Below are 57,671 nucleotides of genomic sequence, written 5' to 3' on the forward strand. Positions count from 1 at the left end.
ATGTGAATAAAATTGTATTTTTCAAATAAATCGCATCAAATGAAATGAAAAATCCACCCACAACATGAGTGGATTTTATTATAAATGAATATTGAAAAACAATTTTCAAGGAAAGCCTAAGTACTTTTAAAAACAAAATCCTCTATCACACAAATAGAGGATTTTGTTTTTGCTTAATCTACCGCCTTCGTCTCTCTCAAGTACAACTGCACTGTATTTTCCAAACCTAAATAAAGGGCATCACAAATCAAGGCGTGACCGATGGATACTTCTAAAAGGTTAGGAATGTTTTGCTGAAAGTATCGTAAATTATCCAAACTTAAATCGTGTCCTGCGTTTAAGCCTAAACCCAATTCGTTGGCTCTGGTGGCAGCCGTTACAAAATCACGAATGGCTAATGCTTTATTCTTGAAATAGTTTTCGGCATAAGGTTCTGTATAAAGTTCGATACGGTCTGTGCCTGTTTCTTTTGCTCCTTCTACCATTCTTACATCGGCATCTACAAAAATAGATGTTCGGATTCCTGCTTCTTTAAACTGAGCAATTAAGTCAATCAAAAGACTTTTATGTTTGATGGTATCCCAACCTGCATTAGAAGTAACTGCACCTAAAGCATCTGGTACTAAAGTTACTTGTGTGGGTTTGTTGGCTAAAACTAATTCTACAAACTTTTTCTCTGATGGATTTCCCTCAATATTAAACTCTGTCGTTACTACTTCTTTCAAATCAAATACATCACGATAACGAATATGGCGTTCGTCTGGGCGTGGGTGTACTGTAATTCCTTCTGCTCCGAAACGCTCGCAATCTAAGGCTACTTTCACAACATTTGGATTATCGCCTCCTCTTGAGTTTCTTAAAGTAGCAATTTTATTAATATTTACACTCAATTTAGTCATAACGCTCGTCATTAATACGTTCTATTGTTTAGGCTTATCATTTTTTCAAAATACTGATAAACGATAAACAATTACTGATAACTGTTTTAGTACCTTTGCAAAAAAAACATTTCTGCAAAGATGTTTGTTCTTTAAAAGCTTCAAAGATAAGTATTTTGAAAAAGAAACATTTTCAAAATTACATATTTTCAAAATCTCAAATAAAATCATGTCATTAAAAACCAACATTGAAAACGGCATTAAAGATGCCATGCGTGCAAAAGACCAAGACCGTCTTCGTACTTTACGTGCTATAAAGTCTCTTATTCTGTTAGAAGAAACTTCTGGAAATAATGCCAGTGGCGACTTGCCAGCAGATGTTGAATTAAAATTATTGACAAAAGCTGCTAAACAAAGAAGAGATTCTTTAGAAATATTCAAAGGACAAGGTCGTGAAGATTTGGCTGAAAAAGAACAAATCGAACTATCAATCATCGAAGAGTTTTTACCAAAGCAATTAACAGAAGATGAACTCCGTGCTAAATTAGAAGAAATTAAAGTACGTGTGGGTGCTTCTGCTCCATCAGACATGGGTAAAATCATGGGTGTAGCTACCAAAGAATTAGCTGGTTTAGCTGAAGGTAAAGCTATTTCTGCGATGGTGAAAGCTATTTTGAGTTAGTTATTCACCTCACCCCCAACCCCTCTCCTGTTGAGAGGGGAGATTTGAACTCAAAGCTTTTCTCCCCTTCTCAAATGGAGAAGGGGCTGGGGGATGAGGTAACATATCTCTTTTCTATGCAACCAATCGATATTTTTATACTGCTGCCTACGCTTTGGGGAGCTTACATTGGTTATCAACGAGGCATTATCATCGAAGTAATTTCTATCGTTGCTTTTGTGCTTTCTGTCATTATCGGTTTCAAAACGCTTGGTTTTGCCAGCGATTTGGCTTCGCCTTATATGAGCAATGGTGTTAGCAATAAAATCATGCCTTATATTGGCTTTGGTGCTGTATTTTTCCCGATTGTTTATCTTATTAATAAATTAGGATGGGTTCTCCGAAAATCTATCCGCTATACCGTTTTAGGTAATTTTGACTCATTCGCAGGTGCTGTGGTGGGGGCTTTTACTTGGGCTTTTGGCATCAGTATTTTCATCTGGCTCATTACCGCCATCGGTATCAAAATTCCCGAAAGTGATTCTGAAAAAGTATATCTTTATCCGCTTGTTCAACCGCTTGCTCCGAAAGTAGTTGAAAGAGCCATCGACATAGTACCCAAACAAATTGACAAATTAAGAAAGTAAATTCTCAGTCTGATTTAAGCATGAAAACAATACTCATTCTAAATGCCCAAGTGGTCAACGAAGGCACAATTCAATCGGCAGACGTTTTTGTAAAAGATGGTTTGATTGAAAAAATTGGTAAAAGTCTCTCTGGCTTAACAGCCGATACCGTGATTGATGCTACTGGAAAGTATCTGCTTCCGGGGGTAATCGACGACCAAGTACATTTCCGTGAACCCGGTCTTACACATAAAGCTTGTATTCATTCAGAAGCTCGTGCTGGTGTGGCTGGTGGTGTTACTTCTTTTATGGAAATGCCCAATACCGTTCCGAATGCTTTGAACCAAGAATTATTGGCAGATAAATACGAAATTGCGGCTCGTACTTCTTTGGCGAATTACTCTTTTTACATGGGAGCGTCAAACGATAATATTGAGGAAGTACTGAAAACCAATATCCAAAATGTTTGTGGAGTAAAGGTTTTCATGGGTTCTTCTACGGGAAATATGTTGGTGGACAATGAGAAAACGTTGGAAAACATTTTCTCGAACAGTCCGCTATTGATTGCTACGCATTGCGAAGACGAAGCTACGGTTCGTGCTAATTCTGCGATTTATAAAGAACGTTTTGGCGATAATCCTCATCCAAGAGTACATCCAGAAATTAGAAATGTGGAGGCTTGTTATAAATCGTCGTCAATGGCGGTTGAATTGGCTAAACGTCACAATGCTCGTTTGCACATTTTGCATATCACAACGGGTGAAGAAACGGCTATATTCACGAATGAAATTCCATTAAAAGAAAAAAGAATTACGTCTGAAGTATGCGTTCACCACCTTTGGTTTGATGCTCGTGATTATGAAACTTTGGGCAACCAAATCAAGTGTAACCCAGCGGTAAAAGCTGACGGGCATAAACAACAATTGTTACAAGCTTTGTTGGATGATAAAATCGACGTAATTGCTACCGACCACGCTCCGCATACTTGGGCAGAAAAACAAAATCCTTATTGGTCTTCGCCATCGGGTTTGCCATTGGTTCAGCATCCTTTGAACTTAATGTTGGAGTTTTATAAAGAAGGAAAAATTACGTTAGAGAAAATCGCTGAAAAGATGTCGCACGCTGTGGCAGACTGTTTCCAGATTTCAAAAAGAGGCTATATCCGTGAAGGCTACTGGGCAGATTTAGTATTGGTAGATTTGAACGAAAGTACTACCGTTACCAAAGAAAATGTATATTATCAATGCGGATGGTCGCCATTAGAAGGACAAACTTTGCATTCAAAAATTACGCATACTATTGTTTCAGGACATTTAGCTTTTCAAGATGGTACTTTCGACGAAAGTGTGACTGGCAAAAGAATGTTGTTTGAAAGATAAGATTTCGTGTTGGGCTGTAAGCTTTGAGCGATGAGCTTTAAGCTTACAGTTTTTAAAAATTGTCCGTGCGACACGGACAACGGCAAAAGGGTATTAAAATATAATCTTGATATGCGTCTAATTTTTTCGAAATTCCGCTGTTTGAGCGAAGCGAGTTTCGGAATTTCTTGACTTTCTTTTGTTACTTTTCTTGTGTCAAGACAAGAAAAGTAAGGTCTTGGAAAAGGGAACATTTATTTGAAGAGATGAACTTAGTAGAGCCTTACATCCATTTAAGAAAGTCCCATCTAAAAGATAGTTCATACTACTATTTATTTACTTTCTTGTATAATTCTTTATTTCGTTCTACGGCTTTTTTTCTTTCCTCAGGAGTTGATAACTCATAAGGTTCAAGTATTCCTTTATATTGTTTTTTAGGAATGAGTTCAGACTTTTTTTGAGTTTTCGCTACCATTTTTGAAAAGATTATCTAAAACAAATATAGCAAAACTTACCTAATAAATGATACTTACGACATGGCTCGTAAGTTATTTGGGCTGTAAGCTTTGAGCGATGAGCTTTGAGCTTACAGTTTTTAAAAATTGTCCGTGCGACACGGACAACGGCATGAGTTTTCAAGCCGTGAGCTACGAGCTATCAGCTCTGAGCTTTGAATTACAACACTGTAAAGTGTAAGTAAACCAAAAGCTCAAAGCCCAAGGCTCATAACTCATAGCTTACAGCTTCCCCTTAGCCTTCTCCATATAATACTTACGAGTTCTGCCAATGATAATTCCGCCGATTACGCCGGGGGCAATCCAAACTACTAAGCCCGGAATATATGGTGGATTATTTACAACCAAAAATGCCGTTACCGTAGCAATATAAGCTCCGCCCATTCTTGAAATATGATTCTGAAACCAATATCTTGCTTGAAACGGAACTGTATTATCTATTACTTTTTTCCCTGAGAATACTCGTAAATCTTCCGTTGCCATTAGCAATGAAAAAATGCCAAAAACATTAAATAATATGGCAAAAAAAGTTATCCCTTTTTGATAAGCCAATACTCCAAAAGTCATCATTGCTAAAGCACTCATGATGGTTAAAATTGCTCCAAACCAATCTATCCATTCGGGTTTTAAATTTTTCTTCATACGCACTAACCTCGCACCAGTGAAAGTATTGTAAAAGCTAAAAACGGCAATTCCTGCTAAGAATATCAAAGGAAATTCCATTTTAAAGCGAATCAAAGCTGTTAAAGCTACCAAAAACATCGCCCAGTAAAAGACATTGCCCCAAAAGACATGGGCTTTTCCACCTTTTACAGAAAACATGGGTATTAAGCCAATGGTAAGAGCGATAAATCCCGCTCCGATATGAAGGTAAAGAGCAATCTTAGTAATTATTTCCATTTTTATATTGTGGTCTGAATATCATACAATATAAACATATTTCCCGAAATTCTATGATACTCAAGGGAGCATTTCGTAGCTCTCTTCTGTGATTTCAATCTGCGGTTCAAAACCAGTAATACCTCTCAATACTTCATCAAATTGGATACTTTTAACCGCTTTTTTTTCTACAAAGCCTTTTTCAAAAAAAGATTTTACATCATCTATATTTTCAATTTCACTACTGATAATCAGACCTTTTTCTAATAAATCTGGAACTGTTCGGAAAACGGCTTGCTTGGCTTGCTCGTTTGTGATTTTCATTGTCAGTTGTGGAGGCTGAAAACAAAAGTTTAGTATTTTACCCCAAAAATTATAGCTTAATTTTACTTTTATTAAAAGAAATTCACCCTCAGACAACACTTTGATACCATAAGGTTTACTCATTTCAGCGAAGTGTTTTTCTGTTTTTATCAATTTCAATGGCTTTACTATACTCCTTTTTTCTAATAATAAACGCTTGTTGTTCCATGCCATTAAAGGTTGGTATTTTTGTAACAAAGCCAAAAAAGTAAGGGTTTCTTCACTAACTGCATACTTATTGTCGCTACTTTCAACACCATAAATCACATAATCTGGAGCAGAATCTGATAAATACTTTACTTGATTTTTGGCATCTAAGTACTCGTTGTAGGCCTGATAAGACTGGATAATGGGTCGTGGATTGTAATTGAGCTTATTGAAATAAATTTCAGATACTTCATTTGGTACAATATCAACTGTTTTATTGCCAATTTTTGCCAATACTTCTTTGGGATAAGTGATTTTGCACAACCTTTTATTTTCTGAAAATATTTCTTGAAAATATGAGGCAAGGATGTAGCTTTTCACTCGAATATTACTGGTAACAGGAAAAGTGATTTTGCCATAAATAGGCTGATAAAAAACAAGGTAACTGATAAAATTTAGGCTAATCATTAACCAGCCCAAACGCTTGAGCCAACTATCGTTACTTAAATAAACTAATAGTAAAAATGGGAAAAAGGCGTTTTTCACAAAAGAGGAAAGATGCCCATCATCAGCCCGAACAAAAGCGTATTTTATCAAAACAAATGAACAAATCCAGACACAGCCCAAAACAAATAGCGTATCAAAGGTTTGAATGGAAAAATCTTTCTTTTTTAAGCGTTGGAAAACAAAGTAAAAGCAAGCTCCAACAAAGACAATAAAAATACAATAGGAAGAAAGTACGGCACGCATTTTATTATCGGGAAAAACCGACTGCGACTCGTTGTAGCCTCTGATAAGATAAATTGAAGACTCGAAGTAAGCAAGTAAATCAACTTTGAGTAAAAAGGCTAAAAGTACTAAAAAAGCAAAGCTACCCCCCAAATAGCCCAGTAACTTTTGTAAGGATAAACGCTTGGTGAAAAATGCGTAAAAAACCAGTATCACCACAAATGTAAGTGCGATGATTCCATAATTGATTTTGATGTAAAAATTGATAATACCCAAAATAATGGCATGAATCAATAGGCTTTCACGCTGTTTTTTAAGAAAAAGTATGCCCGAAAATATTGAAGTAAAAAATAAGAGAAAGCCCGTCCACTCGCCAACTAAGGAGCTAATCACGAAGAAAAAAATAAAATGTAAGACAAGCTGATGTACTTTCAGCGGTTTTGGAAGAAAAGAGTACAGTAAAAAGCCAATGTTTGCAAAGCAAAAAAGGTCAAATAAGAATAATTCAAAATGACTTGTTCCGATGGCAACTCTTTGCGTTAGGCGACCAAGTGGACCGTAAGTAAAAATGATGTCCTTACCAAAAATAAATCCTTTTTGATAAGCCATTTCTAAAGCGATTCGCCAAGAGGCATCAATTCCCGAACAAGGAGCTTCTGCAATTCTGTAATTAGGAAATAGTAGTATTACTAAAAATAGTAAATAGGCTGATTTGAACCAGCAATTGTTAATTGTCTGGCTTGATAAGATTTTCATTTTTTAATAGTTTTAGAGGATTTTTGCCTGACAACACCATTTGTCCACGGCTACTTACTCCTCAATTCAGGAATGATCTAAAAATACCTTTCGGTAATTTTCTTCATTAAAACCCATCACAAGGATATGGTCGGATTCAATGATTGGTCGTTTAATCATTGAAGGTTTTGCCATCATCAACTCGCTTGCAGTTGTTGCATCGGTAGCTTTTTCTTCGTCGCTAAGTTTTTTCCATGTTGTTCCAGCACGGTTTATTAATACATCCCATGGCTTCTGTGAAAGCCATTCTTGTATTTTTTCATTGTTAATACCTTTCTTTTTGTAATCATGAAATTCAAAAGGAATTTCATTTTCTTTCAGCCAGTTCATAGCTTTTTTCATAGTGTCGCAATTAGTAATACCGTAAATTTTATACATGTTAAATAATTGTGAATTAGTGAATTTTTAATTTTATTCCAGAGAATCTATCTCCTTTAAATACATTTTAAACCAATTGGGTATGAATTGATGCTTAAATATTTGCTCTTGATTTGAGTAATGAAAAAGTAAACTTGGAGAATTAAGTTGTGAGTTATCTGCTATAATCAACTCATCTAACAAGTTGAAATGAGTATTTAGTTGTAGAAGATTTCCATAATAATTCTTCTCAATTTCTTTTGCAGTAACATAATGACCACCAGTTTTAACCCGCTCTGATACTCTTTTTTGAGATAATTCTACATTTTCAACCATTAGAAAAAACATCGTAATTCTATACCCTGCTTCTTTAAATTGTTCAATAGTTGTCCACGGAGAAGGCGAGCTAAAATGTCCTTCATAAGCAAAATCTTTATTGTCTTTTATAGCATTTTCTACTAAGTTTTCAAAAGCCTCCACTGTTGCTTGAAAGGCTAAATCTCTTGCATACTTGGGTGATTTTATTTGAGAAGGGAATATTGTTTTCAACTTTTCAACAAAGTATTTATCACCATCAAAAACTTCTAAGAAAGAAAACTCAATAGGAAGTAAGGCTTTGGATAGTGTTGATTTGCCTGCTCCATTTGCTCCTGTTATCACAAATAAATTACGCATCTTCAAGGTGATATTTTGAGCGAATTACAGCAACTTCTGCATTATTCAACTTTCTTACAAATGAGTAATCTCTAAAATCATTACTGAATTCTACTATTTCAATATGCCCATCAGGGTACTCCATGTAGGCTTGGTTTAATAATAACTCACCTTTCCCTTCAATCATAAAAGGAAAACCTGCAAGGTGTTTTTGTTGGCGAAGCATCATAATAGATTGTCCAACACGCTTGTCGAAATTGTATGTAATCGTTGGCATATCTTTAAATGTTTTAATAGAAATTTCTTATCTGTAACTCTTTTTAATTCGATATATTTAAGTCATCATGCAGTATTAAATTAATAGTAATGCTTTAACAATAGGTTGCAAGCCCTAAGCAAAAACACTCTTTATTGCAAAAAATAAGCATTTTGCCTATTGACTAAAGCACAAAAAATCGAACTTTTACTACTTCCTATAATCCAAAGGTGGTTTTCGGTCTCCTGCTAATGATTTGTACTCAAAAACGTTTGAGCCTCTTCTTTGGTATAATTCTTCTTTCGATTGTTCTATTAATTTTGTGTCTTTAAAGAGATTTTGAGCCGTTAGAGCAATCGTTTGAGCGGCGTTTATCATCCCTTTATGCCCGATACTCATGCCGTTACAAGCAACAGCTTGCCAACTGTGTGCAGGTACGCCCGTCACCCAAGTAGCGGTTGATAAACCTGCGGTTGGTGCTACCCAGCTCACGTCGCCTACGTCTGTTGATGCCAGAAAAAGTAATCCAGAAGTATAGGGTTTTACTGTTTGTGCCTCTGTGAGTGGAGCAAGACTTTGTGAATTGACGGTCAAACGAATTTTTTCTGCAAATGCTGTTTCTTCGGGTGTATATTTTACGCCACCTACTTTTTCTAAGCTCTTTTGCATTTCTTTGGCTAATACATCGTTGGGCAATAAATTGTAAAGACCTGCCAAAATCTCATAGCTCATTTTTGTTTCTGTTCCCAAAGCGGCGGCTTCTGCGGTTTTCATTAATCTTTTCCAGATTTCTTCCAAACCTTGTGCTGTTGGATTTCTGATGGTATATTCTACCATCGCATAATCAGGAACGATGTTTGAGGTTAGTCCGCCGTTTTTTATTACATAATGAATCCTTGTTTCGGGCGAAATATGTTCACGCATAAGGTTTACCATATAATTCATGGCTTCCACAGCATCCAAAGCCGAACGCCCTTTTTCGGGACTTGCCGAAGCGTGTGCCGCCAAGCCAGAAAAACTAAAATTGGCTACTCTGTACGCTAATGAAGAATTCGGACTTGCATTATTATTATCGCCCGGATGCCAATGCAAAACCGCATCAATGTCTTTGAATACGCCTTCTTTTACCAAATAGGTTTTGCCTCCGCCAGCACCTTCTTCAGCAGGCGTACCAATTAGGCGAATTGTTCCTTTGATTTTAGCTTTTTCCATCCAGTTTTTAGTAGCAATCGCCGCCGCTACCGAACCTACGCCAAAAAGATTATGTCCGCAACCATGTCCATAGGCATTTACGTATTTGGCTTTTCGATAGGGAACAGCTTCTTGCGACAAACCGGGCAAGGCATCCATTTCTGCCAAAATACCTATCGTCGGATAGCCCGAACCATAAGAAGCGACAAAGGCGGTTTTCATTTCGCCAACGCCTCTTTGTACTTCAAAACCAGCATTGCTTAGTTCTGCAATCAATAATTCTGAGGTTTTTTCTTCTAAATAACCCGGTTCTGCCAATTGCCAAATTTTGTCAGAAATAGCCGTGTATTTTGCATATTTCTGATTGAGTTCATTTACAATTTCTTGTTGGGCAAAACCCAAGCGACCCATAAACACACAAAGAGCGAGGAGGAGTAAGGATTTTTTCATTGTTTTTTTGGTTGATGATTAATGTTAAACCTAATTTGGACAAAGATTTTCTTTCTGAATCTTCAAATTGTTCACTTGTAAAAATAATTTCAGGTAATGGAGGTAGCTTTTCCATTGAGTATTTTTCTTAAAATTTAATAATTCATAACTCATAATTATCATCCCTTCTCCGCTATCATCTTCTTCAAACTCAGCATTTCATCACGCAGTTTGGCAGCTATCACGAAGTCTAATTCTTTGGCGGCTTTTTCCATGTCTGCCGTTACTTTTTTCAATTGTTTTTGTAGTTCATCTTTACCCATATAAGCCATTACTGGGTCGGCTGCCATGGCTACTTCTTGGCTTTCGTTGTAGTAATTGGTTTTCTTCGTTGGTTTACCCATTACATCCGCAATAGAAGTCTGCTCCATAATTTTCTCTTTCGATTTCAAAATGGTTTTTGGCGTGATGCCATGAAGTGTATTATACTCCATCTGAATCGTCCTTCTGCGGTTGGTTTCATCAATGGCTTTTTCCATCGAACCCGTGATTCTGTCGGCATACATTAATACTTTCCCTTGGTCGTTTCGAGCAGCACGTCCTATCGTTTGAATCAAGGAACGAATATCACGCAAGAAACCTTCTTTGTCGGCATCCATGATGGCTACCAAAGATACTTCTGGTAAGTCCAAGCCTTCACGCAATAAGTTTACGCCTACAAGCACATCAAAAACGCCCATTCTAAGTTCTCTGAGGATTTCTACACGCTCCAAGGTTTTTACTTCCGAGTGAATATAACGGCATTTTACACCTACTTTATCCAAGTATTTTGATAATTCCTCCGCCATTCTTTTGGTTAGGGTGGTTACTAATACTCTTTCTTGGCGTTCGATTCTGAGATAAATTTCTTCTAATAAATCATCAATCTGATTCAAGCTTGGTCGTACTTCAATTTCTGGGTCGAGCAATCCTGTCGGACGAATGATTTGTTCTACCACCACACCTTCCGAACGTCTTAATTCATAATCGGCTGGCGTGGCTGAAACGAACACCGTTTGACCCGTAATATTTTCAAATTCTTGAAAAGTAAGCGGACGGTTGTCCATCGCCGAAGGCAAGCGGAAACCATAATCCACCAAAGCTTCTTTTCTGGAACGGTCGCCTCCCCACATGGCACGAATTTGTGGCATCGTTGCGTGGCTTTCGTCAACGACCAAAAGGAAATCTTCGGGGAAGAAATCTAATAAACAGAAAGGTCTTTGCCCAGCTTTGCGTTGGTCGAAGTAACGAGAATAGTTTTCGATGCCCGAGCAATAGCCCAATTCTCGCATCATTTCCAAATCAAATTCTGTTCTTTGTTTAATACGTTCGGCTTCTAATAATCGGTTTTCGCTCTCAAAAAATTTGATTTGTGCTACCAAATCATCTTGGATATAATTGATGGCGTTCATCAACACATCTCGACCCGTTACAAAAAGATTGGCAGGGAAAATTGCAATCATTTTTTCTTCCGAAAGCTTCTTGCCCGTTTGTGGATTGATGCGTTGAATAGCTTCAATTTCGTCGCCAAAGAAAATCACACGATAGCCAAAATCGGCATAAGGCAAGCAAATATCCACGGTATCGCCTTTTACTCTGAAAGTACCACGAGTAAATTCCACTTCGGTACGAGAGTACAGAATTTCGACTAAACGATAAAGAAATTGATTGCGAGAAATGATTTCACCCACACCAAAACGAAGAATACTTTTACGATACTCCTCTGGATTTCCCATACCATAAATACATGAAACCGAAGCAATGACGATAACATCTCTACGTCCCGACATCAAAGCCGAAGTAGTTGCCAAACGGAGTTTGTCAATTTCTTCGTTGATGGCAAGGTCTTTTTCGATATAAGTATTAGTAGAAGCAATAAAGGCTTCGGGCTGATAATAATCGTAGTAAGAAACAAAGTACTCTACGGCATTTTCGGGAAAAAACTGTTTAAATTCTCCATAAAGCTGTGCCGCCAAAGTTTTGTTATGACTTAAAATCAAAGTCGGGCGGTTGAGTTGCGTAATCATATTGGCAACCGTGAAAGTTTTTCCCGAACCCGTAACACCAAGAAGTGTTTGTGATTGTTCACCATTCTGAACGCCCTCAACCAATTTGGCAATTGCCTGTGGTTGGTCGCCCGTAGGCTTATATTCTGAGACAAGTTTGAAGTCCATATTTTGGTATTTATTAAGTAAAGATAACTAAAAGTTACAGGCTTTAGAACCTGATATTTTAGTAAAACCATTAGCACTTTATTTTTTTAAAAGAGTATTGTTTTTCATTTTAAAGACTACATTTTTATAGTTTTCTATTTCTGCTTGATTTCCTTTTCGTTGTTTTAAAATTTCTTCTTCCATTTTTATTGCTTCCTTTTTTTTACCCGTTTTAAAGAGTAAACAAGCATAAGTATTTTGATAAATTGGATTGATTTTGAACTCAGGAGAATTGTTCAACCATTTCAATAGCTCTTCTAAAAAAGCTTTATTAGTAATGTTTTCAAAGTATTGAAAGGCATAAGTATTTAGTAATAATGAGTTGGTAGATACTATATTTTGTTCATTTACATAAGACTTACATTCCTGATGATACTTCATCCAATCTTTTGCTGTGAAATAAAGATCGATCTTAGCCTGTTTTCTAAAATGCACAAATTGAGAGTCTAAAGTAGCTTTATTTTTATCAGACCATCCTCCCAGCATTAAATATCGAAGGTTCAAACATTTGTCTAATAGTACTTCATCATGCGTAGCGATTGCTCTCTTTTTCTCTTTTCTCTGTACTTTACTCATATTAAGTAAAGCTCTTGTAGAAGCCTCGCTTTCATTTAATACAAGCATAGAAAAGTTTGGATATAATACCTGATACGCCTTACTGTCCATCGAAGAGAAACACGAGCCAATGATTTGTAAATTTTCTAACAAAATCCATTCACTTTCTGGAATCTTGCTAAGATAAGTATCTAAAATACTTTGAGTAGGCAAATTGTTGTCCGAAAGTTTTTTAGCGTACTCTAAAATAAATTCTTTGTCAAATTGATGACTTGGATACAGTTCAGAAAGTTCTTTTAATTGAGAACTCTGTATCATTTTTTTGAGAACGATTTCTCCTTCTTCAATGAGTTCCTTTTCAGTTTGAATTACTTTTTCGGGTGAATACACGTCTAAATTGGTGTCGAGATACAATAAAGTTGGATACTGCACAATACCATACTTTTTAGCAATCTCAATACCTTCTCCAAGTTCGGCATCCACTTTATAATTGATAAAGTTTTTATTATAAAAATTACCGACTTTTTCTTGAGGAAAAATTTGTTTGTCCAGTACTTTACAAGGTCTGCACCATGTGGTATAAACATCTACAAAAATTGGTTTTTGTTGTCTTTTGGCTTCAACAAGTAAATCTCCCCATGAACCTTTAAAGAAAGTAATGCCTACTGACTGTGAATAAATAGTTTTTGTGGAAAGACAAAATAAGAGGAATAACAGAAATAGTTTTTTCATGAATCAAGAAGAAAGTTTAAGATGTCTATTGTTATGTAAGGCGAAAGAAAAATTATTATCAAATTTATTTTAACCATCTATTCTAATGCAATTTCTACTTGATTTAAAGATGATATATTTCGTGAATAATATGCTTTTGAAGAAAGCTTTGAAGACAATCTTGGTTTATAAAATTACATTAAAAGATAGCTTTACGAAACAAACAAAGATAGTAAATTGATAGTTTTTGGGTAAATTAAAGCTCAATCTCAAAAATATTTAACCATGAACAAATTATTCCAAACAATTACGCTTTGTTCGGTAATCATACTGAGTGCTTGCTCCAAAGAAAGTATGAATGCCCAAACCCCAACGCCCACTACACCAACCCAACCTACAACGCCCGTAGTTTATAGTTTTGAAAGTACGCCTATTTGGTCGGATGAATTTGATTATCAAGGCTTACCAGATACAAAAAAATGGAATTATGATGTCGGTGGAAGTGGCTGGGGCAATAATGAATTACAGTATTATACCAAAGAAAACCTAAAAAACGCCAGAGTAGAAAATGGCAAACTTATCATCGAAGCGGTTAAAGAAAAATTTGATAAAAATTCCTATACTTCTGCTCGCTTGGTGACGAAAGGAAAAGGAGATTTTCTATACGGACGTTTTGAAATAAAAGCCAAACTTCCAAAAGGTATTGGTACTTGGCCTGCCATCTGGATGCTGGCAAGCGAACAAAATTATAGCGATAAGTATTGGCCTGATAATGGGGAAATTGATATTATGGAACACGTAGGTTACGACCCCGGAAGAGTACACGCTTCGATTCATACGAAATCTTTTAACCACGTAATCGGAACACAAGTAACAGCTAATACAATGGTGGATGACTTTGATATGGCTTTCCACGAGTATCGTTTAGACTGGACTCCGAAAAAAATTGAAATGTATATCGACTCAAAACTGTACTTTACTTTTGAGAACACAGGAAAAGGTTTTGCAGAATTTCCTTTCGATAAAAAATTCCATTTATTACTCAACCTTGCTGTTGGCGGAAATTGGGGTGGTGTAAAAGGGGTGGATGAAAGTATTTTTCCACAAAGAATGGAAGTTGATTATGTGAGAATTTATGCTTTGAAGCAATAAATGAAAAATTAGATTCACTATTTTTCATTTAGGCGGTAAGCTTTAGGCAATAGGCAAAATGTTTGCTTTTTACAATAAAAAGTATTTTGCTTACGGCTTACAGCCTATTGCCTAAAGCTTAATTTTTAGCCCAATGTAGCTCCTACTTTTTGTAAAAGTTTAAGCGTTGCTCTGATACCATCGTCTTCGCTTAGTTTTTCTCCTTCGTATTCAATGCCCACAATTCCTTTAAAACCAGCTTCTTTTACGATTTTCATCAATCTTAAATAATCCATTTCTGCTTCGTTTCCTTCGGCATCAAAATTATTGGTTTTGGCACTTACACCTTTGGCAAAAGGCATCAATTCCGAAACACCTTTGTAGCGGTCGTACTGCTCATTACAAATTCTCCAATTGGCAGTATCTCTTGTAATACAGAAATTACCAAAATCAGGTAAAGTACCGCAGTTTTTCATGTTTACGGATTTCATTACGCCCGACAACCATTGTCCATTTGAAGAATATCCACCGTGGTTTTCCACAATTACGTTGATATTCATAGTAGCCGCAAATTCACTTAGCTGACTTAATCCGTCAGCCGCATATTTGGCTACTTCTTCGGCAGTTCCTTTTCCAGCGGCATTTACCCTAATGGTTTTGCATCCTAAAAATTTCGCTGCTTCAACCCATTTATAGTGATTTTCTACGGTTTGTTTTCTTTTCGCTGAGTCGGCATCGCCTAATTCGCCTTCGGCATCGCACATGATTAAGTGGTTTTTCACACCGTTGTCATTACAACGTAAAAGCAATTCTTTGAGATAAGCGGTATCTTTTCCGTTTTCTTTAAAATTTTTTGTACCAGATTTGAAACAAGTATTTACATACTCTACGATGCTAATACCAAAGTCTTTTTTGGCTTTTACTGGAAAATCAAGGTTTGACATTTGATTTCCAAAAATTGCCTTGTGCAAAGACCATTCTGCTAATGAAATTTCAAAAAATAGCTTTTTGCTACTCTCAATTTCTTGAGCTAATAATTGTTCGGGCAAAAAAGCCACAGCACCCGTAGCAAGGGCGATTTGTTTAATAAAGTCACGACGGTTGTTCATAGAAAACAGTGAAAATGGATGGTTGTTCAATGAGATGCTTAAATATAAAAGTACTTCTCAAAAATGGTATGATTCTCTGGCATGAGTAATTGGGAAAACACAAAAAAAGGCTCGGTTAAATAACCAAGCCTTTCTAAACAAACCTAATAAATCTATCTTACTTTCAGTATTTTTATCGTTGTTCTTCTATTTTTTTGATGCTCGCTTTCTGTACAACTTACGCCATTTGTACAGCCATTAATAGGTTCTTTTTCGCCATAGCCTTTTGGATAAATTCTGTCTCCACTGATGCCTTTGCCGATGAGATAGTCTTTAGCAACTTGAGCTCTCCTCAACGACAATCTAAGATTTTCGCCATCATCTCCACGGCTATCAGTATGCGAACCCAATTCTATCACCATCGAAGGTGTTTTAGATAGAATATTTGCCAATCTATTCAATTCTTTAATTGCCTCTGGACGAAGAGTAGATGTTCCGTTCTCATAAGAAATGCTGTACAATATAATCTTATCTCCTTCTTTGTACAATTTATCACCTTCGCCTTGTTCCATTGTACCTTGTGGCGTAATATGGTTGATAGTTTTTGCAAAACCACTTTTTGATTTTTCTACCGTAAATGAATTACAATCTGCATTCACCAAAAAAGTATATCCACCGTCGGGGCCAGAAATCACTTGCTGAACGGTATTGTCGCAAATATTTTTGAAAATTACATTTACGCCTTCTACTGGCTGATTATTGGCATCTACTACATAACCTGTAATACTTCTTTTACCTGTTTTGGACGAAACTTTAGAGTTACTAAGAATCTTTGTCATTTCTTTACGGCTTGGAGCAATTTTAAGTTCAAGCTCGTTTTTCTTTACATTATCCAACAATACTTCTAATTCAGACGAAGCCAAAGCTGATTCGCTACTTGCCGAAAAAACTAAAGAGTTGGTCTGATAACCCGCCTTGTTGATTTTGATGGTATAGTCAGTATCTTGCGTAGTACAGAAAGAAATTTTTCCGTTACTGTCTGTTTTCTTTAATTCTGGTTTTCCACCTTTCGCTACAATGGTTACGTCTGCACTGGCTAATCCATTTTTAGTATTGGCATCGAAAACACTAAGCGTTTTTTCATAACAATCGTTTGGTTTGCTTTCTCTCATAAAACGATAAATGTCAAAATCACTATTACTGTGTCGATTTGAACTAAAATAACCAACTCTGCGACTGGCATCGGCAACAATACCGAAATCATCATAAATCGTATTAAAAGGCTCGCTTAAATGTAGCGGCAACGAAGTATTTTTTGTTCCATTCATTTCTACGAAGAAAATATCGTAGCCACCTTTTGTTCCTTGTCCGTTTGAAGCATAATACAAATTGCCTTTTGCATCTACGAAAGGATATTCTTCCGAATCTTTTGAATTGACATCTTTTCCCAGATTTTTAGGTTCGCCCCAATGTCCTTTTTGATACTCCACTACCCAAATATCCATGCCACCAAAGCCTCCGTTGCGGTCTGAAGCAAAGAAAAGTAATCTTTCATCTGCTGTCCATGAAGGTTGACTTGTAGAAAAATTATTGCCATTGAAGGGTAATTCTACTGCCTCAGTCCATCTACCATTGATATTTTCTGAAATGTATAATTTATACTTGCCTCCAACCTCATCTTTGGTGGCTGACTTAGCTCCATCTTTCACATAATCGCTTGAAAAAATAATTTTTGTAAAGTCACGGCTAAAAGTAGCTGGCCCCCAATGATATTTTGCACCAAAAACTTTACTCAATTGTTCTGCTTGGTCGATAGTATTGATTACTTGGTCTTCGCTAATATTGTAATTTAAGGTCTGCGAATCATTGGATGTTCTGCGGTAATCATAAGCCGATTTTGCATTTTTATTCAAGGCATTTTTCTTGATTTTTTCGATTTCCGTTTCGGCAACTTTTTGTACTTTACTAATATCGGACATATAATACAAATCCCAATATTTACTTACTTTTCCGTTTGCAGACTTCCCTGACGGAAAATCATTTGCACAAAATACAATTCCATCTTTATAATAAGCAGGACTAAAATCAGAACGAGCACTATTGAATGCTAAAAATTCAACTTTGTAAGGATAAAAATTAGAAAATGGGTCTTGTGTTTTTTTAGCATTTACATCTCCCTTTTTAGTACTTTCTTGAAGTTTAGAATCTGTCGATTGGCTTTCTTCATACAAAGCAAAGTACTTTTGAGCTTCCTGAAGCTTACCGTTACTGGCTAATACTTGTGAAAAATGCAAGTAAGCTTTAGCGGCTTCGCCCGATAAATTAGAAGAAGTATTTAGAATCTCACGATAGACGTTTTCTGCGTTCAAACTTTCATTATTTTCCTTATAGCTAAAAGCGAGTTTTAGAAGGATGGATAATTTTTCTTTTTCAGAGAGTGTTGCCTTCCCATATTTTAAAAGCAAATTGAACTTCTCAATGGCCGAAACGTAATTTTTTGAATCAAAAACACGAATGGCTTCATTGAGTTGGGAATCAAATCGCTGAGCGATTATCTGAGTATTTGTAACAACAATGAAAAGAAAAATAAGTCCACTTTTTATTAAAAATGGCATTCTCAATCGCATGGAAGTATTTCTTTTAGTTGACAATTTCTTTTTCAATTTTAGAAAAACAGTGGTATTTATTACCAAAAAATATTGGAGTCAATAGAGCATGGATACACACAAATCATGCCAAAGAGTATTACACAAAAAGCAATTGGAATAATGATTATCTGTAAACAGATTTAACATATTACATTTGTAAAAAATGATTTTGAGCAAACACCCGAACAAAAAATTGTACTTTATCAATACTAAAGTCTAACCATATAAATTTTATAAACTAAAAATACATAATTAATTCAGAAGATGTTGAAAAGTTTTTATAATGAAAATTTTATTGAAGCTGGCTTAGACGAAGCTGGAAGAGGATGCCTTGCAGGGCCAGTAGTGGCGGCGGCGGTAATCTTACCCAAATATTATACTCACACACTACTCAACGACTCTAAGCAACTTACTAAAAGTCAGCGAGAAACACTTAGAAAAGACATTCTGAATGATGCGATAGCTTGGGAAATTGCCGAAGTATCAAACCAAGAAATTGATGAAATTAATATCCTGAAAGCCAGCATGAAAGCAATGCACTTGGCAACAGATAAACTGAAAGTTAGACCAGAACATTTATTGATTGATGGCAATCGTTTCCCGAATTATCCACAGATTCCACATACTTGTATTGTGAAGGGAGATACAAAGTTTTTATCTATTGCTGCGGCTTCGATTTTGGCAAAAACTTATCGAGACGATTTAATGGAAGAGCTTGCTAAAAGTTTTCCAGAATACGGTTGGGAACACAATGCGGGCTATCCAACACCCAAACACAGAAAAGCCATTAAAGAATTTGGTGTAACGATTCATCATCGTTTAACATTCAGAATGTAATTCCTCTTGATTTTGTTGCTAACTTTACCCATAATCAGAAGAACAAATTAAAAAACAATCATAAACCATAGACTTTATGGGCTTTCGTTCGATTCTGGCAAAACCTTTTGCCGCTTATGTAGTACAAAATCGCCAAAAATGGGAAAAACGTGCGGTAGAAACACAATTGGCTTTGATGAAAAGTTTGGTTGCGGATGCTTCTCATACACTTTTTGGCAAAGACCATCGCTTTGGAGAAATTACAGATTATCAAAGTTTTAAAGAGGCTATTCCTGTACAAGATTATGAAAATCTTAAACCTTATATAGAAAAAGTAGTAGCTGGCGAAAGCGATATTCTCTGGAAAAATAAACCGCTCTATTTTGCTAAAACTTCTGGCACAACATCGGGCGTAAAATATATTCCAATTTCTAAAGAATCAATCGGTTTTCATATCAACGGAGCAAGAGACGCATTGTTGAGTTACGTACATGAAACGAGCAATTCTCAGTTTTTAGATAAAAACTTGATTTTCTTGTCGGGTTCGCCTGAGATGATTCAGAAAAATGGTGTTTTCACTGGGCGACTTTCGGGAATTGTCAATCATCATGTGCCGGGATATTTAAGAAGTAATCAAATGCCCAGTTATGAAACCAATTGTATTGAAGATTGGGAAACAAAATTGGATAAAATCATAGACGAAACGATTGAAAAACCTATGTCTTTGATTTCGGGTATTCCGCCGTGGGTACAAATGTACTTCGACCGTATTCAAGCCAGAACGGGAAAAAAAATCAAAGATGTTTTTCCAGAATTTTCGCTCTTTGTTTATGGTGGCGTAAATTTTGAGCCGTATCGAGCTAAACTTTTTGAATCTATCGGAAAACAAATAGATTCCATAGAAACTTACCCAGCTTCCGAAGGTTTTATTGCTTACCAAGATTCGCAAAATGCCGAAGGACTTTTGTTACTCTTGAATTCGGGTGTTTTCTATGAATTTATTCCTGTGGAAGATTACTTCAAGGAAAATCCACGCCGCTTGCACATTGGCGAAGTACAATTGGGCGTAAATTATGCCGTAGTGATGAATACCAATGCTGGACTTTGGGGTTATTCTATTGGCGATACCGTGAAGTTTGTTTCCTTGAATCCGTACAGAATTATTGTTTCGGGTAGAATCAAGCACTTTATTTCAGCCTTTGGCGAACACGTCATTGGCGAAGAAGTAGAAAAAGCCATGCAGTTTGCCGTACAGCGTCATCCAGAAGTGGAGTTGGTGGAATTTACCGTTGCTCCGCAAGTAACACCACCAGAAGGAGGTTTGCCCTATCATGAATGGCTGATTGAGTTTTCAAAAGAACCGAATAATTTAAACGCTTTCGCCAAAGACATCAATGAGAAATTAGCTCAGTTGAATGTTTATTATGACGATTTGATGACGGGAAATATTCTTCAACCTTTGAAAATAAGAGTATTACCTAAAAATGCTTTTATTGATTACATGAAATCGCAAGGAAAATTGGGCGGACAAAACAAAGTACCAAGACTATCAAACGATAGAAATATCGCTGATAAAATTTAGCATAAAACATAAAAACCTTCTGTTTGTGAAACAGAAGGTTTTTTTATTCTCTCAAATTATCCCAAACTTGGACATTCTTGACATTTATGGTAAATCTAACAAAAAGCCGATGGTAAAGTTTGCGTCCCAATCGAATACGAATTGTTCGCAACCTGTTGATTCAGCAATGGATTTATAGATATTTAAACCAGCTTTAGATTTCGCATTGTCTAACTGATAAGCCGATGGAGCATCCAAAACGGTATAACGTTCTTTGTCTTTTCTTACTTTCTTCGCTAATTCAAAAGGTACACCACCGATGATAAAACAAGTTTTACGATTTGCTTCGGGTACTTGTTTGGCTTTTTCGCTCACTTCTTTACTAACCGTTTCGTCACTTACTCCATTCTGAAAATACTTCGCTCCATACGATTCTACGGAAGTTAATTTACCATTTTCTTTCCATGAAATTTTGGTATTTCCCGAACCAATATCCGCTACAAATGAATTATCAGCATATTCGGCAGGTTGTACACATTTCAAGCCTAAAATTCCTTCTTGTTCTGGTGTTACGGTATTTACAAAGTATTTCAAAGATTTCAATACTTTAATGATTTTCTGAGTTCCTTCTGCTTTTACCGCTCCAGAACTTACCACAAAGTGAATATCTTTTCCACTTACGCCATAATCCAACATTCCACCGATGTATTTTTTCAAACCTGCTCTGATGTCATCATCACTTGCCATGTTTTCAATCACCAAACTGTTTCCAAACTCTGCTTTTTCAAGCTTCCAACGTTTGTCAGCATCAATTCTGATAATAAATGAATTGAAACCACTTGCACCCAATTCAACTACTCCTTTCAATTTCCCTGCAATTGGGCCAGGAGGAGTATAATCAAAACTCTTTTTCTCGCCTTCAACGGTAGCCGAAGAATTCTCTTCAGAAGAAGATTCTTCTTTACTATCAGAAGTATTGCTGGCAGAAGCTGTTGTTGTTGGAGCTAATTTTTGGAGTGCTTCTTGTCCTCCGAATTTAGTAAAACCATAGTAAATTGCTCCTACGATAATGGCGGTAATCAATAATCGTCCCGCTACGGTTAATCTTTGCATTGTTTTTGAGGGTTTAGTTGAGTTACGAGCTTTGAGCTTTGAGCTATGAGCCGTGAGCTTTGAGCTTTTTTTATTTCTTATATTTATGATTTAATTCTAAACTGAAAAGTCTAAAATCTTTTTTCTTGCTTCTTGTATCTTGCTTCTAAAATCTAATTTGCTGTGAGCTTTGGGCTATGAGCTTTGAGCTTTTTTTAAGTTTTATCATGGATAGTCAAAATCAAAAAAATATATTCCTGTGTCTTGCATCCTGCGTCTTTTCTCTAAAATCCTAAAGTCATAAAGTCCTCCAGTCTCCAAATCTAAAATCTTGTCTCTTGCTTCTTGTCTCTAAAATCTAAAAATCCTAAAGTCCTCCAGTCCTAAAGTCTTCAAGTCCCAACAAAGATATTCAAAGCCCCAAGCCTCGCTATTTTTATTTGGTTATGTGGTAAAAGCAGGCATTCATTTTGTAAAATTTGATGATGAAATTGAAAAGCCTAAAATTGTTGCCGAAGTAAAAACCGAATTCATATCTTTACAAAAATCTCTTTTCGCTACAATGTTCAAGCAAAAACTCATCAAAGCCTTTCAAGCAATCATCAAAAACAAATACTTTAAAGGAATAGCCAGCCTTTTTATGCTTTTTGTTTTGTTAGATTTGATTTTTCCGTTCAGAATCAACCCCAATTATTCTACACTCATTACCGATTCGGAAGGAAAATTACTGCACGCTTTTTTGAACAAAACCGACAAATGGCGAATGGAAACCGAGCTAAACGAAATTACGCCAACGCTCGAAAAAGCCATCGTTTTTAAAGAAGACCGCTGGTTTCGTTGGCACTTTGGCGTAAATCCCTTTGCCGTGATGCGAGCAGGAGTGAAGAATGTACTTACAGGCAGAAGAACCTCTGGAGCAAGTACGATTACGATGCAAGTAGTCCGCTTGCTGAATCCTCAGAAAAGAACTTATTTCAATAAATTCATCGAAATTTTTCGGGCGATACAATTAGAATTTCATTATTCTAAAGACGAAATCTTACAGTTTTATATCAATCTTGTGCCTTATGGCTCGAATATCGAAGGCTTAAAATCAGCTTCTATTTTGTACTTTCAAAAGTCGCCCAATGTGTTGAGTTTGGCAGAAGTAACGGCTTTGACCATCATTCCCAACCGACCTTCAAGCTTGCGTTTAGGTGTAAATAATCCTTATATTTTACAAGAAAGGAATCGTTGGTTACAGAATTTCAAGGAAGAAAAAGTATTCAACGCACAAGATATTGAAGATGCCATGAACGAACCGCTGAATGTAGTTCGCCATGAAGCACCGCATTTAGCTCCGCATCTTTCTTTGCGTTTAAAACAAGAAAATCCGACAAAATCTATCATTAAAACGGCTTTGGTTCGTCATAAACAATTGACGATTGAGAACATTGTGCAGAATTATGTCGGTCGCTTGTACGCCATGAACATTCATAATGCTGCCGTAATGGTGATTAATAATAAAACGCATCAAGTAGAAGCTTATATCGGTTCGGCAGATTTTAATAATCCGATTGATGGCGGACAAGTAGATGGCATTCGTGCCATTCGTTCGCCGGGAAGTACGCTGAAACCTTTACTCTATGCAACGGCTTTCGACAAAGGAATTATTACGCCAAAAACCGCTATTAACGACGTACCGACCAATTTTGGCGGTTTTGAACCTGAAAATTTTGATAAACTTTTTCATGGAAAAATCACGATAGAGTACGCCTTGGCGAACTCGCTGAATATTCCTGCGGTAAAGATTTTAAAAGAAATTTCTACGCCTGTTTTGGTGGATAAACTCAAAAAAGCAGATTTCCAGACGGTCAAAAAGAATTCTTCCAAGCTTGGGCTTTCCTTAGTTTTAGGCGGTTGTGGCGTTACTTTAGAAGAATTGACGAATCTTTTTGCGGCTTTTGCACAAGAAGGAAATTTCCAGAAAGCTACTTATACTTTAAATGCTGATACAAAATCACGGATAAAAAATGAAATCATTTCTAAGGAATCCAGTTATTTGATTACGCAAATTTTGGCACAAATTACTCGTCCAGATTTACCCAATAATTACGATTATACTTACAGAATGCCAAAAATTGCTTGGAAAACAGGAACTTCTTTTGGTAAAAAAGACGCTTGGAGTATTGGCTACAATGCTCATTATACCATTGGCGTTTGGATTGGCAATTTTTCTGGCGAAGGCGTTCCCGAACTTTCGGGAGCAAATATTGCTACGCCTTTACTTTTTGATATTTTCAATACTGTCGATTATAATTCTTCTTCTAAATGGTTTAAAGCTCCCGAAAATATCGCTTACCGAAAAGTATGTGCCGAAAGTGGCGATGTGCCGAATGATTTTTGTACACACCAAATTGTGGATTATTATATTCCAAGTGTATCTAAAATGACGAAATGCCAACATGCCAAGTATATTTATGTAAGTACGGATGAAAAAATAAGTTACTGTTCGCATTGTTTGCCCGAAAATGGAACGGTGCAGAAACTTTACCCAAATTATGCTCCAGAATTATTGAGTTGGTACGAAAGCAAACATATTCTCTACGAAAAAGTGCCTCCGCATAACCCTAAATGTGAAAGAGTATTTAATACCAACGCTCCGCAAATTGTGTATCCTGTGGATGGTTCGGAGTATTTTTTGGACAAAGATGAAAACCAAAAATTGATGCTGAATTGTCAGGTAGGCAATGAAGTAAAAACGGTTTATTGGTACATCAATGATAAATTATTGCAAAAAGCTTCACCGAATACAGAAGTATTTTTTAGACCTGAAGCTGGCAAAATCAAAATTTCATGTAGCGACGACAAAGGGCGTAATACGGATATTTATGTGAAGGTGAATGAGTGATGTTGGATTTCGGATTTCGGCGGTCGGATTTCAGCTTTTAGATATTGTCACATCTCTTTCGCCGTTGCCCGTGTCATCACGGGCAATATTTTGTTGCTTTGCCAGTTGTTTGGAATTCACTAAATAAAATGAGCTTATATCTAAATGATGATGGCTATTCACCAAATGAAATAGGATTGTATCTAAATAATGACGACTATTCTCTAAATGAAATAGGCTTGTATCTAAATGATGATGGCTATTCACTAAATGAAATGGGCTTATATCTAAATGATGACGGCTATTTATTAGATTAAAGCCCCATAACGCCAAATTTAAGTGGCATCACGCCAGAGAAAAGCCAAATAACGCTAAATGCAAGTGGCATCACGCCAGAGAAAAACCTCATAACGCTAAATGTAAATGGCATCACGCCAGATAAAAGCCCCATAACTCTAAATGTAAGTGGCATCACGCCAGATAAAAGCCTCATAACGCTAAATGTAGGTGGCATCACGCCAGACAAAAGCCTGATATTAAAAAAAACTCATGGCATGACTAAAGGGATGAATTTGCAATTGACAGATTAGCTGTAAGTCATGCCATGAGTAATTTGGGGGGTAATATGGTTTTTATTCGGGTTGGAAACCCGAGCTACTTAATGATAATACTACTTCCACTGATGCCTTGAATAACTTTATTGTTATTCCCTTGTACATTTGCTGTATAAGTATTTTTAGTAGTAGTAACAGGCTTCTCAGCTATGATTTTTGCCATTTCTAAAAGCCATTTTTCTGCTGCTGGATTATCTTCTATTTTATCAACGATAAGCCCTTGTACTACTCCTTGATTAGTAGGATTATCTGGTTCTTTCTTTAACTCTTGAATGGCAGACTTTTCTGTACCATCTTCTTTTAAAAAGATAGGACGTATCCAATTGACAGTAGCCTCTGTAAAATCATCAAAAAAGCTTTTTACCGATTGATTTTCTTTCAATTTTCCTGCCAAGTACGTAACGACAGTGGCGATAGCGGTGGTGGTAATGGGTTCCATATTTATTATTAGAGTTGCTTTTTACTTTCTTGAATAATATAGTGTAAATTAATCCAGGCAATTTTTGTATAGGGATGTTGTTCACCTAAATGTTTATAAATTACCCGATAAGCTTTTTCTACCAAAACTATTGCTTCTTTATACTCTCCTAAATCTATAAGAACTCCTGCCAATTGAGAATAGCAAACAGCAATATTAGAATGTTCTTCTCCAAAGTTTTTTTTATTGACATCAATGCTTTTTGCAATAAAGCTTTCGCTCCTGCATAATCACCTAAATCTTTAAGCACTAATGCCAAAGTAGAGTAACGAACTGCCGTGGTCGGATGCTCTTCACCAAAGTTTTTCTCTGCTGAAATCAAGGCTTTTTGTAGTAATATTTTGGCTTTTTCATACTCCCCTAAATCTATAAGGACGGTTGCCAAATTAGAGTAACTAACTGCCGTGGTCGGATGCTCTTCACCAAAGTTTTTCTCATCAGAAATCAAGGCTTTTTGTAGTAATATTTTGGCTTTTTCATAGTCCCCTAAATCTTGAAGGACGGTTGCCAAATTAGAGTAACGAACTGCCGTGGTCGGATGCTCTTCACCAAAGTTTTTCTCATCAGAAATCAAGGCTTTTTGTAGTAATATTTTGGCATTTTCATACTCGCCTAAATCTTTAAGGACTAATGCTAAATTAGAGTAACTAACTGCCGTGGAGGGATGCTCTTCACCAAAGTTTTTCTCTGCTGAAATCAAGGCTTTTTGTAGTAATATTTTGGCTTTTTCATACTCGCCTAAAGCTTTAAGGACTAATGCCAAATTAGAGTAACGAACAGCCGTGGAGGGATGCTCTTCACCAAAGTTTTTCTCATCAGAAATCAAGGCTTTTTGTAGTAATATTTTGGCTTTTTCATACTCGCCTAAATCTTTAAGGACTAATGCCAAATTAGAGTAACGAACTGCCGTGGTCGGATGCTCTTCACCAAAGTTTTTCTCATCAGAAATCAAGGCTTTTTGTAGTAATATTTTGGCATTTTCATACTCGCCTAAATCTTTAAGGACTAATGCTAAATTATTTTGTAGTACTGAAACTTTAGGCAAAAGCTCTTTTTCAAAAATACTTTCCAATGCCTTACCAAATTCAACCCACTGAAATTTATCAACAGGATTATCTTTGGTTTGGTCTATTGATAGCTTTTGGGTTGTATTATCCAATAAAACTTCAACATCACTTATTCCAAGTTCCAATTTTCTACGGCTTACTTCTGCGATAATGATGTGCATTTTGTAGCTATCGGCTTCTGGGTTTTTCAACAGCCAGCCTTTGGCTACTAAGCTTTCTATACTTTCGGGTAAAAGCTCCGCTTGCTCACTTTCGGGCTTACAAATCAGTTCTTTAATCAAATCGTAAGCATGAAAATCAGTAGGCAAGCAAGCCATTTGTTTGAGTAGCCAAGCTTCTGCCTCCGTTACATTACTCAAATCAAAAATAGAAGAGAGATAGGTATATACTTTGTCTATTTCTTTGTTACTGTTATGTTTAATCTTAACTCTTGCCCTAATGTCTTTCTCAATAGCATTTTGTAACGTGGCTATGTCCAAACGCTGTAACTGGGCTGTTTTGGCTAAAATCTCAATCGTTAAAGTATGGTAATCAATGGTCCGTAAAAGCGTTTCAATGGCTTTAATATCGGTAATCCTTGTGCAATGCTTTTGAAATAGCAAAAGGGCTTTGTCTGGTTTGAGAAAACCAAGTTCTTTGCTTTCAAAACCTTCAATGTGTTCACGAGAAGTAACCAATATATGCCAATGGGGTTGCCGAGGGAGTCTATCATAATAGCTGCTCAAAGTAGCATCGGCATTGTCGAGGATAAGTAAATTGGGTTGGGCATCAATCGCCTTTAAATTGTGTAAGACTTCATGAAAAATATTCGTCACTTCTTTACCTTCGGTTTTAATACCAAAGGTTTTGTCTAATAGCACCGCATTGATAAAATCACTTTCCAAAGAAGTACCACCCACCGTTATCCACATCAAATGTTGGTATTGTTCGGCGTATTTTGTCAGGTAGGATTGGCTCAAGGTCGTTTTTCCAATACCACCCAAGCCATTCACCAACACCACTTGCTTGTTTTCAAAAAGTGATTGATGTAGCTCGGCTATTTCCTCCTCACGCCCAATCACATCCTTTAAATTAACGGTAGGCATCAGTACCGTTAAATCTTTGGGAAGTTTGGGTTTGGTATGATGATGTATGGTAATGGTGGAGCCTCCTCCTACTTTTTGAATAATGATATTATTATCACCTTTATTATCAATTTTGTTTTCAGTAGTATTTTCCATAAATGTAAATAGAAAAGGTTGAGTTTATGGCGGAGGATTGCTTATTCAAATGTAGCTTTTTTGTAGAAAAGATTGGGGTGTTTTGGGGAAATTATTTGTTTGTGTTTTACATTTATAATACGAAGATTTGACATTTGCTGATGCTAATAAGCGACTTTGTTTTGTTCAGGAAAAGTAACTAATACATTACGTAGAAAATTATAGATAAACCCTTGATACTATGGAAGCATTATACTCAGAAAACTCCATATTTATTCCTTTAATTTCAGACTATGGATTTAAGGCTACCTTTGGCAATGAAGCTAATACTTTATTTCTAAGACGTGCCTTACAAGCACTTATTAAATCAGAAGTACCAATCAAAGAAGTAAAATTTGATAAAAATACTTTCGAGGGAATTACTCAAGATGGAAGAAGTGGTATTTTTGACTTGGCTTGTACAGATGAAAACAATAATCATTTCATCGTAGAAATGCAGTATGGTGATGCCCCATATTTTGTGCAACGAATGAAGTTTTACGCATTACATAAATTTAATGCAATGGTAAAGCGAGGTAAATTTGACTATGGAACACTGACTAAAATTTTTTGTGTGGCAATTTTAGCAAATAATATTCTTCCTTACAGCAACTATCATACACTTGCAAACCTACGAAATGAAAGGGCTGAACTTTTTGATGACCAAATGACGTTTATTACCGTAGAATTAGATAAATTTATACTGCAAGAAGCTGATTGTCAAACCGATTTACAAAAACTGATATTTACAATGAAAACGATACATACAGTTACACAACCAATACAATTTCCTAAATTTTGGGATGAAGAATGGTTGAAGGTTGCCATTGATGAGTTGGATAGTCGAAGAATGACACCAGACGAAAAAGCGTCATTAGAGATTTTAATTGCTCGAAATGCTGAATCTGTAAAAGCCGAAAGTAGAAAAATCAAACAGGCAATTGTTCAGAAAAATATTGAAACAGTTACTAAAGCCTTATCAAAAGGTCTTGATATTGAAACAATTGCTGACATTGCAGATGTATCTATTGATTTTGTTCGTTCAATTCAACAACAACTTTTAAAAATTGACCATTAAAGCTTTAATAATCAATCATATAGAATAATTTTCTCAAAATAAAAGCCCTCATTACTTTCGTATCTGAGAGCTTTTAACCTTACATCTTCACCAACATATTGCCACGCATTACGGGCAGAACGTCGTATAAATCTTGCTGTAAGCAATAAGCGATGTCTTTTTGAATGCCTAAGCGTTGTAATCTTTTTACGTGCGATGACGACGCTACGAAGGATAATAAATCATGTTTAGCCAACTCGTACTGACGCAATGCCATCAAAGCTGAGTCGTCGTCCACCATAAATTCTTCCTTCAATCGCTCTACTAAAGCTCCTGCAAAAAGTGTGTCTTCTAAGTTGGGCTTGCCTTTCCAGCCTGCACACAATACCAAAATGTCGTATTGTTGGTCTTTTAAATAATTGGCTAAAGCTCCTAAGTTCAAAAAAGCTCCTACCATTACTTTTACGGCTGATTTAGATTTTGTAATCGCCAAAGTACCGTTAGTAGTAGTAACACAAACAGTTGCTCCGTTTACCTTTTCGGTCATATAACTGAAAGGTGAATTATCAAAATCAAAGCCTTCTGGTGTTTTTCCGTCACGCTCTGCTGCCGCTAAGTAACCTTTTCTTTGGTAGCTAAGGCACTCATCAATCGTAGAAACTGGAATGATGGCTTCGACACCATTGGCAAAAGCGGTAGTCATACAAGAAGTAGCTCTAAAAATATCAACGACTACAACAATTGAGTTTTCAATATTGTATAAGTGTAATAATTCAGGGCTAACACAAACGTCTATTTTTTGCATAATTTAAAAGAATCTAATACAAACTTATTGCTTCAAAAAAGGCATTTTGGTAACTACTGCCTTTAAATATTTATTACGGATATTAATATACACTTCTGAACCTACATTGGTAAATTCTTTGGTAATATAGCCCATGCCAATGCCTTTGCTCAAGCTTGGCGATTGTGTACCAGAAGTTACTTCTCCGATGATATTTCCTGCGGCATCCATGATTTCGTAGTGCTGGCGAGGAATACCTCTGTCTATCATTTCAAAACCTACTAATTTACGAGTTGGGCCATTTTCTTTGATTTTTTGGTGAAATTCCGAATTAATAAATTTCTTATTGAATTTAGTAATCCAGCCCAAACCTGCCTCGATAGGCGAAGTAGTATCATCGATGTCGTTTCCGTACAAACAGAAGCCCATTTCAGTACGCAAAGTATCTCTTGCTCCCAAACCTACTGGAATGATGTTGAATTCTGCTCCTGCTTCAAAAATTGCGTTCCACATCGCTGCGGCATCTTTATTCCAAACATATACTTCAAAACCGCCCGCACCAGTATAACCTGTTGACGAGATTAATACGTCATCAATGCCCGCTACTGTTCCTGTTTTAAAAGTATAGTAAGCCATTGAATCAAGGTCTAAATCTGTCAATTTCTTTAGTGTATCAATCGCCTTTGGGCCTTGAACAGCAAAGAGACTTAGTCCATCTGAAATGTTTTTCATTTCTACACCAAACGTATTGTTTTGCTGTAACCAGTTCCAATCTTTTTCAATATTAGAAGCGTTTACTACTAAATAATATTCGTTTTCGTTCCAACGATATACCAAAAGGTCATCTACAATTCCTCCTTTGTCATTCGGAAAACAAGAGTACTGTACCTTCCCATCAACTAATGCCGAAACATCATTTGAAGTAACATATTGCAAAAATTCGGTAGCACGCTCGCCTTTCACCACAAACTCGCCCATGTGCGAAACATCAAAAACGCCTACTGAATTACGAACAGCGTGATGTTCTTGAATAAGGTTTGAATACAATACTGGCATTGAATAACCAGCGAAAGGTACCATTTTCGCTCCGAGTGATACGTGGACATCGTTGAGATGTACGAATTTTAAATTTTCTGTTTGTTCCATTGGATGTTGATTGAAATTGTAAGACTATGGCAAAAAGAGTAATAAAAGTCTATTCTTTGCCATAAATTTCACAAAAGTAAGCATTATCTTGAGAAGTGTGAAAAGCTTTAAGCTGTGAGCGATGAGCTTTGAGCTATCAGCTTTGAGTTATGACAAAACAAAAAGCTCAAGGCTCACGGCTCATAGCTCAAAGCTGATAGCTCACAGCTACTCCTGATATAATACAGTAAGCACAGTTTGCCCAACTGCCTTTAAAGTATTTTTATCAATCACCGACATATTGTCTTGATGAGTATGGTGATATGCTCCAAAAGTTTTTGGGTCGTTTGGACGCAACTCAATAATGTCAATCATTTGAATTTTGGCAATATCATTTACAGGAACGTGGTCATCTATCAAACCTCCGCCGTCGGCATCAATAAACAAAGTAGAGTAACCCAAACGGCTGGCAATGTCCCAAACGTTTCTAACAATCATCGGAGCATATTGCATTGAACTGCCCTCTCTTGGGAAAACCGCCCCTTTTGCTCCAACCATATCTAAATTAATACCATAATAAGCGGTATAATTATCTTTATGCTTGTGGCTTGCCCAGTACTGCGAACCCAAACACCAAGAATTTTGTCCGTGTTCTCCTTGGAAATATTCTGGCTCGCCTACGTCTTCTGAATCAAAAAGGATAAAATCAACACCAACATTCAATTTTTCTTTACCTTGCTGAATACTTCTTGCTAATTCTAACAAAACACCAACGCCACTTCCGCCATCATTTGCTCCGTCGATTGGTGATTTTTTATTGACAGAATCTTTATCTGCAATCGAGCGAGAATCCCAGTGAGCTGTCAATAAAATTCTTTTTGTAGCTGTTGGATTGATAGAAGCAATGATATTTTGTGATTTCAACTTCTTTCCGTCGAAAGTTGTAGCTACATAATCTTGCGTAGTTACTTCACAACCGAATTGTTTGAATTTTGCTACCAACCAAGCCGCACATTCATCATGTGCTTTGGTATTGGGTACTCTTGGACCAAAACTTACCTGCTTATCAACATAAGCATAAGCTGAATCTGCATTAAAATTGGGGGCTGGATTAAGAGAGGTACTTTCTGGTGGGGTGCTTTCTGAGCTACTTTTCTGACAAGATTTGAAGTAAACAGCTACTCCTGAAAAGATAAAAATTCCTAACAGGAATATCGCAATTCGATTAGATTTCATTGTATAGTTTCGTAAAATTTCGTTGTAAAAGACTATCGCAAGAATAGTTCTGCCATTTCTGATAACGACAAAATCTTCATCGTTATTTCGCCACTTGGCGTATAACTTGGCGTTGAAGAAGCAAAAAGCTGTTCTACCAAAGTGTTCATTTCTAAAACTGAAAGTGGATGATTACCAAAACGTCCAGCAGAACGTTTTGCCATAGCACGAGCTAAATTTTCGGCTTTATCCAGATGCAATTCATTTTCATTGCGTTTGAATTGTTCCAAAATTCCTTCTATCATTTCTTGTTCATTTTCTTCGGGCGAATCGGCAGGGATGCCATTTACCAAGAAAGAATCATGCTCAACTACGCTCAAGACAAATCCTAAATTGCGGATTTCATCTTGAATTTCTAACAATAAATGAAAATCAGCCGTAGTCAGTTTTACTTTTGTCGGGAAAAGTAATTGCTGCGACGCTCCGCCATTTTTTTGTAAATGTTGCGAGAATTTTTCATACAAAATGCGTTCATAAGCCGCACGTTGGTCTATCAACAACATACCAGATTTTACCTGCGAAATAATATAGCGGTTGTGAATCTGAAAAGTAGAAGCTTCTGAATCTTGCGAAGCTCGCTGTGGACGATTTGCCCCGATGTCGTTTGCTTTACTTTTGAATAAAAATGAAGTACTTTCGGTCGTTGTTTGCCCCAAATCGAGGCTTGCTTGTTCAATTTGTGGTTCTTTCTTCTCGAAATCTTCAATTTGTCTTCCCAAACCTTCGTACAATTTATTCCAATTAGTAAGGCTCGAACGCTCTTTCATTGGTGGCTCTGAACGGCTAAAAGTATTCGCAGTACTCGGCATGGCTTTCGTCTCGAAAGGCGAATTACCACTCATTTGAAAGAGATTATTGGCAAAATTTACATCCGTTTCAAAATCCAATGAAGGCATCAAATTATGCTGACTCATGGCTTTTCGTACTGCCGCTTGCACGATAGCATAAACCGTTCTTTCGTCATCAAATTTGATTTCTGTTTTGGTCGGATGTACATTTATATCAATGTGAATCGGGTCGATTTCAATAAAAAGTACATAAAATGGATGCGAACCTTCGGGAATTAATCCTTCAAAGGAACTCATCACAGCATGATTGAGGTAACTGTTTTTGATAAAACGGTTGTTGGCAAAAAAGAACTGTTCGCCACGAGTTTTTTTGGCGTACTCCGGCTTTCCGACGTAGCCACGCACACTTACGAATGACGTTTCTTCTTCGCAAGAAGCCAATTGTTCACGGTAGCCTTTCCCGAATAAATCAACAATTCTTCGGCTGAGTTTCCCAGCAGGAAGGTTATAAATTTCGGCATCGTTGTGATGCAAACTGAAAGCAATAGTAGGATTAGCTAAAGCAACTCTTTGAAATTCATCAATGATATGACGCATCTCAACGGGATTCGACTTCAAGAAATTTCTACGAGCTGGCACATTAAAAAACAGATTTTTTACCTGAATACTTGTGCCTTCGGGCGTAGCAACAGACTCTTGTACTTTTAGCTCAGAAGCATCCATTTTTATCAAAATACCCAATTCATCAACGGCTCTGCGTGTACGCATTTCTACTTGCGAAACCGCAGCGATAGAAGCCATCGCTTCGCCACGGAATCCCATGGTTCTAATCTTGAAAAGGTCTTCTGAAGTACGAATTTTGGAAGTAGCATGACGCTCGAAACACATTCTGGCGTCAGTTTCCGACATTCCTAAACCATTATCAATCACTTGTACAAGGCTTTTTCCAGCTTCTCGAACAATCAATTGTATCGTGGTGGCTTTAGCGTCGATGGAGTTTTCCAAAAGCTCTTTCACCACAGAAGCGGGTCGCTGAACGACTTCGCCAGCGGCAATCTGGTTCGCAATAGAATCAGGAAGCAGTTGGATTATATCTAACATTTTCTAAAACGTAATTTGTAGGTTAGTTTTTTAACGGTTTGTCCAATTTGTCCCTCTAAGTTCGTGATAAATGAAGGGAATGCCAACAAAAAATCCATTTTTGCGTCGAATAAGTACGTAAGTCGCTAATTTTCAGAGATTAAAGTTTTTTGTTAAATTTATAATCAGAAAGCTCGATAAATAGATAACCACAACATTAACAGCCACTTGAGCCATCTTTGAGCTTGTTTTGGGGCTTGTGTTCAGTCATTTTTTTAGGTAGAAATCGAATTTATACGTTTCTGAAAACTAATTTTGTGTTTTCAATGTTCAATCTGTGCTTGAAGTATCGTTCAAACGAATTTGAGTTTCATTCTTCCAGTCGCCCAATTCCAGCTAATTAATTATATAACAATCATGTTAAAACAGCAGATATTAATTTACACAGAATCAACGCCAAACCCCAATTCAATGAAGTTTGTGTTGAACTTTATTTTAGCTCCCGAAGGTTTATCGTTCGACTACGCTACGCCTTCCGACGCAGTAGCTGAAGGCAAAAACTCACCATTGGCAGTTGCTTTATTTGGTTTTGATTTTGTCAAAAGAGTATTCATTTCTTCAAATTTTGTTACCGTTACGAAAGACGAAAACACAAAATGGGAAGATGAGCTGTTTGGTTTAAAACAATTTTTGAAATCTTTTTTTGAAGAGAAAAAAGAAGTATTCACAAAATCGACCATTGCAGCCAATGATGTAATCGGCGGTGAGCAGGATTCAGAAACTGTTGTGAAAATCAAAGCAGTTTTAGACCAGTACGTTCGCCCAGCCGTAGAATCAGACGGAGGAGCAATCAATTTTCACTCTTTTAATGAAGGCACAGTGAAAGTATTGCTTCAAGGTTCATGTTCAGGTTGTCCTTCGTCAACGATGACCTTGAAACAAGGTATCGAAAATCTTTTAACTCGTATGGTTCCAGAAGTAAAAGAAGTAGTAGCAGAAGGCGTTTAAGTAAGAGTGTTGAATTGAGAGTGAGGAATGTTGAGTTTGCATCATCCATTAAAACATCTATGCAGACATTCCTATTAATTTGTACTTGTATCTGAAAACATTCTTGAAGCTTAATTTTTCTTAAATTACATAGATTAGACCTGCAAGGCTTCCGAAACCTTGCAGGTCTTTGTATTTTTGCCTTATGACAGAAAAACGTTGGATTTATAAAGCCCTTCCATCCTCAGAAAAGATAACACAAGTTTCTGAGGCAATTAATGTTTCACGAGAAATTGCTACGCTTTTAGCACAGCGTGACATCAATACTTTTGAAGAAGCCAAAGCATTTTTTCGCCCAGATTTAGCTCATCTGCACGACCCATTCTTGATGAAAGACATGGACAAAGCAGTAGAACGCCTAACAAAAGCCATTTCTTCGGGCGAAAAAATAATGATTTATGGCGACTACGATGTGGACGGAACTACTTCGGTAGCAACCTTTTATGGTTTTTTGAAAAATGTTATTTTTCAAAATGCCGAAGACTGTCCTTTAGAATTTTATATTCCCGACCGCTATGCCGAAGGTTATGGCGTTTCGCAAGCTGGCGTGGAAAAAGCGGCTAATGAAGGTTTTGGCTTGATAGTGAGTTTAGACTGTGGGATTAAATCCAAAGAAAAAATTACTTGGGCAAAAGAGCATGGCGTTGACTTTATCGTATGCGACCATCACCGCCCCGACGATAACGACCTTCCGCCAGCCGAGGCAATACTCGACCCCAAAAGGTCTGATTGTGAATATCCCTACAAAGAATTAACAGGCTGTGGCGTTGGGTTTAAATTATTACAAGCCTACTGCCAGACACATGACATTTCTCAGGAATTATTAATGCCTTATTTAGACTTAGTCGTTACTTCAATTTCCTGCGATATTGTGCCAATTACGGGCGAAAACAGAATTATGGCTTATTATGGTTTGCAACAATTGAACTCCAATCCAAGAACAGGATTGAAAGCTTTGATGCAATCGGCAAGCTTGGCAGGTAAAATGGACATTAGTAAAGTAGTGTTTGGTTTAGGACCAAGAATCAACGCCGCAGGAAGAATCAAACACGCCTACGATGCCGTTAATTTACTATTGACCGACAACGAAGAAGAAGCCACCGACTTTGCCAACATCATTACCAAACATAATAACGACAGAAAAAGCTTTGACAGTAATATTACCGCCGAAGCTTTGAGTATTATTGAAGAAGACGATTTTCTGAAAAATGCTAAAAGTACAGTACTTTTTAAAAATGATTGGCATAAAGGAGTAATCGGAATTGTAGCCAGTAGATGTATCGAAAAGTATCACCGTCCAACGATTATTCTGACAGAATCGCATGGACACGCTGCGGGTTCGGCTCGTTCAGTACCGGGGTTTGATGTTTATGATGCCATCGAGGAATGTTCAGAACATTTGATACAATTTGGCGGACATACTTTTGCGGCAGGTTTAACGTTGGAAATCGCTGAGATAGAAAATTTTAGACGTAAATTTGAAGAGGTCGTTAATCGAAAAATATTGCCAGAACAATTGTCGCCCATGATTGATATAGATTTGAAATTACCCTTGATAGAAATATCAGATAAATTTCACAGAATCATGTCGCAAATGTCGCCATTTGGTCCACAAAATATGACGCCAGTTTTTGTTTCTGAAAATGTTTACTTGCATGGAAAACCCTTGAAAATGAAAGAAAAGCATTTAAAAATCAATGTTTTTCAAGAAGGCTCACCTGCTTATACTTGTGTAGGTTTCGGAATGGTAGAAGACTATTTTGAACAACTACAAGAAGGCAAACCCTTTTCAATATGCTACACCATAGAAATCAACGAATGGCAAGGAAGAAAAACATTTCAGTTGATGTTGAAGGATATTAAATAGAATTGTGAATTATGAGTGTTGAATTATGAATTATCGACTGTCCTTGATTAAAATGAGATATTTAATTTGTAGTAATTTTCATGGCTGACAAAACGATGAAAAACCTTTTTTCAAAAGATATAATTTATGAAGATGAGATAATCTTAATAACCCATTAAAAGATGTTAGAAAACAAAAAATTTATTGACCTTTTTGCAGGAATAGGAGGTTTTAGACTTGCTCTTGAAAGTTTTGGAGCTTGCTGTACTTTTTCCTCTGAATGGGATAAATATGCTCAACAAGTTTATGCTAACAATTTTGGCGAGATACCAGCAGGAGATATTACTCAAATCCCAGCATCTTCAATTCCTGAACACGATATTTTATGTGGCGGATTCCCCTGTCAGCCTTTTAGTATTTCTGGGAAACAAAAAGGTTTTGAAGATACCAGAGGTACGCTATTCTTTGATATTGCTCGAATTATCGCTTTTCACAACCCTAAAATTTTATTCTTAGAAAACGTCAGAAACTTTGCTACACACGACGATGGTAAAACTTTACAAATAGTAAATAAAACGCTACAAGATTTAGGCTATACAATTTTCCATAAAGTACTCAATGCAAGTTATTTCGGATTAGCCCAAAACCGAGAAAGAATTTACATCGTCGGTTTTAGAAATGATTTATCCATCAGTAAATTTGAATTCCCCCAAAATCAGAATATTCCAATAAACGTCAAGGATATTATATTACCAGATACTGAAACTCAAAAATACATTATTGAACGTGACGATATTGTATTGAACAACAATGTTTCCATCAAAAAAGATATGTTTGGTAATTTTCCACTTGAACCTATTAGAATTGGAACGATTAATAAAGGCGGGCAAGGCGAAAGAATCTACCACGAATTAGGACATGCTATTACTCTTTCTGCACATGGAGGAGGTATTGGAGCTAAGACTGGCGTGTATATTATCAATCAAAAAATTAGAAAATTAGCACCCCGTGAATGTGCAAGGCTACAAGGTTTCCCTGATAGCTTTATTTTAGACAACTCTGATAATCAGGCTTATAAACAACTGGGAAATAGCGTACCTATCAATGTACTAAAAGCCATTTTAAAATCTATTAATAAAGTATTAATCACTAAAGAAGAATATGCACTCTATTGACAAAGGTTCACAAATAGCCAAAGATGGCTTTAATAACGAAGACGATATAATAAAAAAATTCAATAATTGGAAAGTTGACATTGAGGCTCAAAAATGGCTTCAAATTATGGAGTATCAATTAGATGATATTGAATTAGTCCAAGCTTTTAAAGTTTCTGGATTCAAAACAGATGTACAAGTCCAAGTAAGTATTAAATTAAAATCTATTATTGAAGTTCAAAATTTGCAGTTAAAACTGGTCAAGAATAAAAAAGGTTTTAATCAAATAGATAAAAGATGGATTGATAAATATGTGGAGATGTGGTCTATCCCACCAGAGGTAACAGAAATATTAAAGCACTATTCAGGAGAGTTAAAACCTTACATCGCTAAACCAAAAGATTCAAGAAGAATGTTTGCTAATGAGTTTTCTGAGCATCAGCAAAATTTAGTTTTAAATTGGTTAGAAAATAATAGAACACTAATTGTCAATGATATACTCAAAGGCAGAGGCAAACATTCTGCAGAATGGATTTTAGTTACTCTAACTGTTAAAAAAGATGCCGAATGGACTTTAAAACCAATTAATATCGCTATTAATCATTTCAGTCAGGGAAATGTATTCATCACAAAAAGAGGTAATTTTACGATTGGTAGAATTACGATGCAACGAAAAGGAGGAGATGGGGGCAGAGTAACAGCAAATATGCTACAATTTAAAATTAACCCTGCTGAATTATTTGAATTATGATTTTAAGAACAGAAAATTTAGTAAAAAAGTACGGACAGCGTACCGTAAATGATAATGTTAGTTACCAAGTAGCTCAGGGAGAAATTGTGGGTTTGCTCGGGCCTAATGGTGCTGGAAAAACTACTTCATTTTATATGGCTACGGGTTTGGTAAAACCAAATTCTGGGAAAGTGTTTTTGGATGATTTGGAAGTAACGAATCTACCGATGTACAAACGTGCCAGATTGGGAATCGGCTATTTGGCTCAGGAAGCTTCGGTTTTTAGAACGCTTTCGGTTGAAGAAAACATTTTGGCGGTATTGGAAATGACCAAACTTTCTAAGCAAGAACAACGTGAAAAAACGGAATCACTTTTAGAAGAATTTTCATTGACGCACGTGCGTAAAAACTTAGGACAAGTACTTTCTGGTGGTGAGCGTCGTCGTACTGAGATTGCTCGTGCTTTGGCGGTTGACCCAAAATTTATTTTGTTAGATGAGCCTTTCGCTGGGGTTGACCCAATTGCTGTTGAAGAAATTCAAGGAATTGTAGCCAAATTGAAGTACAGAAACATCGGGATTTTGATTACCGACCACAATGTGGACGAAACGCTTTCAATCACAGACCGTGCTTATTTACTTTTTGAAGGTAAAATCTTAAAAGCTGGCACGCCACAAGAATTGGCTGACGACGAACAAGTAAGACGCTTGTACTTAGGTAAACATTTTGAACTAAAAAGAAAAATATAGTCCCTTCTGCTTCACAAATTGCTATAAAACAGAAAGTCGATACCGATTGAACTCGATACCGACTCTTTGTCTGAACACCGTTTTAGATGTTCAACAACCAGAGGTTAATAACGTGAAATACTCGTTTTAACACCAAAATACGCAATCACAATATTCCTGCATTAATTAGCCAATTGATTGGCCAATTGCTTCAGGGTTATTTCCGCTACTTTAGCCGTATAGCTTAAATTATTTAAACGATACCCAGAGTTTTCAAAACTCTGTTGAGCTAATTTAATGTCCACAATTGTTGCTTGTCCCAATTGAAATCTTTCAGTAATTACTTTCAATAGCTTTCCTGCAAGTTCATAGTTTTGTTGTTCTGCTTCGATTAATTGTAAAGTATTATGATAAACCTCCCAAGATTTTGCTGCTGTATTCTGGAAGTTTTGTTTTAATACCTCTTTTTGGATTTGAGCTGTTTGCGTATTGATTTTGGCTATTTGTACTTGTCTGGAATTTACAGAACCTGTATAAATCGGTACGCTTACATTTAAGCCTAAAAATGGGCCATAAGTTTGGTTTAATAAAGTAAAACCTGCTCCACTTTGGCTACGTCCGTAATTATAACCTGTATTCAAATTGACGGTTGGGTACAACCTTGCATTTGCTTCTCTTTCCAATAATTTATTCACAGTAATTTGTGCTTCGGCAGACAACAAACTTGGATGTTTTTGCAAACTACTTTCGATATTTTCCCATTGAACACTTTTGTCAACATATATCGTATCTATAATACTTATATCATCATTTTGGTTCAAAACTAAACTACGAATTAAGTCCGCTTTACTTTGCTCAATGATAATTTTTTGCGACTGCAAAGCCTGAGTCTGAGCATTCAAATCTAAACGAGCCTGTAATACTTCCGCTTCATTTGATAAGCCTACGCTTTTCCGTGCTTCGATTAAATTCAGTTTTTGTTTTGATACTTCTATTGACTGCTGGAGTGTTGAAACAAAATTTTGTTGTTGCACTACGGCAAAATACTTCAACATCACATCTGCAATTACGCCCTGAACGGTTGCGTTCAACTGCTCTTGGCTTAGGCGTTGTAGCTCTTCCAAACGTTTTCTGGTAGCAATTACTCTGCCTCCATTATACAACATCATGGTTGCCGTAACACTCATATTGGTATTGTTTGAAACAACACCCGTTCTGTTGGTACTTGTTCCATTACTCAACTCTTGGTTCAAGCCTGTTACTTGTTCGTTGGAAGTGGCTGTACCTGTAACCGTTGGCAGACCGCCTGCTACGCCTACATAATTGTTAATGGAATTGACGGCTACTGTATTTTTTGAAATCTGGATGTCCAAATTATTTTTCAGTGCCGTTTCAATCGCCTGACTCAGTGTTATTTTTTGCTGTGCCAAACCAGAAGTCAGCCCAAAAATAAGCAAAGAGCAAACAAACGAAAAGGTATATTTAAAAAAGATTTTCATGTTATTTGTTGATTTGTCTGACTTAATTTACTTCATCCATTGCTTGCTCTTCTGCCATCTTCGATTCTTCGGTTTTATAGGTTTTATTTGAAATAAAAGTATAAACCGCAGGAATTACCAACAAAGTCAGAATCAATGAGAATAAAATTCCACCTACTACCACAGTACCCAGTGGAATACGACTTGTTGAGGCTGCACCCAAACTTAAAGCAATAGGTAAAGCTCCCAAAGATGTCGCTAAACTGGTCATTAAAATAGGACGTAAACGCTGTGCGGCAGCTTCTACTACGGCATCAATTCTGGAATAACCTTCGGCTCGTTTATGGTTGGCAAATTCTACAATCAAAATACCGTTTTTCGTTACCAGACCAATCAACATAATCATCCCGATTTGTGAGAAGATATTCAAAGTTTGTCCAAATATCCAAAGACTTCCCAATGCACCAGCCAAAGCCAAAGGCACAGTAATCATAATTGTGAATGGGTCTTTGAAACTTTCAAATTGTGCTGCTAATAACAAGTAAATCAACGTAAGTGCTAAACCAAAAGCAAAAGCTGTATTTGACGAACTTTCAGAATAATCTCTTGAAGGCCCACTCAAAGCCGTTTGGAACGATTTGTCTAATACTTTATCCGCAATGGCTTGCATGGCTTTTACGCCATCGCCAATGGTTTTTCCTTCTGCCAAGGAAGCCGATACAGTAGCCGATTTCAAACGGTTGAAATGGAATAGAGTAGAAGGATTACTACTTTCTTCCAATTTCACTACGGCACTTAAAGGGATTCTTTCGCCACGAGTATTAGTTACGTACAGATTTGTAATATCAATCGGTTGCGTTCTGTCTTTACGTTCTACTTGTGCGGTTACTTCGTACTGACGACCATTCATTGAGAAATACGCTAAACGTCTTCCGCTGAATGCTCCTTGCACGGCTGCTACTACATCTTGTGTTGTTAAAGCCAAATCTTTGATTTTAATGCGGTCGAAAGTCATTAAAATTTCAGGCTTATTGAACTTCAAGTTTACGTCAACGTTTTGGAAAGTTTTATCACTTCTTGCTTCTTCCAAAAACTTAGGAATCGCTTCTTTAATTTTATTGAAATCAATATTTTGTAATACAAATTGTACTGGCAAACTTCCTCTTGAACCCAAACCTACCGAAATCGTTTGTTCTTGAATAGCAAATACACGAGCATTGTTAAATTTACTCATTTTTTTGTTGAGCATTTTCGCAAGCTCGTCTTGGCTTCGAGTACGTTCCTCTGGATTTACCAAACCAACACGTGCCGCAGAGGAGTTTGTACCTCCGTTTCCACCAAAACCCGGTACAGCATTAAATACAAAATCTTTTTCTGGAATTGAATCATTTAAAAAATTCGTAACATCGTCCGACACTTTTTGTGTAAACAAGTAACTTGAACCTTCGGCAGTACTTACGGTAAAACGAATACTGCTTTTATCTTCCATCGGAGCAATTTCACTTTGTAAGTTTTTGCTTGAAAGCCAAATCAAAACGCCACAAACCAATACAATTACCCAAGCCATCCAGCGTACTTTCATAAAACCTTGAAGAATACTCTTATAGCCACTTTCCATTCCTGTAAAGAAAGGTTCAGTTTTGTCATAAAGCCAGCCGTGTCCTGCTTTTTTACGAGTTAAATAGACGTTCAGTACAGGCGTTATCGTCAATGACACAAAGGCGGAAATCAGTACTGCACCTGCTACCACAATACCAAATTCACGGAAAAGTCTTCCTACGAAACCTTCTAAGAAAATCACAGGTAAAAACACCACCGCCAAAGTCAATGAAGTAGAAATTACAGCAAAGAAGATTTCTTTACTTCCTTCCAAAGCAGCTTTCCGAATCGGTAGCCCTTGCTCTAATTTTCGGAAAATATTTTCGGTAACAACGATACCGTCATCCACCACAAGCCCTGTTGCTAATACAATTCCAAGTAAGGTCAATACATTTATCGTAAATCCACAAATGTACATTACGAAGAAAGTAGCAATCAACGAGATAGGAATATCTATCAAAGGACGAATCGCAATCAACCAGTTTCTAAAGAAGAAGAAAATAACTAAAACCACTAAGCCAAAAGAAATAATCAAGGTTTCTTCTACTTCTTCCAAAGAACGGCGAACGTTCTTTGTATTATCAATCAATAATTTAAACTGAATATCGGATTTATTTTCACGTTCAATTTCAGCCAAACGCTTATTAAATTCATCTGCGATTTTGATATAATTTGCACCGGGTTGTGGCGTTACCGCCAAACCTACTGCTGGAACACCGTTGTATTTCCAACTTTGCTCTAAGTTTTCAGCACCCAATTCTACGCCAGCAATATCGCCCAAACGCACAATACCTGTATTACTTTCACGAATAATTAAATCACGGAATTGTTGTTCGCTCGTAAGTCTTCCTAAGGCACGAATCGTCATTTCGGTATTACTTCCATAGATTTTACCTGCTGGTAATTCTACGTTTTCACGAGCCAAAGCTGTTTGAATATCCGTAAACGACAAACCATAAGCATTCATGCGGTCGGGTTTTAGCCAAATACGCATCGAGTAACGTTTTTGTCCTAAAATGTTCACCCCACTTACATCATTAATGGTTTGAAAGCGTTGTTGAAGTACGTTTTCGGCATAATCACTCAGTTCAAGCAAGCCTTTAGTTCTACTCTGAATCGCCAAAAGTAGAATAAAATCACTGTTGGCATCTGCTTTTGAAACCACAGGCGGAGCGTCAATGTCTTGTGGCAAGTTTCTTACCGCCTGAGCTACCTTGTCTCGCACATCACTGGCGGCAGCTTCTAACTGAACATCTAAGTTAAATTCTACTGTAATAGAACTACTTCCGAGCGTACTTGATGAAGTAATCGAACGAATCCCCGGAATACCGTTGATTTGCTTTTCGAGTGGTTCTGTAATCTGATTTTCAATAATATCTGGGTTCGCACCAGTATATGAAGTTCGCACCGTAACGATGGGCGGGTCAATGGCTGGGTAATCTCGTACTGCTAAAAATGAAAACCCTACTACTCCAAAAAGGATAATTAGGATGTTCATTACCGTAGCAAATACGGGTCTTTTTAGAGATAATTCTGAAATATTCATGAATATTGATGATTAAATTCCTTTCTGCTTTTAGGCAGAGAAGTAATTTTTTTATGAATGATTTGCTTTAAGCCCTAAGCATTAGGCAAAATGTCTCTTTTTCATAATAAAGCATATTTATTTTTGCTTATTGCTTACAGCTTAAAGCATTAAAATTAATTTGCATCATTACTTAAAAGAGTATTAATTACAGGTCTTTCTTTACGCTTCTTACCTTAACAGGTTTATCAGGACGAGCAAACAAAACGCCATCTACTACCACAGAATCTCCTTCGCTTAGTCCGCTTGTTATGGCTACAACACCTTCTTTTCTTACACCTGTTTCTACCACTACATAATTGGCTTTTCCGTCTTTTACAATCACCAATTTTTTATCTTTATCGTCTGGAATAATCGCATTGGTAGGAATTAAAATACTATTTTGAGAAGCACCTGCACCAAAATATACTTTGGCAAATGTACCAGGATTGGCAGTACAGTTCGACAACAATGCACGAATCAATAAATTACGAGTAGTTTGGTTTACTTGTGGTTCACGGGCAATTACCAAGGCTTTGCAACGAGTATCTTTTTGTCCTTCGACTTCTACTTCTACCACAGAACCTTTACGAATTACTGAGGCGTATTCTTCTGGAATGGTAAAATCAACTTTTAATTTATTCACTTGCTGAATAGTAGCCACAATCGTTGTAGGTGAAATATATGCCCCTTGGCTAATCTGACGCAAACCCAAAACACCACTGAAAGGAGCTTTCAATACTGTCTTTTCGATTAATACTTGTGTATAAGCCAAATCAGCTTTTAGGCTATTTACTTGATTCAAGGCAGTATCATACTCGCCCTGACTAATGCCATTGACAGATAGTAATTTAGCCAAACGTTTTTCAGTTTTTTCGGCTAATTCAAGTTGTACTTTGGTTTTGCTGAGTTGAGCCTGTAAATCGGCATCATTGATTTTGGCTAAAATTGTTCCTTGAGCAACGGTTGTTCCTTCAGGAATGTTGAGGTAAGTAACTCGTCCGCTTACTTCTGGATGCAATTCTACAAATTCATTGGCTACAATCGAGCCATTGGCTTCTATCGTAGAACTGATACTTTGTTTTTTGGCAATTACCACGTCCACAATTGCGGGCTGGTCTTCTTTCTTATTAGAATCTTGCTTTTTTTTACTGTGGCAACCTGACAATGCTAAACAGATTGAAGCCCCAACTGACAACATCGAGAGAGTATTCTTTTGCTTCATATTTTATATGTATGAGTAATATTTTCCACTTTTTTCTATAAAGGTACTTTATATTGAATTTCCTATTGTCCCGATTTACTTCTGAATCTTTAGATATTTCGACTAACTTACCTATTTTATAGATAAGAGGTTTAATTAATCCAATTAACTACCTGTTTAGAGGCTAAAATTTTGAAAAACAAAATACTTTAAATCCTTTTAAGCCAGCCGCTAACCATTCTTCACAAATTGGAATATCCTAAGTGGCTTTTGCTCAAATTAGCCTCATCAATCTGAACAATCTCGTTCGGATTTCAACCAAAAACTACAAAAATGGACTTTCCTATTACCACCATCATCAGCATTGCCATTCCTGTGCTTTGCTTGATTTTTTACAAATTCACTTTTCGCTTATTAGGAATTATCATTATTCCAGAAGACAAAATCGGTTTAGTCACGAAGAAATTTGTCTTGTTTGGCGATAAAAAATCTCTCCCCGAAGGACGAATCATCGCCACTGAAGGCGAAGCTGGTTATCAAGCAAAACCTTTAGCACCGGGTATTTACTTCTGGTATTGGATTTGGCAATACGACATTACGCTTCAATCGCTGACCATTATTCCGACGGGTAAAATTGGTTTGATTTTAGCCAAAGATGGTAAAGAACTTGAAACTGGGTCTATTTTAGCCAGAAAAATCGAATGTGATGGTTTCCAAGATACGGAATCTTTTTTAAAAAACGGCGGAAGAAAAGGACGACAAACAGCCATTATTACGGCTGGTTCGTACAGAATCAATACTTTTTTGTTTGAAGTTGTTATTACTGACATTACCGAAATCCATGAAAACATGGTTGGGATTATTACCACGATGGACGGTGCTTCTATTGAAGCTGGACAAATTGCTGGTAAGTCAATTGAAGGTCATAATAATTTCCAAGATGCCGACGCATTCTTGAGTAAAGGAGGAAATAAAGGTTTACAGCAACAAGTAATTTTAGCAGGTTCGTACAACTTGAATCCGTGGTTTGTGAAAGTTGAAGAAATTCACATGACCGAAATTCCGATTGGTCACGTTGGCGTAGTGATTTCTTATGTGGGTGAAGAAGGCGTAGATCTGAGTGGGACAGAATTTAAACATGGAAATATTGTTGCCAAAGGCTTCAAAGGCGTTTGGGCAGAAGCTCTTGGTCCGGGGAAATATCCTGTAAATACTTATGTACAGAAAATAGAAATTGTGCCTACAACCAACTTAGTGTTGAACTGGGCAAGTGCAAGATCAGAGTCGCATCAATTGGATAAAAATCTGTCAACGATTACGGTTCGTTCAAAAGATGGTTTCCCTTTCAATTTGGATGTTTCGCAGATTATTCACATTCCCAATTACGAAGCTCCAAAGGTAATTGCTCGTTTCGGGAATATGAACAATCTTGTCAGCCAAGTACTTGAGCCAACGATTGGTAATTATTTTAGAAACTCCGCTCAAGATTCAGATGTAATTTCCTTTTTAGGCTCAAGAAAGGAACGTCAGGAAACAGCCAGACGCTACATTGGCGAAGTACTTTCGCAATATAATGTAAACGCTGTGGATACTTTGATTGGTGATATTGTTCCGCCAGAATCTTTGATGAAAACTTTGACTGATAGAAAATTAGCCGAAGAACAAAAAGTGACTTATGAAACCCAGAAAATGGCACAGGAAACTCGCCAAGCTTTGGAAAAAGAAACAGCAATTGCCGATATTCAAAAAGATATTGTAAAAGCCGACCAAGGTGTTGTGATTGCAGAAAGAGTAGCCGATGCTTCGGTGAAAAAAGCACAAGGTGAAGCCCAAAGTTTGAAATTGCAAGCAGGAGCAGAAGCAGAAAGAGTAAGAGTACAAGCCAGTGCGGAGTCTGAAAGAATTAAGTTAATTGCCAATGCCGAAGCCGAAAAAATCAGTAAAACGGGTACTGCCGAAGCTGAGAAAATTTTAGCGATTGGTAAAGCCGATGCAGAAGCCTACAAATTGGCTGTTTCGGCAATGGGCGAAGGCAACTTTACACAATTGAAAATCACCGAAAGTATTGGTAAAGAGAAAATAAAAGTAATGCCTGATATTTTAATTACAGGTGGCTCGAACGACCAAAACGGAGCTTTGAGTGGCTTATTGGGCTTGAAATTGATGGAAGAAGTAGCTAAAAAAGCTGATAAAGTAGTTACGGAAACCCCAAAAGAATAAGAAAAATAAAACAGAACAGTATTCCCCAAAACCCGTGAGAATTTCTTGCGGGTTTTGTTTTTGTAGGTTATATAACGGTAAAACGAGTTTCCAACTCGTAAAAATTATCAATTGTATAGACGAGTTGGAAACTCGTCCTACTTTCAATTTCATGCTTTTGTCAGAGTGTCAAAGTCTAATGGTATGGGAAGCAAAGTACACAAATAAAAAATAAAATGCCTTGTATTTTTGCATTGTAACATTGCTTATGCAAGTCGTAGTGTAGGAATATTACGCCCGAGTGAGGAGCTTAATTATTACTTGCTATTGTTATCATTAGTCTGGTTTAATACCTGTTATGCTATATTCTATTCCAACTTTTTTAAACAAATCAAAAAGCATATTTAATTTTTGGTCGCACATATCGCCTAATGAAATTTTATCTGAACTTGTTCTTGCCTTATGACATTCAAAGCAAATTTCAATAAAATCAACTATTTCACCATTATTGTCTAAAAACAATATCGCATTTCTTGGATTGTAACAAGCTGTTTCAATATTTACATGAATTGACCCTCTAAAACCATAGTTATAAAATATGTCAGTTAGTTTGTCAACCTCTAAATAGGTGAGTGTTTTAACCTCTGTAAGTTTTGAATAAAGCATTCTGTCATTAATTCTGGGAAAACTATCTTGCTGAATAATCTCTTTATCAAGTAAATAAAAATCTCCTTCAAATGAAGCAAACTGTATTTTTGATGATACATTAAATGGATACCTTTTAAGACGAGACGTTAAAGATGTATATTTTTTCTTGATACAATTGTGATTGCGTTCTTCTTCATCCATCGCTTTTTGTGTCCATGTGCGAGGTCGTGCTTTAGCAAAACTGTTTTTTTGTCCGTTAACAGTGTGTATCAAAGTAAAAAAGAATATGAATATTATAAGTCTTACCATAAAATTTTTAGAGTAAGTTGTTTACCTTACTTGGCGTAGTGTTTTACTACCTCAGTGTGTCAGGCATTCTTAGAATACAACGAATAATAGTACAGCAGGTACACGAATAAATTGCCTTGTATTTTTGTAATGGAACATTGCTTACTCATTGACGAAGTGTAGGAACACTACGCCAAGCGAGGATTAAATTATTCTTTTTAATAACAAGTATTTCGATAATTGGCGTGTGGCTAACGCACGTGTTGTTGGTCTTGGCGACCCCGTGAAAACACCAACAATGGCAGAAAAACTAAAACTTATAATGTATAAATATAAGGCAACATTTGCTTACATTTTTAGTTCAATACTTTTTATAATTCTCTCAATGTCATTGGCTTCAAGACCAATAGATTGTGTCGAAATAATAGTTATGTAGTATTTATCCAATTCAAAGCTATAAATTTTTTGTTTGTAGTCAATACCATTTTTAGGTCTTATGCTTTCCCAAAACCAACATTTTTTACCTTTGAAAGTAATATTCGTTTTTGCTGAAACTTTACAGGATTTCATGGTACTTTCATAATTTTTTTGGACGTACTCGTTAAATTCTGTCCAGCCACCTTGTTGGGACATTTCATCAGAATTTATGGCAACAATACTTAAATTCTGCACGTGTGCGTCCTTTGGAAATTCTTGATAAAATTTATCGTCTTTGGGAATAAGTGATATTGTCAGCCAAAGATTGTTCTCTTTTTTATCCTTATAAATAGTTATCCAACTTTCTGGAATAGTAAGTTTGATATAGTCATTTTGGTAAACCCTTTCACCAGTTTTGCAACTTGTAAAAATCAGGAAAATGGAAAATACAAGAGTGAAATAAAATGTTTTTATCATGCTATCTTTTATAAATTTCTAATGTTAAATTAGTCCAGAATTAGTCTCAAACTGGTTAAGTTATTCTTTTTAGTAACAAGTATTTCGATAATTGGCGTGTGGCTTACGCACGTGTTGTTGGTGAAAAAACACCAACAACGGCGGAAATACTCATTTATCGCATTCTGTATAATTGAAAACGTGTCATCTCAATGAATTCATCATAGGTAAAAACCGTTGTGTTTCTTTTATTTCTGAGTTTTGCTCTATCTTCTTTTAAAAAGTCCTTACTGTGTCCAATTATTAAAAATCTTCTTGGATGCAAAATTTTTATGTTCTTGTTTTGCTCTAACCAGTCAGTATTTATTTTTTGAGAACACCATTCTTCATATGTGTCAAGTTGTGAAATTGCAGTATTAATTTCAAAAGATGAATGTCTTCTTTCAGGAGTTCCAACCATAGGATTTCTTTTTAGATAAGGCAATTTAAACTCCATTAAATCAGCATATCCATCCATTCTAATTGGTAAAAAGTCAGGCTTTAAATCATCTTTATCGGTATTATACTGCCATTTAAGTAATACTTCAGGGTTGAGCTCATTAACACCAAAAGCCAATTGAAGTATTTTTGGGTTGTCTGACAAAAACTTAGTTATCTGTGGTTCTGATACATCTCGAAGATTGATAAGCTCAATGAATTCATTCAAAATGCCGTGAAGCTCTGTTTTATATGTAGGGACTTTATAATTAATAATAAAATTTGCAAAATTATCTAAAGCACTTGTATCTTGATAATAAACATTTCCCTCTTCGTCCCGAGGAAATATTTCTAAAAAGTCAATATGTTTTATTTTTAAAAGCCCTTCTTCGTCTGTCCAAAAGAAATTTGTGTTTGAAACAAATATTGGTTCAGTTGGCTTTGAAAAGTCAACAAATCCGTCAAATTGTAAATACTCATAAGGAAGTTGAGTGAGGTCATAGAAGTAGTCTGTTAAATATGTCATTGAGTCGCCTAAAAAGAAACTCATATTTTCAATATTTGTCTGAATTGGTAAACTGATACATTTAAGATGTTTTATTTCAACACCTAAAAAGTCATAGACATCTAAATACTCATTATAAACACCCTCATAATTGAAATTATCTTCATTGTCGTTGTTAGGCCCAATATATTCTACGGCAAGGCAATTGTTTATTATACCAACTCTTAACTTATGAGGATATGGAAATGCAGGGTTTAAATTTGCTCTAAGTCCAGGTTGTAATGCTAATTGGTCGTAAACCTTAGAAAGTACATTGTCTTTGATTTTATTTGTAGTACTTTGAAGAAATGTGTTTAGTTCTTTTTTTGTCATAATATATATGCTGGGGTGTCCTATGCTTACTTACAGCTCAACGAATATATAACCGCCATACACCCCGTTTTTTACAGTCAATGGCGGTTAAATTGCATTTCTCTGAACTCCTTAGCAAATTTCTATTTGGTTCAGACTTGTTTTAAAACTAAGTATTTATTTCTAAATATCAAACATCGTTCTGTCATCAAAAAAGTCACAACTCACTGAAACTGCATTCTAACTCAGATTTTCTGTATTAGCTTACAGATTTAGCGAGCTGGAATACTGAAAATCAGAGTTGAAGCTCACCAAAACGGTATCGAAGCTCAGAAAATCTGAGTACCTACTCGCTTGCACTGAGTCAGTACTCAATAAATCTGAGTTAAAGCTCTGTCAAACTGAGTTGATACTCTGAAAATCTGTATTAGAACTCAATTTGGGTGTATTGGTGGTAATAGTGCATTTTCATACCTATTCTCTTTCAGCCAATCATCTTTTCAAAAATATCATGAACTATTCCAAAGTAGTTTTTCGTTATAATTTTCCCCATCTAAAAATATACCCTGACAAAACTTAATTAACTGATATGCAAAAACTTACTTTAAGCATCAACCTTGAAACGTACAATAATGACGCTGAACTTTCGACACTTGAGCAACAACTTTTGAACGAAGCCCGAAAAGCTACTTATAAATCTTATGCTCCCTATTCAAATTTTCATGTGGGAGCAGCCATTTTATTAGACAACAACGAAATCATTACTGCCAATAACCAAGAAAATGCGGCTTTCCCTTCGGGTTCTTGTGCTGAACAATCGGCAATTTTTTGGGTCGGGGCAAATCATCCCGAACGAATCATTAAAGCGATTGCTGTAATTGCTCGTCCCGGAAAAGAAGATATTTTCAGAGGTGTTCCGCCATGTGGTGCTTGCCGACAAGCGATGTTGGAGTACGAAGTCAGACAAAAATCGCCTATTCGTTTTATTATGGTAGGAGCAAATCAGCAAATTTTAATTACCGAATCTGTGGGCGATTTACTTCCGATAAAATTTACAGATTTTTAGGCTTGAACTTAGGATGATAAATTCATTAGGATGTGACTTATCTTTGTAAAAGTAATGAGCATAATTTGAGCGATGTTCTTTACTTTTTAAATGATTGATGATTTGGCAAGCACAACTAATCACCAATTACTAATCACCAATCACTACTTATGTTATCATTCTTCAAAAAAAATACATTTACCATTCTTTATACTTTTTTCTTAGGATTAATGCCTCTTTTGGCAAGTTCAAGCCTGAGTTATTGGATAATCACGCACGAGCAAGAAGTACATCATTTTTCTACACAAGCTTGGTGTATCGCTTTTTTATTGGCGTGTTTTTCAATGGCTTTTGCCCTCACACCGACTACTTTTATTGCTTTGCTGAGTGGTTATTTTTTAGCTTGGAAAGCTCTCGTCCCTTTGGCTTTAAGCTATTGGATTGCCTCATATTTGGGCTATAAAATTGCCCAATTGATTGACGGAGGGAAGTTTTTAAACATTCTTTCAGAAAAACCAAAAGTAAAGCAAATACTTGAAAACCTTCAAAAAGATGAATTCAAAATCATCCTTTTAGCTCGACTTTCGCCAGTGTTGCCTTTTGCTGTGACAAACGTGCTTTTCTCATTTTCAGGCACAAAACTTAAAAACTTTCTTTCAGCAGGTTTTATTGGCATGTTGCCCCGAACCATCCTTTCTGTTTGGTTAGGAACGCAAGCCCAAGAAATCCGAAAACTCATTGAGCATCCGAGCGAAGGAAGTATTGCTCAATTCTTCATCTTAGGACTTATTATTTTTTCGATGTTGGGCTTGGGTTATTTTATCAAAAAAGCAGTAAAGTTTGATTAAGTACTTCGTAAAGTTATCCGTTACTGGTTATCTGTTAATTGTTTAATTTCTCAATACATTAACAATAATTGAAGTATCTGAAAAACTTTACTCCACTCCTTAAAAATCAATTCCCGTTTGTTTCAAAAATTTAGACGATAATTTCGATTTACTTGTAATGTAACGAATGCTAAAACCCAAGTACGGTGCAGCGGGTAGGGAAGAAGTACTTAAATTTTCATTGGCAGAATTAAACGTCTTTACTTGTCGGAAGCCAGCCAAACCGCCTTCAATACCAAGATTAAAAACATTCAGGACATGGGCATTCGCCGAGACTGTAAAACGAACCTGCTGGTAATTTTGTCTGCGAATCAGTTTTTCAGCCGTTGAATATTCTTGATAACCAGCACTATAACCGTCATAAACTGTATTCAAATCCAAATGTAGCCACGGTTCGGCTTTGTAAGTTAAGCTTGCCCGAAATGGTAATACACCCGATACTTTCCAGTCGTTCCCCAAGGCTTTTGTAAAACCAAAAACAGGTATAATTCTGAATTTCTGACTATACACAATGGCTGTTCCATAAAGTATTTGCGTGCGCAAACCCAAAATTCGCAAACGTGCCGCTCCTCCATAAAAATATGGTTGTGGATTCAGAAAAGTTTCATTGGTTTGCGTAATACCTCCGCCAACGGCATAAACCCAAAATTTTTCTCTCAAACTGGCTTTCAATTGTACGAAAGTCATCCCCAATGTTTTGTAGCCACCCTCGGGTTGCTCTCTTCCATCAATTGTCGTGTTGATTTGAGCCAGATTAGCAATCAATAATGAATGTTTGGCTTGAATATCTGCCTTTTTACCAAAACCAATCCCTGCTTGAATTTCTGTACTCAGTGGAATAATTCCCAAAGCCGTATTCCGACTAAAACCAAATTTTTGTCCGTTCGACATCGTTGTCGTGGGCATAAATTCGGCTCTTAGACTAAGATTCGGATAGAAAAGCTGGCTCAATGAAGGCGTTTGAGCCGATAAAATATGCGTAAAGCAACAAGTCAAAAGCAATAGTGATATTTTTTTCATAATTGTATAGCAAAGGATTTCCTGTAAAAACGGTTAAGCTCAATCAAAAGTATTTTTACCAGAAAAGAGTAATTATTTTAAAAATCTTCTTTTATACTTATCTAAGATTTTATTTAACTATATTGATTACATTATCCCTAAACATGAACCATCTTCAATCCCTTGATTACCTCGTTTTTGCTCTTTATTTAATTTTTGTAGGTGGCTACGGCTATTTTGTTTTTCAAAAAAACAAAGCCAAAAATACTACTACCACAGGCTTTTTCTTGGCAGAAGGCTCGCTTACTTGGTGGGCAATCGGAGCGTCGTTGATAGCTTCCAATATTTCAGCCGAACACTTTATCGGCATGTCGGGTTCTGGTTTTGCCATTGGTTTAGCCATTTCTTCTTACGAATGGATGTCGGCTGCCACTTTGATTATCGTGGCGGTTTTCTTTATTCCGATTTATCTGAAAAATAAAATTTATACCATGCCACAGTTGCTTTCGCTTCGTTACAATGACACCGTGGCAACTATTATGGCTGTTTTTTGGCTTTTACTTTATGTATTTATCAACCTAACTTCTATTCTGTACTTGGGTTCATTGGCGATTGAAACCATTGCAGACGTTCCTTTTGAATACTGTATGTTTGCATTGTCGATTTTTGCCATACTTATTACGCTTGGTGGCATGAAGGTAATTGGCTATACCGACGTAATTCAAGTAGTTGTGTTGATTTTAGGCGGATTGGCTACTACTTATTTAGCCTTAAATATGGTTTCAGATAAATTTGGTGGAAGTGGTGTTTTTGACGGATTGTCACTCTTGAAAGTAAAAGCCGACGACCATTTTCACATGATTTTCTCAAAAGGAGATAAGTATTATTATGAATTGCCTGGTCTTTCGATTTTGATAGGAGGAATGTGGATTAATAACCTCAATTATTGGGGCTGTAATCAGTACATTGTTCAACGTGCTTTGGGAGCAGATTTAAAAACGGCTCGAAGCGGAATTATTTTCGCTGCTTTTCTTAAATTATTAATTCCTTTGATTTGTGTAATTCCGGGCATTGCGGCTTTTGTTTTGTATCAAAATGGAGATTTCCAAAAAGAAATGACTGATTTACAAGGTATTGTAAAACCAGACCACGCTTATCCTTCTTTGATGAATTTATTACCTCAAGGGCTAAAAGGATTGGCTTTTGCTGCCCTCACCGCTGCGATTGTGGCTTCATTGGCAAGTAAATGTAATAGTATCGCTACGATTTTTAGTTTAGATATTTATAAGAAAATCATTAATAAAAATGCCTCTGAACGCCAAACCGTTTTGGTGGGAAGGTACGCCGTTTGGACTTCTTTTGCGATTGCTTTGGTAGTTACGCCACAGCTTCGTCACCTTGAGCAAGCCTATCAATTCATCCAAGAGTATTCAAATTATATTACGCCGGGTGCTTTTGCTCTGTTTTCTTTGGGTTTATTCTGGAAAAAAACGACTTCAACGGCTGCCATTATTGCAGCTACGCTGACTTTGCCACTTTCAGTTTTGTTCAAAGCTTTACCGAATTTACTTCATACCGAACCCATTCCATTTTTAGACAGAACGCTTTGGGTTTACGTTATTTTGGTGGTGCTGATGGTGATTATTTCATTAATTGAAGCTCGCAAGAAAGAAGAAACCAAAGGCTTGGCGATTGACGGAAGTATGTTTAAAGTTTCCTCATCATTTGTGGTTATTTCTATTTTAATCTGCGGTGTGCTTTCAGCTTTATATACTGTTTTCTGGTAAAATTAAATTCTCTTTGCCGATTTAAACGAGCCATTCATTCAATTGGATGGCTCGTTTTTTATTAAATAAGCATCAAACTGGACAAGGTTTTACATTTTTAATCACCATAGACTTTAAGCCATAAGCTATTAATAAATAGCTTTTTACTTCAAAAAAATAAAATTTTGCCTAATGCCAAAAGCTTATTGCCTAAAGCATTCTTGTACTTTTTTACCCAAAACACAAAACGTTGACCATTTTCTACAAAATTTATACAATTCTATACTCCAATTCTCAGTTATGAGGATTAATATTTCCTTCTTGATTTCCGAAAAATTTTGTACAATAGTAAAACTTGACATTTACAATCATATATTCTGTGGATAAAACTGATTTTTGAGCTTTTTTATCACATTACTTCATTAATATTGTAATGATTTAGTTTTTTATTCAAAAAATAATTTTTCGTAGATACCGCCACTGCGATTATAATCTTATATAAACCTTGAAAATTTCATTTATTGGTTCTGGAAACGTAGCTTGGCATCTATCTCAGGCACTTGAAAAAGTAGGTCATAGTGTAGAGGAAGTATATAGCCGAAATCCTAAAAATGCAGATGCTCTTGTAAAAAAGCTATATAATGCTGCTGCAATGCGAACACTCGACTTTACGGATTCTCCTTCTAAGGTCTTTTTTTTGTGTGTTTCAGATGACGCCATTGCTGAAATCATTAAACATTTAAGGCTTCCGCTGAATGCCATACTTATCCACACTTCTGGTAGTAAGTCACTTAAAGAAATGGACGAACTACTCAGAGTTCACAGTGATATTCCTATCAAAACAGGTGTTTTTTATCCTATTCAGACCTTTTCAAAGATGTTCCACGTGAATTTTAACGAAATTCCCATCTGTATAGAGTCTGAAAACGAAGATGTGGAAAACTTGTTGATAACTCTTGGACAAGACATTTCGGATATTACTTATGCCGTCAATTCAGAAGAACGAAAAGTACTGCACGTAGCAGCAGTTTTTGCTTGTAATTTCACCAACCATTTAATGGGTATTGCACAGGAGCTTGTAGAAGAAAACGACCTTGAGTTTGAGCTACTTAAACCACTCATTTACGAAACCTTCAAAAAAGCGATTGAAGCAAAAAATATCTTCAAAGTACAAACTGGGCCAGCAGTGCGTGGCGACCAAAAAATCATCAATCAACATTTACTTTTCTTGAAACAAAAGCCCGATTATCAACAAATTTATCGAGCCTTATCAGAAGGTATATTACATCAAAACGAGAAATGAGTTTAAATCCATTCCAACAAATCACCACTTTTGTATTCGACATTGATGGCGTAATGACAGACGGTTCGGTGAATGTATTAGAAACAGGCGAACATTACCGTACTTTCCATATCAGAGACGGTTATGCTCTCGAACGTGCCGTACAAGCAGGTTATAGAATTTGTGTGATAACGGGCGGTAAGCACGAAGGCGTTAGAAAAAGACTACAAAATCTAAAAATCCATGATGTTTTTATGGGTTCTGGCGGGAAGAGTAAATTACAGATTTATCAAGACTGGCTAAACCAAGTACAAATTCCAGAAAATAACATTTTGTACATGGGCGACGACCTACCCGATTATGAAGTAATGATTCGCCCGGAACTATTTTCAACTTGTCCGGCCGATGCTTGTGATGAAATATTATCTATTTCCAACTATATTTCCCCAAAAAATGGTGGAAAAGGAGCAGTAAGAGACGTAATAGAACAAGTAATGAGAGCGAAGGGGGAATGGTTGAAGTTTTAAAATTAATTTTTATAGTTTAACAAAAAATGTCCAGTTTTTTTAATAAAAAACTGGACATTTTTTGTTAAACTTGTACAATAAAAATAATATGAAAGTATCTGAAAACATATTACTTAAAATCAATAAACTATCTAAAGGATATATATTCACCTATTCAGACTTTATATCTGAAGAGAATAGAACTGAAGCAGTTATAAAAGCACTGAATAGATTAGTAAAATCAGGTAAAATAGCAAAATTATCTAAAGGTAAATACTATAAACCTGAAAATACTCCATTTGGTCTTCTCAAACCAAACCAAAGAGAAGTTGTAAAAGACTTATTAGAAGATGATGGAAAAATAATTGGTTATATTACTGGATATAGCATTTATAGCCAATTAGGATTAACTACGCAGATAAGCAATA

Annotated in this window: 47 protein-coding genes (1 of these 47 running past the window's edge); 20 read left to right on the top strand and 27 right to left on the bottom strand. The window is 36.4% G+C overall.

The genetic code is table 11. The annotated features are described in order from the left end of the window. Nucleotides 1–173 precede the first annotated feature (173 nt). Entirely contained in the window at nt 174–899 is a 726-nt protein-coding gene (locus tag VB248_RS16090) for a pyridoxine 5'-phosphate synthase (protein ID WP_323297825.1), read from the bottom strand. A gap of 208 nt (nt 900–1,107) precedes the next feature. On the opposite strand from VB248_RS16090, the gene VB248_RS16095 reads away from it, so the two are divergent. The 3 genes from VB248_RS16095 (at nt 1,108) to VB248_RS16105 (ending at nt 3,544) form a co-directional block, all read left to right on the top strand. Beyond that, nucleotides 1,108–1,560: a GatB/YqeY domain-containing protein gene (locus VB248_RS16095; protein ID WP_323297826.1), complete on the top strand. Its 453-nt coding sequence runs from the start codon at nt 1,108–1,110 to the stop codon at nt 1,558–1,560. 116 nt (nt 1,561–1,676) lie between these two features. After that, complete coding sequence (locus VB248_RS16100; RefSeq protein WP_323297827.1) at nt 1,677–2,186, top strand: CvpA family protein; 510 nt, start codon at nt 1,677–1,679, stop codon at nt 2,184–2,186. 20 nt (nt 2,187–2,206) lie between these two features. Continuing rightward, entirely contained in the window at nt 2,207–3,544 is a 1,338-nt protein-coding gene (locus tag VB248_RS16105) for a dihydroorotase (protein WP_323297828.1), read from the top strand. A gap of 307 nt (nt 3,545–3,851) precedes the next feature. Here VB248_RS16105 and VB248_RS16110 read toward each other — a convergent pair whose 3' ends face one another. From VB248_RS16110 to VB248_RS16150, 9 genes are all read right to left on the bottom strand, one after another. Further along, nucleotides 3,852–3,998, bottom strand: coding sequence for a hypothetical protein (locus VB248_RS16110; RefSeq protein ID WP_323297829.1), 147 nt, complete (start codon nt 3,996–3,998; stop codon nt 3,852–3,854). A 262-nt stretch (nt 3,999–4,260) separates the two neighbouring features. After that, nucleotides 4,261–4,938, bottom strand: a complete 678-nt coding sequence (locus VB248_RS16115) for a DUF2306 domain-containing protein (protein WP_323297830.1) — start codon at nt 4,936–4,938, stop codon at nt 4,261–4,263. Nucleotides 4,939–4,998: 60 nt separating this feature from the next. Continuing rightward, the gene (locus tag VB248_RS16120; RefSeq protein WP_323297831.1) at nt 4,999–6,912 is read right to left on the bottom strand and encodes a hypothetical protein; all 1,914 of its coding nucleotides are present in this window, start codon (nt 6,910–6,912) and stop codon (nt 4,999–5,001) included. A gap of 66 nt (nt 6,913–6,978) precedes the next feature. Continuing rightward, entirely contained in the window at nt 6,979–7,329 is a 351-nt protein-coding gene (locus tag VB248_RS16125) for an ArsC family reductase (RefSeq protein ID WP_323297832.1), read from the bottom strand. 33 nt (nt 7,330–7,362) lie between these two features. Further along, entirely contained in the window at nt 7,363–7,983 is a 621-nt protein-coding gene (locus tag VB248_RS16130; protein ID WP_323297833.1) for a zeta toxin family protein, read from the bottom strand. After that, the gene (locus VB248_RS16135; RefSeq protein ID WP_323297834.1) at nt 7,976–8,239 is read right to left on the bottom strand and encodes a hypothetical protein; all 264 of its coding nucleotides are present in this window, start codon (nt 8,237–8,239) and stop codon (nt 7,976–7,978) included. The genes VB248_RS16130 and VB248_RS16135 overlap by 8 nt, the downstream gene beginning before the upstream one ends. A 189-nt stretch (nt 8,240–8,428) precedes the next feature. After that, nucleotides 8,429–9,859 (bottom strand): amidohydrolase, encoded by a 1,431-nt coding sequence (locus tag VB248_RS16140; RefSeq protein ID WP_323297835.1) that lies wholly within the window; start codon nt 9,857–9,859, stop codon nt 8,429–8,431. A 158-nt stretch (nt 9,860–10,017) separates the two neighbouring features. Next, nucleotides 10,018–12,051: an excinuclease ABC subunit UvrB gene (gene uvrB / locus VB248_RS16145; protein ID WP_323297836.1), complete on the bottom strand. Its 2,034-nt coding sequence runs from the start codon at nt 12,049–12,051 to the stop codon at nt 10,018–10,020. A gap of 78 nt (nt 12,052–12,129) precedes the next feature. After that, nucleotides 12,130–13,377 carry a thioredoxin family protein gene (locus tag VB248_RS16150; protein ID WP_323297837.1) on the bottom strand — a complete coding sequence of 416 codons (1,248 nt, stop codon included), beginning with the start codon at nt 13,375–13,377 and terminating at the stop codon, nt 12,130–12,132. A gap of 264 nt (nt 13,378–13,641) precedes the next feature. On the opposite strand from VB248_RS16150, the gene VB248_RS16155 reads away from it, so the two are divergent. Beyond that, nucleotides 13,642–14,508, top strand: coding sequence for a glycoside hydrolase family 16 protein (locus tag VB248_RS16155; protein ID WP_323297838.1), 867 nt, complete (start codon nt 13,642–13,644; stop codon nt 14,506–14,508). 125 nt (nt 14,509–14,633) lie between these two features. Here VB248_RS16155 and VB248_RS16160 read toward each other — a convergent pair whose 3' ends face one another. Together VB248_RS16160 and VB248_RS16165 are read right to left on the bottom strand one after the other, a co-directional pair. Continuing rightward, nucleotides 14,634–15,596, bottom strand: a complete 963-nt coding sequence (locus tag VB248_RS16160; RefSeq protein ID WP_323297839.1) for a sugar phosphate isomerase/epimerase family protein — start codon at nt 15,594–15,596, stop codon at nt 14,634–14,636. 152 nt (nt 15,597–15,748) lie between these two features. Next, complete coding sequence (locus tag VB248_RS16165; protein WP_323297840.1) at nt 15,749–18,226, bottom strand: OmpA family protein; 2,478 nt, start codon at nt 18,224–18,226, stop codon at nt 15,749–15,751. A gap of 261 nt (nt 18,227–18,487) precedes the next feature. Between VB248_RS16165 and VB248_RS16170 the strand changes: the two genes are divergently transcribed. Together VB248_RS16170 and VB248_RS16175 are read left to right on the top strand one after the other, a co-directional pair. Further along, nucleotides 18,488–19,060, top strand: coding sequence for a ribonuclease HII (locus VB248_RS16170; protein WP_323297841.1), 573 nt, complete (start codon nt 18,488–18,490; stop codon nt 19,058–19,060). Nucleotides 19,061–19,136: 76 nt separating this feature from the next. Further along, the gene (locus VB248_RS16175; protein ID WP_323297842.1) at nt 19,137–20,621 is read left to right on the top strand and encodes a GH3 auxin-responsive promoter family protein; all 1,485 of its coding nucleotides are present in this window, start codon (nt 19,137–19,139) and stop codon (nt 20,619–20,621) included. 84 nt (nt 20,622–20,705) lie between these two features. On the opposite strand, the gene VB248_RS16180 is transcribed toward VB248_RS16175, so the two are convergent. Then, entirely contained in the window at nt 20,706–21,713 is a 1,008-nt protein-coding gene (locus tag VB248_RS16180; protein ID WP_323297843.1) for a hypothetical protein, read from the bottom strand. 541 nt (nt 21,714–22,254) lie between these two features. On the opposite strand from VB248_RS16180, the gene pbpC reads away from it, so the two are divergent. Continuing rightward, nucleotides 22,255–24,582: a penicillin-binding protein 1C gene (pbpC, locus tag VB248_RS16185; RefSeq protein ID WP_323297844.1), complete on the top strand. Its 2,328-nt coding sequence runs from the start codon at nt 22,255–22,257 to the stop codon at nt 24,580–24,582. Nucleotides 24,583–25,215: 633 nt separating this feature from the next. On the opposite strand, the gene VB248_RS16190 is transcribed toward pbpC, so the two are convergent. The 3 genes from VB248_RS16190 to VB248_RS16195 are packed head-to-tail and all read right to left on the bottom strand — an operon-like array spanning nt 25,216 to nt 27,940. Further along, on the bottom strand, nt 25,216–25,614 hold the full coding sequence (locus VB248_RS16190; protein ID WP_323297845.1) for a hypothetical protein: 399 nt from the start codon (nt 25,612–25,614) through the stop codon (nt 25,216–25,218). 8 nt (nt 25,615–25,622) lie between these two features. Then, nucleotides 25,623–25,787, bottom strand: a complete 165-nt coding sequence (locus VB248_RS22610) for a hypothetical protein (RefSeq protein ID WP_407652914.1) — start codon at nt 25,785–25,787, stop codon at nt 25,623–25,625. Beyond that, complete coding sequence (locus VB248_RS16195) at nt 25,769–27,940, bottom strand: tetratricopeptide repeat protein (protein WP_323297846.1); 2,172 nt, start codon at nt 27,938–27,940, stop codon at nt 25,769–25,771. The genes VB248_RS22610 and VB248_RS16195 overlap by 19 nt, the downstream gene beginning before the upstream one ends. Nucleotides 27,941–28,160: 220 nt before the next feature. Here VB248_RS16195 and VB248_RS16200 point away from each other — a divergent pair, with 220 nt between their 5' ends. Next, nucleotides 28,161–29,036, top strand: coding sequence for an Rpn family recombination-promoting nuclease/putative transposase (locus tag VB248_RS16200; protein WP_323297847.1), 876 nt, complete (start codon nt 28,161–28,163; stop codon nt 29,034–29,036). Between the two features lie 79 nt (nt 29,037–29,115). Here the strand turns inward: VB248_RS16200 and VB248_RS16205 are convergent, their stop codons facing one another. From VB248_RS16205 to mutL, 4 genes are all read right to left on the bottom strand, one after another. Continuing rightward, on the bottom strand, nt 29,116–29,820 hold the full coding sequence (locus tag VB248_RS16205; RefSeq protein ID WP_323297848.1) for a 2-phosphosulfolactate phosphatase: 705 nt from the start codon (nt 29,818–29,820) through the stop codon (nt 29,116–29,118). A gap of 24 nt (nt 29,821–29,844) precedes the next feature. Next, entirely contained in the window at nt 29,845–30,945 is a 1,101-nt protein-coding gene (gene gcvT, locus VB248_RS16210; protein ID WP_323297849.1) for a glycine cleavage system aminomethyltransferase GcvT, read from the bottom strand. A gap of 207 nt (nt 30,946–31,152) precedes the next feature. Continuing rightward, entirely contained in the window at nt 31,153–32,160 is a 1,008-nt protein-coding gene (locus VB248_RS16215) for a M28 family peptidase (protein WP_323297850.1), read from the bottom strand. A gap of 32 nt (nt 32,161–32,192) precedes the next feature. Beyond that, complete coding sequence (mutL, locus tag VB248_RS16220; protein WP_323297851.1) at nt 32,193–34,088, bottom strand: DNA mismatch repair endonuclease MutL; 1,896 nt, start codon at nt 34,086–34,088, stop codon at nt 32,193–32,195. A gap of 396 nt (nt 34,089–34,484) precedes the next feature. Here mutL and VB248_RS16225 point away from each other — a divergent pair, with 396 nt between their 5' ends. The 5 genes from VB248_RS16225 to lptB all read left to right on the top strand — a co-directional run bounded on the left by VB248_RS16225 (nt 34,485) and on the right by lptB (nt 39,593). Then, on the top strand, nt 34,485–35,075 hold the full coding sequence (locus tag VB248_RS16225; RefSeq protein WP_407652915.1) for a NifU family protein: 591 nt from the start codon (nt 34,485–34,487) through the stop codon (nt 35,073–35,075). Nucleotides 35,076–35,259: 184 nt separating this feature from the next. After that, on the top strand, nt 35,260–36,981 hold the full coding sequence (gene recJ, locus VB248_RS16230) for a single-stranded-DNA-specific exonuclease RecJ (protein ID WP_323297852.1): 1,722 nt from the start codon (nt 35,260–35,262) through the stop codon (nt 36,979–36,981). A gap of 161 nt (nt 36,982–37,142) precedes the next feature. Beyond that, nucleotides 37,143–38,135, top strand: coding sequence for a DNA cytosine methyltransferase (locus tag VB248_RS16235; protein ID WP_323297853.1), 993 nt, complete (start codon nt 37,143–37,145; stop codon nt 38,133–38,135). Beyond that, nucleotides 38,122–38,865 (top strand): PDDEXK family nuclease, encoded by a 744-nt coding sequence (locus VB248_RS16240; protein ID WP_323297854.1) that lies wholly within the window; start codon nt 38,122–38,124, stop codon nt 38,863–38,865. Before VB248_RS16235 ends, VB248_RS16240 begins: the two co-directional genes overlap by 14 nt. After that, complete coding sequence (gene lptB / locus VB248_RS16245) at nt 38,862–39,593, top strand: LPS export ABC transporter ATP-binding protein (RefSeq protein WP_323297855.1); 732 nt, start codon at nt 38,862–38,864, stop codon at nt 39,591–39,593. The genes VB248_RS16240 and lptB overlap by 4 nt, the downstream gene beginning before the upstream one ends. 161 nt (nt 39,594–39,754) lie before the next feature. Here lptB and VB248_RS16250 read toward each other — a convergent pair whose 3' ends face one another. The 3 genes from VB248_RS16250 to VB248_RS16260 all read right to left on the bottom strand — a co-directional run bounded on the left by VB248_RS16250 (nt 39,755) and on the right by VB248_RS16260 (nt 45,438). Further along, nucleotides 39,755–41,071 carry a TolC family protein gene (locus VB248_RS16250; RefSeq protein ID WP_323297856.1) on the bottom strand — a complete coding sequence of 439 codons (1,317 nt, stop codon included), beginning with the start codon at nt 41,069–41,071 and terminating at the stop codon, nt 39,755–39,757. A 22-nt stretch (nt 41,072–41,093) separates the two neighbouring features. Continuing rightward, entirely contained in the window at nt 41,094–44,195 is a 3,102-nt protein-coding gene (locus VB248_RS16255; protein ID WP_323297857.1) for an efflux RND transporter permease subunit, read from the bottom strand. 187 nt (nt 44,196–44,382) lie between these two features. After that, complete coding sequence (locus VB248_RS16260) at nt 44,383–45,438, bottom strand: efflux RND transporter periplasmic adaptor subunit (RefSeq protein ID WP_323297858.1); 1,056 nt, start codon at nt 45,436–45,438, stop codon at nt 44,383–44,385. Between the two features lie 312 nt (nt 45,439–45,750). On the opposite strand from VB248_RS16260, the gene VB248_RS16265 reads away from it, so the two are divergent. Continuing rightward, nucleotides 45,751–47,637, top strand: coding sequence for an SPFH domain-containing protein (locus tag VB248_RS16265; protein WP_323297859.1), 1,887 nt, complete (start codon nt 45,751–45,753; stop codon nt 47,635–47,637). Between the two features lie 315 nt (nt 47,638–47,952). On the opposite strand, the gene VB248_RS16270 is transcribed toward VB248_RS16265, so the two are convergent. The 3 genes from VB248_RS16270 to VB248_RS16280 form a co-directional block, all read right to left on the bottom strand. Then, on the bottom strand, nt 47,953–48,573 hold the full coding sequence (locus tag VB248_RS16270; protein WP_323297860.1) for a hypothetical protein: 621 nt from the start codon (nt 48,571–48,573) through the stop codon (nt 47,953–47,955). Between the two features lie 327 nt (nt 48,574–48,900). Continuing rightward, entirely contained in the window at nt 48,901–49,446 is a 546-nt protein-coding gene (locus tag VB248_RS16275; protein ID WP_323297861.1) for a hypothetical protein, read from the bottom strand. A 154-nt stretch (nt 49,447–49,600) separates the two neighbouring features. Then, nucleotides 49,601–50,779: a Shedu anti-phage system protein SduA domain-containing protein gene (locus tag VB248_RS16280; RefSeq protein WP_323297862.1), complete on the bottom strand. Its 1,179-nt coding sequence runs from the start codon at nt 50,777–50,779 to the stop codon at nt 49,601–49,603. A 568-nt stretch (nt 50,780–51,347) separates the two neighbouring features. On the opposite strand from VB248_RS16280, the gene VB248_RS16285 reads away from it, so the two are divergent. Then, nucleotides 51,348–51,824, top strand: a complete 477-nt coding sequence (locus VB248_RS16285; protein ID WP_323297863.1) for a cytidine deaminase — start codon at nt 51,348–51,350, stop codon at nt 51,822–51,824. 149 nt (nt 51,825–51,973) lie between these two features. Then, complete coding sequence (locus VB248_RS16290; protein ID WP_323297864.1) at nt 51,974–52,651, top strand: TVP38/TMEM64 family protein; 678 nt, start codon at nt 51,974–51,976, stop codon at nt 52,649–52,651. A gap of 99 nt (nt 52,652–52,750) precedes the next feature. On the opposite strand, the gene VB248_RS16295 is transcribed toward VB248_RS16290, so the two are convergent. Beyond that, nucleotides 52,751–53,710 carry a hypothetical protein gene (locus VB248_RS16295; protein ID WP_323297865.1) on the bottom strand — a complete coding sequence of 320 codons (960 nt, stop codon included), beginning with the start codon at nt 53,708–53,710 and terminating at the stop codon, nt 52,751–52,753. 143 nt (nt 53,711–53,853) lie between these two features. Between VB248_RS16295 and VB248_RS16300 the strand changes: the two genes are divergently transcribed. From VB248_RS16300 to VB248_RS16315, 4 genes are all read left to right on the top strand, one after another. Next, complete coding sequence (locus VB248_RS16300) at nt 53,854–55,476, top strand: sodium/sugar symporter (RefSeq protein ID WP_323297866.1); 1,623 nt, start codon at nt 53,854–53,856, stop codon at nt 55,474–55,476. Between the two features lie 484 nt (nt 55,477–55,960). Beyond that, nucleotides 55,961–56,758: a Rossmann-like and DUF2520 domain-containing protein gene (locus VB248_RS16305; RefSeq protein ID WP_323297867.1), complete on the top strand. Its 798-nt coding sequence runs from the start codon at nt 55,961–55,963 to the stop codon at nt 56,756–56,758. Then, entirely contained in the window at nt 56,755–57,264 is a 510-nt protein-coding gene (locus VB248_RS16310) for a KdsC family phosphatase (protein WP_323297868.1), read from the top strand. The genes VB248_RS16305 and VB248_RS16310 overlap by 4 nt, the downstream gene beginning before the upstream one ends. An 88-nt stretch (nt 57,265–57,352) precedes the next feature. Then, nucleotides 57,353–57,671, top strand: the start of a protein-coding gene (locus tag VB248_RS16315; protein WP_323297869.1) for a DUF6088 family protein. The gene runs 407 nt beyond the window's last position; 319 of the gene's 726 nt are visible here — the first part of the coding sequence; the start codon lies at nt 57,353–57,355; its stop codon lies off the right edge, out of view.

This window comes from Arcicella rigui, from assembly GCF_034929435.1.
Classification (GTDB): domain Bacteria; phylum Bacteroidota; class Bacteroidia; order Cytophagales; family Spirosomataceae; genus Arcicella; species Arcicella rigui.

Excerpts from the sequence above, each read along its gene's own strand:
- VB248_RS16280 (WP_323297862.1), bottom strand. The coding sequence starts at position 50,779 with ATGACAAAAAAAGAACTAAACACATTTCTTCAAAGTACTACAAATAAA.
- VB248_RS16200 (WP_323297847.1), top strand. The coding sequence starts at position 28,161 with ATGGAAGCATTATACTCAGAAAACTCCATATTTATTCCTTTAATTTCA.
- recJ (WP_323297852.1), top strand. The coding sequence starts at position 35,260 with ATGACAGAAAAACGTTGGATTTATAAAGCCCTTCCATCCTCAGAAAAG.
- uvrB (WP_323297836.1), bottom strand. The coding sequence starts at position 12,051 with ATGGACTTCAAACTTGTCTCAGAATATAAGCCTACGGGCGACCAACCA.
- VB248_RS16270 (WP_323297860.1), bottom strand. The coding sequence starts at position 48,573 with ATGGTAAGACTTATAATATTCATATTCTTTTTTACTTTGATACACACT.
- VB248_RS16125 (WP_323297832.1), bottom strand. The coding sequence starts at position 7,329 with ATGTATAAAATTTACGGTATTACTAATTGCGACACTATGAAAAAAGCT.
- VB248_RS16120 (WP_323297831.1), bottom strand. The coding sequence starts at position 6,912 with ATGAAAATCTTATCAAGCCAGACAATTAACAATTGCTGGTTCAAATCA.
- VB248_RS16205 (WP_323297848.1), bottom strand. The coding sequence starts at position 29,820 with ATGCAAAAAATAGACGTTTGTGTTAGCCCTGAATTATTACACTTATAC.
- VB248_RS16300 (WP_323297866.1), top strand. The coding sequence starts at position 53,854 with ATGAACCATCTTCAATCCCTTGATTACCTCGTTTTTGCTCTTTATTTA.
- VB248_RS16225 (WP_407652915.1), top strand. The coding sequence starts at position 34,485 with ATGTTAAAACAGCAGATATTAATTTACACAGAATCAACGCCAAACCCC.
- VB248_RS16255 (WP_323297857.1), bottom strand. The coding sequence starts at position 44,195 with ATGAATATTTCAGAATTATCTCTAAAAAGACCCGTATTTGCTACGGTA.
- VB248_RS16190 (WP_323297845.1), bottom strand. The coding sequence starts at position 25,614 with ATGGAACCCATTACCACCACCGCTATCGCCACTGTCGTTACGTACTTG.
- VB248_RS16130 (WP_323297833.1), bottom strand. The coding sequence starts at position 7,983 with ATGCGTAATTTATTTGTGATAACAGGAGCAAATGGAGCAGGCAAATCA.
- VB248_RS16115 (WP_323297830.1), bottom strand. The coding sequence starts at position 4,938 with ATGGAAATAATTACTAAGATTGCTCTTTACCTTCATATCGGAGCGGGA.
- VB248_RS16235 (WP_323297853.1), top strand. The coding sequence starts at position 37,143 with ATGTTAGAAAACAAAAAATTTATTGACCTTTTTGCAGGAATAGGAGGT.
- VB248_RS16275 (WP_323297861.1), bottom strand. The coding sequence starts at position 49,446 with ATGATAAAAACATTTTATTTCACTCTTGTATTTTCCATTTTCCTGATT.
- VB248_RS16170 (WP_323297841.1), top strand. The coding sequence starts at position 18,488 with ATGTTGAAAAGTTTTTATAATGAAAATTTTATTGAAGCTGGCTTAGAC.
- VB248_RS16215 (WP_323297850.1), bottom strand. The coding sequence starts at position 32,160 with ATGAAATCTAATCGAATTGCGATATTCCTGTTAGGAATTTTTATCTTT.
- VB248_RS16175 (WP_323297842.1), top strand. The coding sequence starts at position 19,137 with ATGGGCTTTCGTTCGATTCTGGCAAAACCTTTTGCCGCTTATGTAGTA.
- VB248_RS16140 (WP_323297835.1), bottom strand. The coding sequence starts at position 9,859 with ATGAAAAAATCCTTACTCCTCCTCGCTCTTTGTGTGTTTATGGGTCGC.
- VB248_RS16135 (WP_323297834.1), bottom strand. The coding sequence starts at position 8,239 with ATGCCAACGATTACATACAATTTCGACAAGCGTGTTGGACAATCTATT.
- VB248_RS16100 (WP_323297827.1), top strand. The coding sequence starts at position 1,677 with ATGCAACCAATCGATATTTTTATACTGCTGCCTACGCTTTGGGGAGCT.
- mutL (WP_323297851.1), bottom strand. The coding sequence starts at position 34,088 with ATGTTAGATATAATCCAACTGCTTCCTGATTCTATTGCGAACCAGATT.
- VB248_RS16150 (WP_323297837.1), bottom strand. The coding sequence starts at position 13,377 with ATGAAAAAACTATTTCTGTTATTCCTCTTATTTTGTCTTTCCACAAAA.
- VB248_RS16095 (WP_323297826.1), top strand. The coding sequence starts at position 1,108 with ATGTCATTAAAAACCAACATTGAAAACGGCATTAAAGATGCCATGCGT.
- VB248_RS16285 (WP_323297863.1), top strand. The coding sequence starts at position 51,348 with ATGCAAAAACTTACTTTAAGCATCAACCTTGAAACGTACAATAATGAC.
- VB248_RS16290 (WP_323297864.1), top strand. The coding sequence starts at position 51,974 with ATGTTATCATTCTTCAAAAAAAATACATTTACCATTCTTTATACTTTT.
- VB248_RS16180 (WP_323297843.1), bottom strand. The coding sequence starts at position 21,713 with ATGCAAAGATTAACCGTAGCGGGACGATTATTGATTACCGCCATTATC.
- VB248_RS16295 (WP_323297865.1), bottom strand. The coding sequence starts at position 53,710 with ATGAAAAAAATATCACTATTGCTTTTGACTTGTTGCTTTACGCATATT.
- VB248_RS16090 (WP_323297825.1), bottom strand. The coding sequence starts at position 899 with ATGACTAAATTGAGTGTAAATATTAATAAAATTGCTACTTTAAGAAAC.
- VB248_RS16265 (WP_323297859.1), top strand. The coding sequence starts at position 45,751 with ATGGACTTTCCTATTACCACCATCATCAGCATTGCCATTCCTGTGCTT.
- VB248_RS16160 (WP_323297839.1), bottom strand. The coding sequence starts at position 15,596 with ATGAACAACCGTCGTGACTTTATTAAACAAATCGCCCTTGCTACGGGT.
- VB248_RS16250 (WP_323297856.1), bottom strand. The coding sequence starts at position 41,071 with ATGAAAATCTTTTTTAAATATACCTTTTCGTTTGTTTGCTCTTTGCTT.
- VB248_RS16310 (WP_323297868.1), top strand. The coding sequence starts at position 56,755 with ATGAGTTTAAATCCATTCCAACAAATCACCACTTTTGTATTCGACATT.
- gcvT (WP_323297849.1), bottom strand. The coding sequence starts at position 30,945 with ATGGAACAAACAGAAAATTTAAAATTCGTACATCTCAACGATGTCCAC.
- VB248_RS16260 (WP_323297858.1), bottom strand. The coding sequence starts at position 45,438 with ATGAAGCAAAAGAATACTCTCTCGATGTTGTCAGTTGGGGCTTCAATC.
- VB248_RS16195 (WP_323297846.1), bottom strand. The coding sequence starts at position 27,940 with ATGGAAAATACTACTGAAAACAAAATTGATAATAAAGGTGATAATAAT.
- VB248_RS16110 (WP_323297829.1), bottom strand. The coding sequence starts at position 3,998 with ATGGTAGCGAAAACTCAAAAAAAGTCTGAACTCATTCCTAAAAAACAA.
- VB248_RS16105 (WP_323297828.1), top strand. The coding sequence starts at position 2,207 with ATGAAAACAATACTCATTCTAAATGCCCAAGTGGTCAACGAAGGCACA.
- lptB (WP_323297855.1), top strand. The coding sequence starts at position 38,862 with ATGATTTTAAGAACAGAAAATTTAGTAAAAAAGTACGGACAGCGTACC.
- VB248_RS16240 (WP_323297854.1), top strand. The coding sequence starts at position 38,122 with ATGCACTCTATTGACAAAGGTTCACAAATAGCCAAAGATGGCTTTAAT.
- pbpC (WP_323297844.1), top strand. The coding sequence starts at position 22,255 with ATGTTCAAGCAAAAACTCATCAAAGCCTTTCAAGCAATCATCAAAAAC.
- VB248_RS16155 (WP_323297838.1), top strand. The coding sequence starts at position 13,642 with ATGAACAAATTATTCCAAACAATTACGCTTTGTTCGGTAATCATACTG.